Annotated in this window: 48 protein-coding genes and 2 riboswitches (2 of these 50 cut by a window edge); of the genes, 26 read left to right on the top strand and 22 right to left on the bottom strand. The window is 68.2% G+C overall.

Translation table 11 applies throughout. From position 1 onward, the window contains the following. The 5 genes in view from ACH413_RS14395 to ACH413_RS14375 are tightly spaced (at most 3 nt apart) and all read left to right on the top strand, a layout consistent with a single transcriptional unit that may run on beyond the window. Positions 1-1,196, top strand: the 3' portion of a protein-coding gene (locus ACH413_RS14395) for a sugar ABC transporter ATP-binding protein (protein ID WP_360048627.1). 280 nt of this gene lie to the left of the window's left edge; only the last 1,196 of its 1,476 coding nucleotides appear in the window; its start codon lies off the left edge, out of view; the stop codon is at positions 1,194-1,196. After that, a complete protein-coding gene (locus tag ACH413_RS14390) occupies positions 1,193-2,209 on the top strand; it encodes an ABC transporter permease (protein ID WP_360048625.1) in 1,017 nt (338 codons plus the stop codon). The genes ACH413_RS14395 and ACH413_RS14390 overlap by 4 nt, the downstream gene beginning before the upstream one ends. Before the next feature lie 3 nt (positions 2,210-2,212). Then, positions 2,213-2,524 (top strand): L-rhamnose mutarotase, encoded by a 312-nt coding sequence (locus ACH413_RS14385; protein ID WP_360048624.1) that lies wholly within the window; start codon positions 2,213-2,215, stop codon positions 2,522-2,524. After that, positions 2,521-3,477: an aldo/keto reductase gene (locus tag ACH413_RS14380; RefSeq protein ID WP_360048622.1), complete on the top strand. Its 957-nt coding sequence runs from the start codon at positions 2,521-2,523 to the stop codon at positions 3,475-3,477. The genes ACH413_RS14385 and ACH413_RS14380 overlap by 4 nt, the downstream gene beginning before the upstream one ends. Next, positions 3,474-4,304 (top strand): amidohydrolase family protein, encoded by an 831-nt coding sequence (locus ACH413_RS14375; RefSeq protein ID WP_360048621.1) that lies wholly within the window; start codon positions 3,474-3,476, stop codon positions 4,302-4,304. Before ACH413_RS14380 ends, ACH413_RS14375 begins: the two co-directional genes overlap by 4 nt. On the opposite strand, the gene dapA is transcribed toward ACH413_RS14375, so the two are convergent. Then, positions 4,301-5,158, bottom strand: a complete 858-nt coding sequence (dapA, locus tag ACH413_RS14370) for a 4-hydroxy-tetrahydrodipicolinate synthase (RefSeq protein WP_360048619.1) — start codon at positions 5,156-5,158, stop codon at positions 4,301-4,303. The genes ACH413_RS14375 and dapA overlap by 4 nt on opposite strands. Positions 5,159-5,253: 95 nt before the next feature. On the opposite strand from dapA, the gene ACH413_RS14365 reads away from it, so the two are divergent. Then, positions 5,254-6,108, top strand: coding sequence for a LysR substrate-binding domain-containing protein (locus ACH413_RS14365; protein ID WP_360048618.1), 855 nt, complete (start codon positions 5,254-5,256; stop codon positions 6,106-6,108). Here ACH413_RS14365 and ACH413_RS14360 read toward each other — a convergent pair. Then, positions 6,094-6,768, bottom strand: coding sequence for a FadR/GntR family transcriptional regulator (locus ACH413_RS14360; RefSeq protein WP_319975898.1), 675 nt, complete (start codon positions 6,766-6,768; stop codon positions 6,094-6,096). The genes ACH413_RS14365 and ACH413_RS14360 overlap by 15 nt on opposite strands. Before the next feature lie 189 nt (positions 6,769-6,957). On the opposite strand from ACH413_RS14360, the gene nagA reads away from it, so the two are divergent. Beyond that, positions 6,958-8,157, top strand: coding sequence for an N-acetylglucosamine-6-phosphate deacetylase (gene nagA / locus ACH413_RS14355; protein WP_360048616.1), 1,200 nt, complete (start codon positions 6,958-6,960; stop codon positions 8,155-8,157). A 54-nt stretch (positions 8,158-8,211) separates the two neighbouring features. Here the strand turns inward: nagA and ACH413_RS14350 are convergent, their stop codons facing one another. From ACH413_RS14350 to ACH413_RS14330, 5 genes are read right to left on the bottom strand one after another with little or no spacing between them, the layout of a single operon-like run. After that, positions 8,212-9,249, bottom strand: a complete 1,038-nt coding sequence (locus tag ACH413_RS14350; RefSeq protein ID WP_360048615.1) for an SIS domain-containing protein — start codon at positions 9,247-9,249, stop codon at positions 8,212-8,214. Next, on the bottom strand, positions 9,246-10,664 hold the full coding sequence (locus ACH413_RS14345; RefSeq protein ID WP_360048613.1) for a glycoside hydrolase family 3 N-terminal domain-containing protein: 1,419 nt from the start codon (positions 10,662-10,664) through the stop codon (positions 9,246-9,248). The genes ACH413_RS14350 and ACH413_RS14345 overlap by 4 nt, the downstream gene beginning before the upstream one ends. A gap of 3 nt (positions 10,665-10,667) precedes the next feature. After that, on the bottom strand, positions 10,668-11,486 hold the full coding sequence (locus tag ACH413_RS14340; RefSeq protein ID WP_360048611.1) for a carbohydrate ABC transporter permease: 819 nt from the start codon (positions 11,484-11,486) through the stop codon (positions 10,668-10,670). Beyond that, positions 11,486-12,484, bottom strand: a complete 999-nt coding sequence (locus ACH413_RS14335) for a sugar ABC transporter permease (RefSeq protein WP_360048609.1) — start codon at positions 12,482-12,484, stop codon at positions 11,486-11,488. Before ACH413_RS14335 ends, ACH413_RS14340 begins: the two co-directional genes overlap by 1 nt. Positions 12,485-12,494: 10 nt before the next feature. Next, on the bottom strand, positions 12,495-13,769 hold the full coding sequence (locus ACH413_RS14330) for an extracellular solute-binding protein (protein WP_360048607.1): 1,275 nt from the start codon (positions 13,767-13,769) through the stop codon (positions 12,495-12,497). 223 nt (positions 13,770-13,992) lie between these two features. Between ACH413_RS14330 and ACH413_RS14325 the strand changes: the two genes are divergently transcribed. Together ACH413_RS14325 and ACH413_RS14320 are read left to right on the top strand one after the other, a co-directional pair. Further along, a complete protein-coding gene (locus ACH413_RS14325) occupies positions 13,993-14,748 on the top strand; it encodes a GntR family transcriptional regulator (RefSeq protein WP_030480591.1) in 756 nt (251 codons plus the stop codon). Beyond that, positions 14,745-16,205, top strand: coding sequence for an MFS transporter (locus ACH413_RS14320; protein WP_360048606.1), 1,461 nt, complete (start codon positions 14,745-14,747; stop codon positions 16,203-16,205). The genes ACH413_RS14325 and ACH413_RS14320 overlap by 4 nt, the downstream gene beginning before the upstream one ends. Here ACH413_RS14320 and ACH413_RS14315 read toward each other — a convergent pair. Beyond that, on the bottom strand, positions 16,179-17,084 hold the full coding sequence (locus ACH413_RS14315; protein ID WP_360048604.1) for a threonine/serine dehydratase: 906 nt from the start codon (positions 17,082-17,084) through the stop codon (positions 16,179-16,181). The genes ACH413_RS14320 and ACH413_RS14315 overlap by 27 nt on opposite strands. Continuing rightward, positions 17,081-18,010 carry a threonine/serine dehydratase gene (locus ACH413_RS14310; RefSeq protein ID WP_360048603.1) on the bottom strand — a complete coding sequence of 310 codons (930 nt, stop codon included), beginning with the start codon at positions 18,008-18,010 and terminating at the stop codon, positions 17,081-17,083. Before ACH413_RS14310 ends, ACH413_RS14315 begins: the two co-directional genes overlap by 4 nt. 64 nt (positions 18,011-18,074) lie before the next feature. Here ACH413_RS14310 and ACH413_RS14305 point away from each other — a divergent pair, with 64 nt between their 5' ends. Together ACH413_RS14305 and ACH413_RS14300 are read left to right on the top strand one after the other, a co-directional pair. Then, positions 18,075-18,563 carry a hypothetical protein gene (locus ACH413_RS14305; RefSeq protein WP_360048602.1) on the top strand — a complete coding sequence of 163 codons (489 nt, stop codon included), beginning with the start codon at positions 18,075-18,077 and terminating at the stop codon, positions 18,561-18,563. Between the two features lie 693 nt (positions 18,564-19,256). Further along, positions 19,257-20,093, top strand: coding sequence for a S1 family peptidase (locus tag ACH413_RS14300; RefSeq protein ID WP_360048601.1), 837 nt, complete (start codon positions 19,257-19,259; stop codon positions 20,091-20,093). 52 nt (positions 20,094-20,145) lie between these two features. Here the strand turns inward: ACH413_RS14300 and ACH413_RS14295 are convergent, their stop codons facing one another. After that, the gene (locus ACH413_RS14295; RefSeq protein ID WP_360048599.1) at positions 20,146-21,045 is read right to left on the bottom strand and encodes an NADP-dependent oxidoreductase; all 900 of its coding nucleotides are present in this window, start codon (positions 21,043-21,045) and stop codon (positions 20,146-20,148) included. A gap of 49 nt (positions 21,046-21,094) precedes the next feature. Here ACH413_RS14295 and ACH413_RS14290 point away from each other — a divergent pair, with 49 nt between their 5' ends. Further along, positions 21,095-21,652, top strand: coding sequence for a helix-turn-helix domain-containing protein (locus ACH413_RS14290; RefSeq protein ID WP_360048597.1), 558 nt, complete (start codon positions 21,095-21,097; stop codon positions 21,650-21,652). Here the strand turns inward: ACH413_RS14290 and ACH413_RS14285 are convergent. After that, complete coding sequence (locus tag ACH413_RS14285) at positions 21,645-22,406, bottom strand: class III extradiol ring-cleavage dioxygenase (protein WP_360048595.1); 762 nt, start codon at positions 22,404-22,406, stop codon at positions 21,645-21,647. The genes ACH413_RS14290 and ACH413_RS14285 overlap by 8 nt on opposite strands. A 31-nt stretch (positions 22,407-22,437) precedes the next feature. Beyond that, positions 22,438-23,076 carry a thiamine phosphate synthase gene (gene thiE, locus ACH413_RS14280; protein WP_360048593.1) on the bottom strand — a complete coding sequence of 213 codons (639 nt, stop codon included), beginning with the start codon at positions 23,074-23,076 and terminating at the stop codon, positions 22,438-22,440. 26 nt (positions 23,077-23,102) lie between these two features. Further along, positions 23,103-23,214, top strand: a riboswitch (TPP riboswitch). Between thiE and ACH413_RS14275 the strand changes: the two genes are divergently transcribed. The 6 genes from ACH413_RS14275 (at position 23,209) to ACH413_RS14250 (ending at position 26,591) form a co-directional block, all read left to right on the top strand. After that, the gene (locus tag ACH413_RS14275; RefSeq protein WP_396424980.1) at positions 23,209-24,165 is read left to right on the top strand and encodes an FAD-dependent oxidoreductase; all 957 of its coding nucleotides are present in this window, start codon (positions 23,209-23,211) and stop codon (positions 24,163-24,165) included. (Overlaps the previous riboswitch by 6 nt.) Then, positions 24,162-24,362, top strand: a complete 201-nt coding sequence (thiS, locus tag ACH413_RS14270) for a sulfur carrier protein ThiS (RefSeq protein ID WP_030480600.1) — start codon at positions 24,162-24,164, stop codon at positions 24,360-24,362. The genes ACH413_RS14275 and thiS overlap by 4 nt, the downstream gene beginning before the upstream one ends. Before the next feature lies 1 nt (position 24,363). Then, on the top strand, positions 24,364-25,119 hold the full coding sequence (locus ACH413_RS14265) for a thiazole synthase (protein WP_360048591.1): 756 nt from the start codon (positions 24,364-24,366) through the stop codon (positions 25,117-25,119). Positions 25,120-25,196: 77 nt separating this feature from the next. Next, positions 25,197-25,640, top strand: coding sequence for a MarR family transcriptional regulator (locus tag ACH413_RS14260; protein WP_313887795.1), 444 nt, complete (start codon positions 25,197-25,199; stop codon positions 25,638-25,640). A gap of 6 nt (positions 25,641-25,646) precedes the next feature. After that, positions 25,647-26,198 (top strand): hypothetical protein, encoded by a 552-nt coding sequence (locus ACH413_RS14255; protein ID WP_360048590.1) that lies wholly within the window; start codon positions 25,647-25,649, stop codon positions 26,196-26,198. 3 nt (positions 26,199-26,201) lie between these two features. After that, positions 26,202-26,591 carry a VOC family protein gene (locus ACH413_RS14250; protein ID WP_360048588.1) on the top strand — a complete coding sequence of 130 codons (390 nt, stop codon included), beginning with the start codon at positions 26,202-26,204 and terminating at the stop codon, positions 26,589-26,591. Here the strand turns inward: ACH413_RS14250 and ACH413_RS14245 are convergent. The 4 genes from ACH413_RS14245 to ACH413_RS14230 all read right to left on the bottom strand — a co-directional run bounded on the left by ACH413_RS14245 (position 26,538) and on the right by ACH413_RS14230 (position 30,912). Then, entirely contained in the window at positions 26,538-26,978 is a 441-nt protein-coding gene (locus ACH413_RS14245) for an SRPBCC domain-containing protein (RefSeq protein WP_360048687.1), read from the bottom strand. The two genes, ACH413_RS14250 and ACH413_RS14245, sit on opposite strands and share 54 nt — an antisense overlap. A 40-nt stretch (positions 26,979-27,018) precedes the next feature. Continuing rightward, positions 27,019-27,834, bottom strand: a complete 816-nt coding sequence (gene thiD, locus ACH413_RS14240) for a bifunctional hydroxymethylpyrimidine kinase/phosphomethylpyrimidine kinase (RefSeq protein WP_360048586.1) — start codon at positions 27,832-27,834, stop codon at positions 27,019-27,021. After that, a complete protein-coding gene (gene thiC / locus ACH413_RS14235; protein WP_360048584.1) occupies positions 27,831-29,486 on the bottom strand; it encodes a phosphomethylpyrimidine synthase ThiC in 1,656 nt (551 codons plus the stop codon). The genes thiD and thiC overlap by 4 nt, the downstream gene beginning before the upstream one ends. Next, a riboswitch (TPP riboswitch) is annotated at positions 29,476-29,600 on the bottom strand. Its footprint overlaps the gene before it by 11 nt. A gap of 709 nt (positions 29,601-30,309) precedes the next feature. After that, entirely contained in the window at positions 30,310-30,912 is a 603-nt protein-coding gene (locus ACH413_RS14230) for a LysE family translocator (protein ID WP_360048582.1), read from the bottom strand. Between the two features lie 72 nt (positions 30,913-30,984). On the opposite strand from ACH413_RS14230, the gene ACH413_RS14225 reads away from it, so the two are divergent. After that, complete coding sequence (locus tag ACH413_RS14225) at positions 30,985-31,923, top strand: aldo/keto reductase (protein ID WP_360048580.1); 939 nt, start codon at positions 30,985-30,987, stop codon at positions 31,921-31,923. On the opposite strand, the gene ACH413_RS14220 is transcribed toward ACH413_RS14225, so the two are convergent. After that, a complete protein-coding gene (locus tag ACH413_RS14220; RefSeq protein WP_360048579.1) occupies positions 31,920-32,501 on the bottom strand; it encodes a peptide deformylase in 582 nt (193 codons plus the stop codon). The genes ACH413_RS14225 and ACH413_RS14220 overlap by 4 nt on opposite strands. A gap of 108 nt (positions 32,502-32,609) precedes the next feature. Here ACH413_RS14220 and ACH413_RS14215 point away from each other — a divergent pair, with 108 nt between their 5' ends. Next, entirely contained in the window at positions 32,610-32,888 is a 279-nt protein-coding gene (locus tag ACH413_RS14215; protein ID WP_089910320.1) for a DUF3263 domain-containing protein, read from the top strand. A 296-nt stretch (positions 32,889-33,184) separates the two neighbouring features. Beyond that, complete coding sequence (locus tag ACH413_RS14210; RefSeq protein ID WP_360048577.1) at positions 33,185-33,487, top strand: LytR C-terminal domain-containing protein; 303 nt, start codon at positions 33,185-33,187, stop codon at positions 33,485-33,487. Positions 33,488-33,922: 435 nt separating this feature from the next. Here ACH413_RS14210 and ACH413_RS14205 read toward each other — a convergent pair whose 3' ends face one another. Continuing rightward, entirely contained in the window at positions 33,923-36,076 is a 2,154-nt protein-coding gene (locus ACH413_RS14205; protein ID WP_360046452.1) for an AAA family ATPase, read from the bottom strand. A 295-nt stretch (positions 36,077-36,371) separates the two neighbouring features. Here ACH413_RS14205 and ACH413_RS14200 point away from each other — a divergent pair, with 295 nt between their 5' ends. The 5 genes from ACH413_RS14200 to ACH413_RS14180 are packed head-to-tail and all read left to right on the top strand — an operon-like array spanning position 36,372 to position 53,518. After that, positions 36,372-39,581 (top strand): LamG domain-containing protein, encoded by a 3,210-nt coding sequence (locus ACH413_RS14200; protein WP_360046454.1) that lies wholly within the window; start codon positions 36,372-36,374, stop codon positions 39,579-39,581. Positions 39,582-39,617: 36 nt separating this feature from the next. Further along, complete coding sequence (locus tag ACH413_RS14195; RefSeq protein ID WP_396424979.1) at positions 39,618-42,884, top strand: LamG-like jellyroll fold domain-containing protein; 3,267 nt, start codon at positions 39,618-39,620, stop codon at positions 42,882-42,884. A 44-nt stretch (positions 42,885-42,928) separates the two neighbouring features. Continuing rightward, positions 42,929-46,207 carry a LamG domain-containing protein gene (locus tag ACH413_RS14190; protein ID WP_360046458.1) on the top strand — a complete coding sequence of 1,093 codons (3,279 nt, stop codon included), beginning with the start codon at positions 42,929-42,931 and terminating at the stop codon, positions 46,205-46,207. 31 nt (positions 46,208-46,238) lie between these two features. Next, positions 46,239-52,952, top strand: a complete 6,714-nt coding sequence (locus ACH413_RS14185; protein WP_360046460.1) for an RHS repeat-associated core domain-containing protein — start codon at positions 46,239-46,241, stop codon at positions 52,950-52,952. Further along, complete coding sequence (locus tag ACH413_RS14180) at positions 52,946-53,518, top strand: hypothetical protein (protein ID WP_360046462.1); 573 nt, start codon at positions 52,946-52,948, stop codon at positions 53,516-53,518. The genes ACH413_RS14185 and ACH413_RS14180 overlap by 7 nt, the downstream gene beginning before the upstream one ends. A gap of 100 nt (positions 53,519-53,618) precedes the next feature. Here ACH413_RS14180 and pssA read toward each other — a convergent pair whose 3' ends face one another. The 4 genes from pssA to glp form a co-directional block, all read right to left on the bottom strand. Further along, positions 53,619-54,587 carry a CDP-diacylglycerol--serine O-phosphatidyltransferase gene (gene pssA / locus ACH413_RS14175; protein WP_360046464.1) on the bottom strand — a complete coding sequence of 323 codons (969 nt, stop codon included), beginning with the start codon at positions 54,585-54,587 and terminating at the stop codon, positions 53,619-53,621. Beyond that, positions 54,587-55,282 (bottom strand): phosphatidylserine decarboxylase, encoded by a 696-nt coding sequence (locus tag ACH413_RS14170; RefSeq protein ID WP_360046466.1) that lies wholly within the window; start codon positions 55,280-55,282, stop codon positions 54,587-54,589. Before ACH413_RS14170 ends, pssA begins: the two co-directional genes overlap by 1 nt. A gap of 203 nt (positions 55,283-55,485) precedes the next feature. Continuing rightward, entirely contained in the window at positions 55,486-56,910 is a 1,425-nt protein-coding gene (locus ACH413_RS14165) for a M48 family metalloprotease (RefSeq protein ID WP_360046468.1), read from the bottom strand. After that, positions 56,907-57,671, bottom strand: partial view of a gephyrin-like molybdotransferase Glp gene (gene glp / locus ACH413_RS14160; protein ID WP_360046470.1) — the 3' portion only. Its footprint extends 432 nt past the window's final position; the window shows 765 of its 1,197 coding nt (coding positions 433-1,197); its start codon lies off the right edge, out of view — the gene reads right to left on this strand; it ends in the stop codon at positions 56,907-56,909. Before glp ends, ACH413_RS14165 begins: the two co-directional genes overlap by 4 nt.

The following is a 57,671-nucleotide window of genomic DNA, read 5'->3' as shown; positions in this document are numbered from 1 at the left end:
AGCTGTCGGTCGCCGAGAACCTGTTCATCAACCGGCAGGACCTCGGCGGCGGGCTGATCAAGTGGAAGAAGCTGCGTGCCGAGGCTTCCGCGCTGCTGGAGACCTACGACGTCGCGGTGCACCCGGACGCGTTGGTCTCGACGCTGACCGTCGAACAGCGGCAACTCGTCGAGATCGCGCGGGCGCTGTCGATCGGCTCGCGGTTCGTGATCCTCGACGAACCGACCGCGCAGCTCGACGGCCCGGCGATCGAGCGGCTGTTCGACCGGATGAGGTCGTTGCAGGACAAGGGGGTGACGTTCCTGTTCATCTCCCACCACCTGCAGGAGGTCTACGAGGTCTGCCAGACGGTGACGGTCTACCGCGACGCGCGGCACATCGTCACCGCTGCGGTGGCCGAGATGTCGAAGCCCGACCTGATCGAGGCGATGACCGGTGAGGTCGGCGGGCTCAACGTCCCCAGCGGTGACGACCGGCCGTCGTCCGTCGAAGAGGTTCTGACGGTGTCCTCGCTGAGCGGGGACCACTTCTCGGACATCTCGCTGTCGGCCACCCGCGGCGAGGTCATCGGGCTCGCGGGCAGTGCGTCGTCGGGCAAGCACGAGTTCGCCGAAACGGTCTACGGGCTGCGCAAGCCGTCGTCCGGCTCGATCTCGGTGGACGGTGCCTCGGTGCGCGGCGGCGATGTTCCGGCTGCTTTGAAGGCTGGAATCGGCTGTGTGCCACGGGATCGGCACCACCAGGGGCTCGTGCTCGACCTGTCGATCGCGGAGAACGCGACGATGAGCACGGCGGGCGCGTTCGTGTGGCCGGCCGCTCAGCGTTCGGCGGGTTCGACCGCGATCGCCTCGTACGACGTCAAGGCCGCGGGCCCGGACCAGCCGGTCTCGGACCTGTCCGGCGGCAACCAGCAGAAGGTCGTGATGGCGCGTGCGCTGGCAGGCGACCCGTCCGTGCTGGTGCTGATCAACCCGACCGCGGGTGTCGACGTGAAGTCCAAGGAGTCGCTGCTCGGGGTCGTCGACGCGCAGGCGCGCCGGGGCAAGGCCGCGATCGTCGTCTCGGACGAGCTCGACGACCTGCGGGTCTGCGACCGTGTTCTGGTGCTGTTCCACGGCCAGGTCGTGCGGGAGTTCTCCCGCGGCTGGCGCGATCAGGAACTCATTGCGGCAATTGAAGGAATGAGCTCGGAATGACGAAGGCCATGACTCCGCCGGTGTCGGCGACAGCGCAGCCGGAGAAGCAGAGGTTCCGGCTGGCGCGGTACCAGGACCTCGCGCTGGTCCCGGTGATCATCATCCTGCTGATCATCGGGGCGATCCTCTCGCCGATCTTCCTGACGCCGAACAACCTGATCGCCGTGCTGACCCAGCAGAGCGAGCTGTCGTTGCTGGTGCTGGGCCAGGCGATGATCCTGATCGTCGGCAAGATGGACCTGTCGCTGGAGTCGACGGTCGGTCTCGCCCCCGCACTCGCGGTCGCGTTGATCATTCCCTCGTCCGCCGGTGGGCTGGACGTCGGTCTGGCCGCGTGGCTGGCGTTGCCGTTGTGCATCCTGATCGGCGTCGCGATCGGTGGCCTGAACGGGTTCCTGATCCTGAAGGTCGGGTTGTCCGGGTTCATGGTGACGCTGGGCATGCTGACGATGCTGCGCGGTCTGCAGCTCGCGATCACCGAGGGCAAGTCGCTGATCGACGTGCCGGAGTCGTTCCTGTACCTGGGTTCCACGACCTGGGTCGGGCTGCCGGCGGCGGTGTGGATCTGCATCGTCTGTTACGCGGCGGGCATCTTCGTGCTGAAGTACCTGCGCGCCGGGCGTTCGTTGTACGCGATCGGCGGCAACTCGGAGGCCGCCCGTGCGGCCGGCATCCGGGTCGACCGGGTGGTGTGGACCGTGCTGATCATCGGTTCGGTGCTGGCCGTGATCGCGGGCATCCTGATGACCGGACGGCTCGGGTCCGTCGCCGCGACGCAGGGCGAGGGCATGATCTTCCAGGTCTTCGCGGCGGCGGTGATCGGCGGGATCTCGCTGAACGGCGGCAAGGGCACGCTGTTCGGTGCGTTGTCCGGCGTGCTGATGCTGGGGCTCGTGGAGCAGATCCTGCGGTTGCAGGGCGTGTCCGGCTTCTACATCAAGGCCTCGTACGGTGCGGTGATCATCCTGGCGTTGATCGTGACGCGGTTCGCCACCGGCCAGAAGCAGGAGTGAGCGTTGGAGACCGTTGCGTTGCACACCCGGCTGCGCGAGGGGCGCGAGGCCGACTACGACCGCGTCCACGCGTCCATTCCCGTGGAACTGGATGGGGCGTTGCGCGAGGCCGGGGTGCATTCGTGGCGGATCTGGCGTTCTGGGCGCGAGCTGTTCCACCTCGTCGAGGTCGATGACTACCGTGCGATGAGGCTGTTTCTCGCTGAGCACCCCGCCAACGTTCCGTGGCAGGCTCAGATGGCCGAACTGCTGGAGGTCGAGGACGACTACTCCGGCGCCGAACCCGATGTGCGACTCGTGTGGGAGCTGCCGTGAAGGTTGCTGTTTCTCGTCTGGGCTTCGGCGGCGCGCCGATCGGCAACCTCTACCGGGAGATTCCGGACGAGGAGGCCCTGGGCGCGGTGGAGGCGGCCTGGCAGTCCGGTGTCCGGTACTTCGACACCGCGCCGCACTACGGGCTCGGGCTGTCGGAACGGCGGCTCGGCCTCGGGCTGGCCGGGCGGCCGCGCGACGAGTACGTGATCTCCACGAAGATCGGGCGGGTGCTGGAGCCGTTCGACGGTTCTGGGCTGGATGACGAGGGTTTCGCGGTGCCGCGGACGTTCCGGCGGATTCGGGACTACTCGGCCGACGGGGTGAAGCGGTCTCTGGAGTCCTCTTTGGAGCGTCTCGGGACCGACCGGGTGGAGATCGTCTACATCCACGATCCCGACGACTACTGGGACGTGGCTTTCGGCGAGGCCTATCCGGCGCTGGAAGAGCTGCGGTCGCAAGGGGTCGTGGGCGCCATCGGCGTCGGCATGAACCAGTGGGAGATGCCGGAGCGGTTCGTCCGCGAGACCGACATCGACGTGGTGATGCTGGCCGGGCGGTACTCGCTGCTGGAGCAGCCCGCGCTGCCGTCGTTCCTGCCCGCGTGCGTCGAGCGCGGTGTTTCGGTGGTGGCGTGCGGGGTGTTCAACTCCGGGCTGCTGTCGAAGCCCGTGGTGGCTGAGGACGCGAAGTACAACTACGAAGAGGCGCCTGCTGAGCTGGTTGCGCGGGCTCGGGCGATCGCTTCCGTCTGCGAGCGGCACGGGGTGACGTTGCCCGAGGTGGCGATCCAGTTCGCGCTCGGTCATCCCGCTGTGGTGTCGGTCGTGATCGGGTCTCGCAACGCCTCGCAGATGACCTCGAACGCGGCGTACTTCTCGGCTTCGATTCCCGCCGGGCTGTGGGAGGAGCTGAAGTCGTTGGGACTGCTGGGTGCGGAGGTTCCGACGCCGTGATCGTCGACGCTCACCACCACCTGTGGGATCTCTCGGTGCGGGACCAGGACTGGATCACCGATCCGCCGATGGGCGTGATCCGGCGGTCGTTCCTGGAGCCCGACTTCGTCGCCGCCGCACCGGACGTGTCGACGTCCGTGCTGGTGCAGACCGTGTGCGTGCCGGAGGAGACGCCGGAGTTCCTGGCCGTGGCGGCTTCTTCGGACATCGTCGGCGCGGTGGTGGGCTGGACCGATCTGACCTCTGCGGCCGTCGGTGACGCGCTGACCGAGTTGGTGGACGGGCCTGATGGCTCGTGGCTGCGCGGGATCCGGCACCAGGTGCAGGGCGAGCCGGACCCGGAGTGGTTGTGCCGCAAGGACGTGTGGCACGGGCTTGCGCAGGTGGGGGCGCACGAGCTGGTCTACGAACTGCTGACGTTGCCGCACCAGATGCCGGCCGCACGACGGACCGTGGCGGCGTTGCCGCAGGTCCGGTTCGTGGTGGACCACTGCTCGAAGCCCGCGATCGGCACGGATCCGGGGGAGTGGGCCGAGCTGGTGCGCTCCCTGGCGGCGCACGAGAACGTGACGTGCAAGCTGTCCGGCCTGGTCACCGAGGCCGACTGGAAGGCGTGGAGCGTCGCGGACCTGCGGCCGTACTTCGAGGTCGTGCTGGACGCGTTCGGGCCCGAGCGGCTGATGTTCGGCTCGGACTGGCCGGTGTGCCTGCTGGCGGCGACCTACGACGAGTGGCTGGACGCAGCTCGGGAGTTGACCGCTGAACTGTCGCCCGGCGAGCAGGCCTCGATCTTCGAGGGCACTGCTCGCCGGGTCTACGCCCTTTAGAAGAGGGCCTTCAGCTCGTTGATCAGCTTCGGCGTGGCCTCGGCGAGCGGTTCGCGGACCGGGCCTGCCGGGAGTCCGAGCAGGTTGAGCGCGGCCTTGACGGCGACGGCACCGGGCTCGCGGGTCATGATCGCGGTGATCACCGGCAGCAACGCCTGGTGGCGGCGCAGGGCTTCCTTGTTGTCGCCCTCGTCGTAGGCGTCGAGCATCGCCTTGATCTCGTTGCCGACGACGTGGCCGACGGTGCTGACCGTGCCGACGCCGCCGATCGAGTACAGCGGCAGGATCAGCTCGTCGTTGCCGGAGTAGAAGTCGAGGCCGGTCTCGGCGATCACGCGGGCCGTGGCGAGCAGGTCGACCTTGCAGTCCTTCACGCCGACGATCCGCGGGTGCTCGGAGAGCCGGAGCAGCGTCTCGGTCTCGATCGCGGTGCCGGTGCGGCCGGGGATGTCGTAGAGCAGCGCCGGGACGCCGGACGCGTCGGCGACCGCGCGGAAGTGGTTCTCGACGCCTTCCTGCGTGGGCTTGCTGTAGTACGGCGTCACGACCAGCAGGCCGTCCGCGCCGTTCTCCTCGGCACTGCGGGAGAGTTCGATGGTGTGGCGCGTGGAGTTGGTGCCGACGCCAGCGAGGATCTGCGTCCGGTCGCCGACGGCCTCCTTCACGGCCCTGATGATCTGCGCCTTCTCGGCGTCGGTGGTGGTGGGGGCCTCGCCGGTCGTGCCGTTGACGACCAGCCCGTCCGCCCCGCCCTTGTCGACGAGGTGCGCCGCCAGCTCCTGCGCACCCTTGAGGTCCAGGTCACCGTCGGGGGTGAACGGGGTGACCATCGCTACGAGCACTCGTCCGAACATGACTCCAGCGTGGCTCTAGTCTTCGCAAAGTTCCAGTTAGAAGTTCTGCTCGGAACGTTAAGCTGAGCTTTGTGTTGGATGTGCGAAGGCTCCGCTTGCTCCACGCTCTGTCGGTCCACGGCACGGTCACGGCCGCCGCGGAGGCCCTCCACGTGACCTCGCCCGCCGTGTCCCAGCAACTCGCCGCGCTGGAACGCGAGGCCGGCGTCGCGCTGGTCGAACGGGACGGGCGGCGGCTCGCGCTGACCCGCGCCGGGCACGTGCTGGCGGCCCACACCCAGCTCGTTCTGGATCAGCTCGCCGCTGCCGAGGCGGACTTGGCCTCGTTGCGCACGTCCGTGTCCGGGGTGGTGCGTGTCGGGGCGTTCGTGTCCGTCGCTGCCTTGCTGCCGCGCGTGATCCAGGTGCTGCGGTCGGCGCACGGGTCCGATGTGGAGCTTTTCGTGCACGAGATGGAACCGGAGGCGTCGCTGCCCGCGTTGCGGCGCGGAGACATCGACATCGCGGTGATCCACTCGTACAACATCATGCCGCGGTCCCTGCCCACGTCCACCGAGTCGCACGAGCTGTTCGTGGAGCCCGTGAACGTGGCGCTGCCGTTGAGCGATCCGTTGGTGCAGCAGGATTCCGTGGACCTCGCCGTGCTGGCCGACCGGCCGTGGATCATGCCGCGCACCGACGCGTCCTGTCACGAGCTGACGCAACGAGCCTGCGGTGCAGCCGGGTTCGTGCCGCGGGCGCAGGCCTACTGCGACGACTTCGGGGTGATGTGCGGGCTGGTCGAAGCCGGTCTGGGGGTGGCGCTGGTGCCGTCCGTGGCACGACGGCCCGGGGTGGCGTTGCGGCCGTTGAAGCAGGAGGTGTTCCGGACCGTGTCCGCCGTGGTGCGGAGCAGGGCCGATGGGCAGCCCGCGGTGCGTGCGGTGCTGGAGCAGCTACGCCAGGTCTGACAACCACTGCTCGACGCCGGCCACGTGCACCGTGGACCAGCTGCGTGCGAGTTCTGGCTGGTGAGCGGCCAGCGCGTCGACGATGGCGCGGTGTTCGGCGACCGTGCGGTCGACGGCGTTCGACTGGGTGATGCCGCGCCAGATGCGGACGCGGACCGTCGGGCCTGCCAGCGTGTCGAGCAGCTGGGCCAGGTAGGCGTTGCCGGAGCAGTGGGCGATGGCGCGGTGGAAGTCGAGGTCGTGCTCGACCAGTTCCTCCACGGACTTGGCGCCTTCGGCCGCGTCGCAGAGGGCGCGGAGCTTGACGACCTCGTCCGGGTCGATGCGCTGGGCGGCCATCGCGGCGGCCGCGGGCTCGAGAATGCGCCGAACCTGAAGAACTTCCAGGACCGAATCTTCGCCCCGGTGCAGATCGAGCACGAACGAGAGCGCGCCGAGCAGGTCGTCCGCGCGGAGTGAAGAGACGTACGTGCCGTCGCCCTGACGGACGTCCAACACCCGGACGAGTGACAGCGCCTTGACGGCCTCGCGCAGCGAGTTGCGCGACAGACCGAGACGTTCTGCCAGGTCAGCCTCACGCGGGAGCCGATCGCCGGGCTTCAGCTCGCCCGAAACGATCATCTCCTTGACGCGCAGGATCGCATCGTCAGTGACTGCCACGGCACCCTCAACTCGTCGTAGACCTCGGATGTCTGGGGACCAGTATGCGCCACAGATGGTCATCTTCGGCGCATCCCGGCATTTCCGGCGGTCATTAACCAGGTCTTATGTAAGATGGTTATCTCTTAACGACACGTGACGGGAACCCCTGTTGTCGCCATAATGGTCTGGACCATTCAAGGAGGGATCTTGGACGCCGTTGTCGCAGCACCGCGCGCATTGCTCGGTCGCACGATCGTCGGTCCTGCCTCGGTGCGGATCAGGGACGGCCGCATCGTCGAGGTGACCACCGGTGAAGCACCACCCGGCGCGGAGGTCCTGTCCGACGGCCTGCTGACACCGGGCCTGGTCGACGTGCAGGTGAACGGCGCCGTCGGCGTCGACTTCGCCGAGGTGGACGCCGCCGGAATGCGTTCCGTGGCCGAAGCTCTGCCGTCCACCGGTGTGACCCGGTTCTTGCCCACGTTGATCACCGCACCGGTCGACGTGGTCCTGAGGCAGGCTCGTGCCGTTCTGGCCGCTTCGGCGGCGTTGCCGGACGGGGTCGGGGCCAGGCCGCTCGGCGTGCACCTGGAAGGGCCGTTTCTGTCGCCGAAACGGGCCGGGGTGCACGACCCGTCGTTCATGGTCGAGCCTGGGCCCGCCCAGATCTCGGCGCTTCTGGACGACGAACTGATTCGCCGTGCGTTGCGCATGGTGACCATGGCGCCGGAACAGCCAGGAGGTCTCGAGGCCGTTCGCCGGCTCGCCGAGGCCGGGGTTCTGGTCGCGGTGGGCCATTCGGACGCCACCGGTGAGCAGACCAGGGCCGCCGCCGACGCGGGTGCCCGCATGGTGACGCACCTGTTCAACGCCCAGCGCCCGCTCGGACACCGCGAACCCGGTGTGCCCGGCGTGGCCCTGGTCGACGAACGCTTCACCCTCGGGCTCATCGCGGACCTCGCCCACGTGGGCCCGGACGTGTGCCGGCTCGTGTTCAACGCCGCCGGGGCACGAGTCGCGCTGGTCACGGACGCCGTCGCCGCCGCGGGGATGCCGCCCGGCCGCTACCACCTCGGTGGCGCGGACGTGCTGCTCACCGAGGACGGCGTGCCGCGTTCGCCGGAAGGCACGATCGCGGGTTCGGCGCTCACGCTGGACCGCGCCGTCCGCAACATCGTCTCCGTGGGAGTGCCGGTCGCCGACGCTCTCGCCTCGGCGACGATCGTGCCGGCCGAGGTGATCGGCGAGTCCGGTCTCGGCCGTCTCGCACCGGGTGCCGTCGCGGACCTGGTGTGGTGGGACGACAACCTCCGGCCGAAGAAGGTCTGGGTCGACGGGCGGGTCGTGTTCGACGCCGCTGTGCCCGTCGCTCCCGTCGTCGCCGGGTACGCCACCGCAGGGCAGTAACACCAACGAAAAGGGCCCCCGCTCACCGTGAGCGGGGGCCCTTTTCGTTGGTGCCTAACGGGTGCGCGTGACCTTGTTCAGGCCGCGCGGGCTGTCCGGGTCGCCGCCGCGGGCGAGCGCGAGGCCGTAGGCCAGCCGCTGCACGGGCAGGATCTCCAGTACCGGAGCCACTTCCTCCGGCGTCTCCGGGATGGAGATGGACAGGGTCGCCCCCACCTTCTCCGAGGCGGAACCGACGGCCACGACGTCCGCGCCGCGCTGGTGCACCACGTCGAGGGCGTCGCGCAGCGAGTCGCCGCCCTTGCCCAGCGAGGTGATGGCCAGGACCGCGGTCTCGCCGTCGACGGCCGCGACCGGGCCGTGCAGGAGGTCGGCGCCGCTGTAGGCGCGAGCCGCCAGGTACGACGTCTCCGCCAGCTTCAGCGAGGCCTCCAGCGCCGTCGCGTAGGAGTAGCCGCGGCCGGTGGTGAGGACTCGTTCCACGAACCGGTAGCGGCGGACCGCCTCGTCGACGGTCGGGGCCGACTGGTCCAGCGTCACCTGCGCCAGTTCACCGAGGTTGGCCGCGGCCTCGCCGTTGCCGCCCCGGATGGCGTCGATCAGCAGGTACAGCGCGAGCAGCGTGGCCGAGTAGGTCTTCGTGGCCGCCACCGCGTGCTCCACGCCCGCCGAGACGTCCACCGAGAGCTCGGCGGCCGCGTTCAGGGGCGAGGAGGCGGTGTTCGTCACGGCCACGGTCAGGGCGCCGCGCCTGCGGTAGGAGGCGGTGACCTCCAGCAGGTCGGGGGAGCCGCCGGACTGGGAGACCGTGATCAGCAGGACGTCGCGGAGGTCCGGCTCGGCGCCGTACAGCGTCGTGGTCGACGCCGAGACCAGGCCCGCGGGGAGCTGGAGCAGGATCTCGGTCAGGTACTTCGCGTAGATCGCCGCGTGGTCGCTGGAACCGCGGGCCGCGAAGAGCACGAAGCGCGGTGCGCGTTCGCGGATCACGGCCGCCACCTCGGCGAACGTCGACCGGGCTGCGTGGAGGGACGAGAAGATCGACGGTTGCTCGGCGATCTCCGCTGCCATGTGCTGGCCTGGCGTGGTCATGTCGTGCCTTTCAGGATCAGCTCGGCCGCGGCTCGGAGGCTCACCCGAGAACCGCCGTGGGTGTCGATGCGGGCGACGCTGCCCAGGTCTGGACCAGGCACACCGGTTTCCACGTGCACCACGTCCTTGCCCAGATTAGTTAAGTTTGTTACCAGTTGTCGAGCGCCGGTGTGCCGGTGGGCATCTCGCGTCACGACCACAATCGTGCGGTCACCTGCGGTTTTCGCAACTTCGTCCGCCGAGATGTCGCGCGCGGCGATCACTTCGGCGTCCGGCAGCACCTCGCGCAGGTAGGGACCGAGGCCCCACGGCACGTCGCCGACCGCGATCGACGAGTCCACGACCAGGTCCACGACGACCGGGTTCGCACCGACCTCGACCCGGCCGCGCACCTCGACGGCGCGCCGGGCGGCGAGGAGACCGATCTCGGCGTCGTGGGCGTCGATGGTCGACGGGGGCTGACCCAGTGCCAGCGACCGGGCCGCGGCCTGGGCGAGGCGGTCCTCCGCCAGTTCGCCGTTCTTGACCGCCGCGACGATCGACTCGATCAGCCACTGGAGGTCGTCGTCGTCCAGGGCCATGCCGCCCAGGCACAACGAGTCCACGCCCGCGGCCAGAGCACGGACGGCGCCCACGGCGAGGTCGCCGCCGACCGCCTTCATGTCCAGGCCGTCGGTGATCACCGCGCCGGTGAACCCGAGTTCGGTGCGCAGCAGGTCGATGGCGTGCTTGTTCAGCGTCACCGGCGCCGGACCCCACTCGGGGATCACCAGGTGGCCGGTCATGATCGAGCGGACGCCCGCGCGCACGGCCGCCTGGAACGGCACGAGTTCGACGGCCCGCAGCTGTTCCTCGGTGCGGGGGAGCACCGGGAGCTGCTCGTGAGAGTCCTCAGTGGACGCTCCGTGGCCGGGGAAGTGCTTGGCACAGGCGGCAACGCCCACGGCCTGCAGTCCCTCGACCCACGCGGCGACGTGCCGCGCGGCGAGCACCGGGTCCGAGCCGAACGCGCGGACGCCGATGATCGGGTCGTCCAGCGTCAGCACCAGGTCCGCGGACGGCGCGAGGTTCAGCGAGATCCCGCACTTCGCCAGCCGCGAACCGATGGACGCGGCCACCGAACGCGTGAGGTCGACGTCGTCCGCCGCACCCAGCGCGTGGTTGCCCGGCACCTCGGAGCCGCGACCCGCGTCGAGACGCGTGACGTCGCCGCCCTCCTCGTCGATGCCGATCACCACGTCCGGGCGCACCGCACGCAGTTCGCCGCAGAGCGCGGTCACCTGGGCGTCGTCGACGACGTTGCGCCCGAAGAGCACAACGCCGCCGAGGCCGTCAGCGACCCGCCGCAGCAACCAGTCGGGGGCGGTCGTTCCGTGAAAACCGGGAAGCAGAACGGCAGCGGCCAACTGATCCACGCGTCATCCCTTCACTGCACCGGCGGTGACGCCGGCGACCATCTTGCGTTGCACGATCAGGAAGAACACCAGCGCGGGCACGGTGAACAGGACGGACGCGGCCATCGCGCCACCCCAGTCGGTGCCGAACGCGGTCTGGAAACCGGACAGCCACACCGGCAGCGTCTCGCTGTCCTGGCTGCGGATCAGCACCTTGGCGAACAGGAACTCGTTCCACGCGGTGATGAACGCGAACACCGACGTCGCGACGAGACCCGGTCCCAGCAAAGGCAGAGTCACCTTCTGGAACGCGCCCCAACGACCGCAGCCGTCGACCATCGCGGCCTCTTCGAGCTCCGCGGGGATGCCGTTGACGAACCCGCGCAACGTCCACGCGCAGAACGGCAGCGTCACCGCGAAGTACACGAGGACCAGCGACGAGAGGTGCTCGTAGAGCCCGAGGTCCCGCATCATCAGGAACATCGGGATCAGCAACGCCTCGAACGGCGCCATCTGCGCGACCAGCATCAGCAGCACGAAGCTCTTGCGGCCGCGGAACGCGAAGCGCGACATGGCGACCGCGGCGGTGATGCCGATGACGATCGCGGCGACGACCGCCGTCAGCGTCACCAGGAGGCTGTTGCCGAGCGAGGAAAGGAAACCCGGCTTGGTCCACGCCGTGACGAAGTTGGAGAACGTCACCGAGAACGGGACCAGGTCGTAGTCCGACGTGATCGTCGTGCCCTTCGGCTTCATCGCCGACGTGACCATCCAGTACGTCGGGAAGATGAAGAACAACGCGAGCACGAGACCCGTGACGTTCGCCGCAGACTTCTTGAGCATCAGATCTTGCCCTCCTCGGTCTGCAGCAGCTTGCGCAGGTACTGGAACGTGATCAGGCCGAGGATGACCATCATCAGCACGGAGATCGCGGCCGCGACGCCGAAGTGGCTCTTCGCGATGCCCTCCAGGTACTGCAACACCGGCAGCGTCGTGCTCTCACCGCTGGGACCGCCCTCGCGGAACACCCAGATCTGGGCGAAGACCTTGAAGTCCCACAACGTCGACAGGAACGTCACCATCATCAGCAGCGACCGGATCTCCGGCCACGTCACCGCGCGGAACGTCTGCCAGCCCGTGGCGCCGTCGATGCCCGCCGCCTCGTAGAGGTCACGAGGAATGCCGACGAGCCCTGCGTAGAGCGAGAAGGCGAGGAAGGGGATCGCCTGCCAGATGATCAGCAGGCCGACGACGGACAGCGTCGACGTTCCTGAGGAGAACCAGGAGTAGCCGGCGAACGAGTCGAAACCCAGCTGCACCAGCGTTTTGTTCAAAATGCCGTAGTTCTGGTCGAACATCCACTGGTAGACCGTGGTGGACGCCAGGATCGGCATGGCCCAGGCGCAGAGCATCGCGATCTGCAGGGCGATCCGCACCCACGGCGTCAGCACGCGCATCAGCAGCGCGATCCCGAGGCCCATGCCCACCGAGGCGCCGACGACGGCGACGGTGAACACGACGGTCCGCAGCGAGACGGTCCAGAACCGTTCGTCCTGGAGGACCGTCACGTAGTTGTCGATGCCCGTCCACACGATCTCACCGCGGACCAGCTCGCCGAGGTTCAGCTGGCGGAAGCTCGTCACGAAGACGGAGACGACCGGCCAGCCGATCAGCCAGAGGATCGCGATGAGAGCGGGAGCGAGCAGCAGGTAGGGCAGCGCCCGGTCGAAGGCACTGCCCCGGCGGCGGCGCTTGTGCGCCCCACCCGTCGCGGCAGGCGGCAGCGCCGGAGGGATGTCCCCTGCCGGCGCTGCCGTTTCGGTCGTTTTGACGGCCGTCATCTCAGCTTGGCTAGGCCATGGCCTTGGTGATGGCGTCGCTCGCGTCCTTCGTTGCCTGGTCCAGCGACTTGGCACCGGTGAGGTACGCGGTCAGCGCGTCCTTCAGCGGGTTCTGGCCCGCCTCGACGGCCGCCCACTTCGGCGTCACCGGGGTGACCTTGCCGTTGGGGGACGAGTCCGCCATGGCCTTGCCGATCGCGTTGCTGGCGAGCTTCGAGGTGTCCTTCGAGGTACCGGGGACAGCGCCGCCCGCGGCGAGCTGGTCCTGGTAGTTCTTGGAGGACAGCAGCGACAGGTACTTCTTCGCGGCCGCGGCGTTCTTGCTGGACGCCGGGATCGCGAGGTTCGAGCCGCCGAGGAACACCGGGGCAGCCGCACCGGCCTTCTTGGACGGGATCGGGAACGCCGAGGTCTTGTCCGCCAGGTCCGGCTTCGCCTTCACGGCGCCGCCGAGCTCCCACGGGAGGCCGACCATCATGCCCACGTTGCCCGTGCCGAAGACCTCCATCTGCTGGGGCTTCGCCTCGTCGATGTCAGCCGGGACCTTCTTGGTGGCCGACGCGTCGTAGAGGGCCTTGTAGGCCTCGAAGCCCGCCTTCGCCTGCGGCGTGTCGAGGGTGCCCGTCCACTTGCCGTTGTCGAGCTTGGCGATGTCGCCGCCCTCGTCCCAGATCAGCGACAGGAGGAAGTACCAGGACTGACCGGGCAGGTACAGCGCCTGGAAGTCCGGGTTGGACGCGTTCGCGGCCTTGAGCTTGTTGATCGCGTCGATCCACTCGGCACGCGACGTCGGCGGCTTCGCCACGCCGGCGGCCTGCAGCAGGTCGGTGCGGTAGATCACGGTGCGGTTCGCGGCGTAGAACGGAACGCCGTACTGCTTGCCGTTGAGCGTCAGGGAGTCCTTCAGACCGCCCAGCCACTCGCCACCGTTGAACTGACCGGCGTCCGCCGTCACGTCGGCCAGCGTGCCCTGGTCGGCGAAGCTCGCCGTCTGGGTGTTGCCGAGCTCGATGACGTCCGGCGGGGTGCTGCTGGCCAGCGCCGTGGTCAGCTTCTCCTGGATGCCGGTCCACTTCTGGACCTCGTACTTGACCTTGATCCCGTTCGCCTGCTCGAACTCCTTGTTCAAGGCGTCGGTCAGGGTCGTCGGCGCGGAGCCGTCCATGAGCCACACGGTGATCTCTTTGGTCTCCGTGGTGCTACCGCTGTTCGTGCTCGTGCCACAGCCTGACACGGCCACTGCCAGTGCGGCGGCACCGACAGCGAGTCCTCTCCAGCCCTTCACAGTTCGCGCCCTTTCACCAAGCCCGGCACTCGGCCGGAACGTCCAAGTGGTGTAGACCAATGCGGAACAGCGTGTGCTGCGTCACCGCGTCTGTCAAGCGCGTTGCCAAGACGTTGCGAAGTCATCGGACGAATTTCGGGGCGGATGTCGGGGGTTCGGACGCACGAATCGACACGGACAAGGCATCCTTGTGATGCTTGACATGGAGTGCGAGGAGGAGGCCATGCTGGAGACGACGCCTGCATCAGGCGTGGACGCCAGGACGCGGGCGCAACGCGAACCCAAGTACTGGGGTCTCAAGCGGCACCTGCTCGACCTGTTGAGGGCGTTGCCGCCCGGTTCGCCGATCCCCACGGAACGGTCGCTGGCCGCGGAGTTCGACGTTTCCAGGACGACCGTTCGCCAGGCTCTTGCCGAGCTGACGGTGGAAGGACGCCTGCTCCGTGTGCAGGGCAAGGGCACCTTTGCGGCGGAACCCAAAGTCGCCCAGAGGTTGCAGCTGTCTTCGTACACAGAGGACATGCGGGCCCAGGGCCGCGTGCCGTCGTCGAAGCTGATCGAGGCTTCGGAGATGCCGGCAGAGGCGGAGCTCGCCCGGTATCTGGGCGTGCGTCCGGGAGCGAAGGTCCTGCGTCTGCACCGCCTGCGGCTCGCCGACAACGAGCCGATGGCGATCGAGACGACGCACCTCGCGCTGGGCCGCTTCCGCGGGCTGCGCCGGTACCTGGCGCCGGGAGCGTCGCTGTACCAGGTGCTGTCCGAGCGGTTCGGTGTCGAGATGGGACACGCGGAGGAGACGATCGAGACCGCGCTCGCCTCGCCCGAAGAGGCAGAGCTGCTCGGCGCCGACATCGGCCTGCCGATGCTGCTGCTGTCACGGCACTCGTTCGACACCGAGGGCAATCCGATCGAGTGGGTCCGATCGGTCTACCGCGGTGACCGCTACAAGTTCGTCGCCACGCTGAACAGGCCGTCTTGATCGCCTGGGGCACGCCACGAGCCCGCTGGGTGTTGACGACGACGATCCTCGGCTCGGGCATGGCCATGCTCGACGGGACGATCGTCAACGTGGCGTTGCCCCGGATCGGGGCGGAGTTCAGCGCGTCGGTCACCGACCTGCAGTGGATCCTGAACGGGTACCTGCTCGCGCTGGCCTCGCTGATCCTGATCGCCGGGTCCCTCGGCGACAGGTTCGGACGGCGCCGGGTCTACGTGATCGGCGTGATCTGGTTCGGCGTGGCGTCGCTGCTGTGCGGTGCCGCGTGGAGCGTTCCGGTGCTGGTCGCGGCACGGGTGCTGCAGGGCGTGGGCGCGGCGTTGCTGACGCCGGGTGCGCTGGCGATCCTGCAGTCGTCGTTCAACCGGGAGGACCGCTCCCGCGCGATCGGCGCCTGGTCAGGGCTGTCCGGTGTGGCGACCGCCGTCGGGCCGCTCGTCGGCGGACTGCTGGTCCAGGCCTGGTCGTGGCGGCTCGCGTTCCTGGTGAACCTGCCGGTGGCCGCGCTCTGCGTGTTCCTCGCGCTGCGGTTCGTGCCGGAGTCGCGCGACGAGTCGGCCGGGCACCCGAACTACCTGTCCGCGCTGGTCGGCGCGGTCGGGCTGGCATTGCTGACGGGCGGGCTCGTCGAGCAGTCGTACGTGCTGGCGGCCGCCGGGCTGGCCGCGATGATCGCGTTCGGGCTCGTCCAGAAGCGGTCCGCGGACCCGTTGGTGCCGCCGGAGCTGTTCCGCGACCGGACGTTCCTGGTCTCGAACGTCGTGACGTTCCTGGTCTACGCGGCGCTCGGCGGCGTGATGGTGCTGCTCGTGCTGCAACTGCAGATCTCGCTCGGATATTCGCCGACTGCGTCCGGACTGGCCAGCGTGCCGCTCACGATCATCATGCTGCTGGCGTCCTCGACGTCGGGGAAGCTCGCCCAGCGCTACGGCCCGCGCGTGCAGTTGATCGCCGGCCCGATCCTGGTCGGCCTCGGCATGTTGCTGCTGCGCAACGCCGTTCCCGGCGCCTCGTACCTCACCGGAGTGCTGCCTGGTGTGGTGCTGTTCGGCGTCGGCCTGGCGACCGTGGTCGCCCCGGTGACGGCGACCGTGCTGGCCTCGGCGCCCGATCACCACGCGGGTGTCGCGTCCGGCGTGAACAACGCCGTGGCCCGCACCGGCAGCCTGCTCGCGATGGCCGTGCTGCCCGCCGCGGTCGGTCTGATGGGCGAGGACTACACGAACCCCGTGGTCATGACCTCCGGGTTCCAGATGGCGTTGGTGCTGTGCGCGGGCGCGGCGATCATCGGCGGTCTGCTGGCGATCGGCGTGGACAACCGGGTGCTGGACGCTGCTCCTGAGCAGCACGAAGCCCCGCATCCCGGCGAGTGCCTGCACTGCGGCGTGGAGGGCCCGCCGACGCACATCCGGTCAGGTGGCGAGAAGGCGCACCAGTAGCGCGGGGTCGACGTTGCCGCCGGACACGATGGCGACGCCACCCCCGAGCTTGGCCTGGGCCGCCACCGCGACGGCACCGCTCGGCTCCGCGATCAGTCGCGCCCGGCGGGCCAGGTCGGTCACCGCTGTCAGGATCTCGTCCTCCGACACCGTGATCACGTCGTCCACGTACTTGCTGATGTGGGCCCAGGTGAGTTCCGAGGGCTCGTCCCTCAACGCGTCAGCGGCCGTCTGAGCCCGTTTCAGCGGGTCCCAGCGCACCAGTTCGCCCGTTTTGAGCGATTCCGCGATGTCGGCGGCCAGTTCGGGTTCCGCGCCGATCACCCGGACGTCCGGGCGCAGCGACTTGATCGCCGTCGCGACGCCGGAGATCAGCCCGCCGCCGGACATGGGCACCACGACGGCCTCGACGCCCGGCAGGTCGTCCAGGATCTCCAGGCCGATCGTGCCCTGACCGGCGATCACGTCGGGGTGGTCGAACGGCGGGATCAGCGCCGCGCCGCGTTCGGCGACCAGGGCCTCCGCGCGCTCGACGCGTTCGGTGATGCCGACGATGAAGACCTCGGCCCCCAACGCCTTCGTGGCCTCGATCTTCACCGCCGGGGTGTTGTCCGGCATCACGATCGCCGCCGGGACGCCGTGCAGCCGGGCCGCGAACGCCACGGCCTGCGCGTGGTTGCCGCTGGAGTACGCCACCACGCCGTTGGCGCGGTTCTCCAGGCGTGCCAACGCGTTCAGCGCGCCGCGGAGTTTGAACGCGCCGATCGGCTGCAGGTTCTCCGGCTTGATCCATCCAGGACCGAACGGCAACAACGGCGTGCGCACCACGTGCGGGGCGATCACCGCCGCCGCCGAACGGATTTCTGGGAGCGCGATCATCCGAGGATCGACGCGAGCAGGGTGGGCTCGATGTTGCCGCCGGAGACGATCGCGACGGCCGGACCGGCGGGCAGATCGCGGTTCAGGTACGCGGCGACGGCCACGGCACCGCTCGTCTCGGACACGACCCGCGTGCGACGGGCGATCTGCTTCACCGCGTCCCGGATCTCGTCCTCGGAGACCGTCACGACGTCGTCGACGTACTCGCGGATGTGCGCCCACGTCAGTTCGGAGGCCTCGGCGCGCAGACCGTCCGCGACGGTGCGGGCGCGGTCGTGCGCGTCCCAGCGGACCAGCTCGCCGGCGGCGAACGACGCGGCGGTGTCGCCGGCCAGTTCGGGCTCGACACCGATGACGCGGACGTTGGGGCGCAACGACTTCACCGCCGCCGCGACGCCGGAGATCAGTCCGCCGCCGCTCACCGGAACCAGGACCGTCGCCACGTCGGGAAGATCGGCGCAGATCTCCAGGCCGATCGTGCCCTGGCCGGCGATCACGTCGGGGTGGTCGAACGGCGGGATCAGCGTCGCCTTCCGCTCCTCCACGAGCTCGTAGGCGCGCGACTCGCGTTCGGTGATGCCGACGACGAACACCTCCGCGCCGTGCGCGAGCGTCGCGTCGATCTTGATCTGCGGGGTGTTGTTCGGCACGACGATCGCGGCCGGCATGCCCAGGATCTTGGCGGCGTAGGCGACCGCCTGCGCGTGGTTACCGCTCGAGTACGCCACGACACCGCGCGCCCGGTCCTCGGAAGGTATGCGGGACAACGCGTTCACCGCGCCGCGTTGCTTGAAGGCACCGATCGGCTGCAGCGACTCGGGCTTGATCCACAGGCCGGAGTCGAAGGGCAGCAACGGGGTGTGGACGACATGCGGGGCGATCGCGGCGGCGGCCGCGTGGACGTCTTCGAGAGTCACCAGGCGCATGACGTCGATGATGCACGTCACCGGGGCACAACCGGTGAACTGTGCCCAACGTCCTACGTGTGTCATGTCTGAGAAGGAGAAGATCACCCCCGTCAAGCTCATCGCGAGTGTGCTCGCCGCCGCCACAGCGGCCGTGCTGAGCCTTCGCCTCAACCTCGTCGGCACCATCGTCGGTGCGATTCTGGCGAGCCTCGTCACCACTCTGGGCGCTGTGTTCTACCAGCGGTCGATGGAACGCGAGAAGCGCTGGCAGGTGATCGCGGTCGGCGGCCTGCTGGTTTTCGCTGTGACCGTGCTCACCGCGACGAGCGTCCAGTTGGTCACCGGCAAGCCGGTCACCGCCGATCCGGGCAAACCGTCCACAAGCACCCACACCGAGACCCACACCGAGACGACGAAGACCGAAACGATCACCGTGACGCCGCCTCCGAGCACGTCCGGTCAGTCGTCGTCCGAGAGCACCACGACCACCGCGCCGACGACGACGTCGACAGATTCCCGACAGCCGACCGACAGCTCGACGCCTCCGTCGACCACCGACCCCATTCGGTGATCACGTCACTACTTTGAGCGACAGTTAACTGTCAAAGGCTACGCGCCGCAGTTGATCTGTCGTGAGCTGTGACACACTTCGTTCACGTTCGGGGCAGGGCGTCATAGCCAAGAGGCCCGCAACTTCACTCGAACGGGCGAAGGAATTCGGTCCGAAAGAGACCGGGAGGAGGCGCAATGAGGCTCGTGGCACGTCCGCTTGAGCCCGGCGCCTTCGGTGGAGGACTTGGCGCCTGCACCGGGTTTGAGAGGCAAGTTGGGATGGGAGGGGTGGGGCGACCCCTGCCGCCGCCCCACCACCCGTCCCCCTAGAGCCCCCGAGAGAGGTCCCTGCAACCGATCTCTCGGGTTCCCCTGCACCCGAAAGTGAGGGAGACGTCTGATGAACCGCACGAGTGCGGCCCGTGTAACCGGTGCCGTTGTTCTCGCCACCGGAGTCGTGACTGCTCTCAGCGTACCGGCGTTTGGCGCCCCTGCCGCACCGGTCGCCCCAACCGGTTCCGATACGGAGAGCTACTCGGCAGAGTTGCTCCAAGCGGTCCAGCGTGATTTGGGCCTGAACGCTGACCAGGCCCGCGTCCGATTGGCCTCTGACCAGAGGTCGAGCGAAATCGCGGAGCAGTCGAAGTCGTCTCTGGGCGACGCGTTCGGCGGAGCCTGGATCGACCAGGCGAGCGGCAGACTGACGGTCGGGGTGACCAAGTCGGGACTCTCCGTGACCGGCGCGGACACCCAGGTCGTCAAGAACTCGCTCGCCCAGCTCAACGGGACCAAGTCGGTTCTCGACCTCATGAGCGCCCCCGCGGCGATCACGAGCTGGCGGGTCGACGAGAAGTCGAACACCGTCGTCGTCGAGGTCAACAAGAACGTGCGCGACGCGGCCGCGGACAAGTGGATCGCGACCGCGAAGTCCGTCAGCGGTGCGGTTCAGGTCGCCGAGGTGACCGAGAGCCCGACCCCGCTGTACGACCTGCGCGGTGGTGAGGCCATCTACATGGGCGGCGGCCGCTGCTCACTCGGCTTCTCCGTGACCGGTGGCTACGTCACCGCCGGCCACTGCGGCACCACGGGCACTGCCGTGTCCGGCTCCAACCGCGTCGCACAGGGCACGTTCGCAGGCTCGGTGTTCCCCGGCAACGACTACGCCTGGGTGCGCACCAACGCGAACTGGACCCCGCGTCCGTGGGTGAACCGCAGCGGCTCCAACGTCGTCGTGAAGGGTTCCACGCAGGCGGCTGTCGGCTCGCAGATCTGCCGTTCCGGTTCCACGACCGGATGGCGCTGCGGCACCGTGCAGGCGTTCAACCAGACCGTGAACTACCCGCAGGGCCAGGTCCGGGGTCTCACCCGCACCAACGCCTGTGCCGAGGGTGGCGACTCGGGTGGTTCGTGGGTGGCGGGTTCCGGCTTCGGTCAGGCCCAGGGCGTGACCTCCGGTGGTTCGGGCAACTGCTCGTCCGGTGGAACCACGTACTTCCAGCCGGTGAACCCGATCCTGTCGCGCTACGGCCTGACCCTCACTCGGGGCTAGGCAACAGCTGAAAGGCGCCGTGGCACCCAGGTGTCACGGCGCTTTCGCGTTCTCAGACGAGCACGATCTTGCCGTGGGCGTGCCCGGTCTCGCTCAGCCTGTGCGCGTCGGCTGCGCGGTCCAGCGGGAAGACCTCGGCGATCGGAACGGTGAACGCGCCCTGCTCGGCGAGTTCCGCCGCGACGGCGAGACCGTGCAGCGCCTGGGGATCGGCACCGGGGCCGCCCGCTGTGTGCGTCAGCCGGATCCCGTGGTTGCCGGACAGGTCGGCGATCGTCACCACGCGATCCGGTGAGCCCGCGATCGAGATGAGGTCGGGCACCGTGCCCGCGCAGTGCAGGACGGCGTCGACCGCGCCCGCCCGGTCCGCCAGGCCTTCGCCGTAGACGACCGGCGTCGCGCCCAGCGAGGCGACGAAGTCCTGCGTCTGCGGCCCCGCGGTGCCGATGACCTTCACGCCCCGCGCGACCGCCAGCTGGATCGCCACCGTGCCGACGCCGCCCGCCGCGCCCGCGATCAGCAACGTCGTGCCGTCGCGCACCCCGAGCAGGTCCAGCGCCCTGGTGGCGGTCTCCACGTTGGCCGCCGCGCCGCCCGCCTGCTCCCAGCTCAGGGCCGCCGGCTTCGGTGCCCACGCGGCCAGCACCGCGAACTCGGCGTTGGCTCCGCCGAGCAGGGCCAGGTCGACCACGCCGAACACCTCGTCGCCCAGGTTCACGCCGGTCACCCCCTCGCCGACCTCGTCGACGACACCGGCCGCGTCCACGCCGGGCACGTGCGGCAACGGCAACCGCTCGCCGAACATCCCGGAGCGCAGGTAGGTGTCCCCGGGAGTGACTCCGGAGGCGCGCACGGCGATGCGGACCTGACCGGGACCCGCGTGCGGTTCGGCGACCTCGGCCACGTGCAGGAGGTCGGCGGGTCCGTACTGGGTGAACTGAAGTGCTCGCATGCCGGCGAAATTAGTGGAACAGGGCGTCCACTTAGCCGAAACTGAGACGGTGACGGTGGAACTGACTCAGAACCTGCGGGCGGACGCCCAGGACAACCGCGACCGGATCCTGGTCGTGGCGCGGGAGGCCTTCGCCTCGGAGGGCCTGGACGTGCCGATGCGCGAGATCGCCCGCCGGGCCGGGGTCGGTCCGGCGACCCTCTACCGCCGCTTCCCCACCAAGGAGGCGCTCCTGGTGGAGGCGTTCTCGGAGCGGCTGGCGGCCTGCACGGCCGCGGTCGACGAGGGCCTCGCGAACCAGGATCCCTGGCAGGGGTTCTGCCGGACCATCGAGCAGGTGTGCCTGCTGCACGTGCTCGACCGCGGATTTTCGGCGGCGTTCACGAGCGCCTACCCCAGGGCGATCGACTTCGCCTCGGTGCGCGAGACGTCGTTCCGCTCGCTCGCCGAACTCATCAGGCGGGCGAAGGCGACCGGGCGGCTGCGCGCCGACTTCTCGGTCGACGACGTGGTGCTGCTCCTGATGGCGAGCGGGGGCGTCCGCTCGGGGACGCCCGCGATCGCGCGGCGGCTGGCCACGCTGTTCCTCGAAGGGGCCGCTAGCTGAACTGCACGGACCGCTTCGACAGTCCGTACCAGAAGCCGTCGACGCTGGTGCGGGCCTTCTCGTCGCTCGCGGCGCCGAGCGCCACGAAGAGCGGTGCGAAGTGCTCAGTCCTCGGATGTGCGATCCCCGCCGCCGGCGCCTTCTGCTGGAAGTCGAGCAACGCGTCGACGTCGCCGTTCGCGAGCTGCTGGTGCGCCCAGTCGTCGAACTCCTTCGACCACGACGGCGGCTCGTAGTCCGGTCCGGCGGGGAAGTTCACGCAGCTCAGGTTGTGGGTCATGAACCCGCTGCCGACGATCAGGACGTTCTTGTCCCGCAGTGGCGCCAGCTTTTGGCCGATCTCGTGCAGCTCACGCGGGTCGAGCGTGGGCATCGACATCTGCAGCACCGGCACGTCGGCGTCCGGGAACATCTCCTTGAGCGGCACGTAGGCGCCGTGGTCGAGCCCGCGCGTCTCGTCCTGCTCGACGTGGCCGCCGAGGAGCTTGCGGACGTCGGCGGCGAGCTCCGGTGCGCCCGGCGCCTCGTACTTGACGTCGTAGTACCGCTGCGGGAAGCCCCAGAAGTCGTAGACCAGGGGCACGGTCGTGGTCGCGCCGATGGTCGTCGGCGCCTCCTCCCAGTGCGCGGAGACCATGAGCACGGCCTCCGGGCGCGGGAGGGTGGCGGACCAGTCCTTGAGCTCTCTGGTCCACGTCTCGTCGTCAGCCAGCGGGGGAGCCCCGTGGCTCAGGTACAGCACAGGTGCGCTCACGTCATCGAGAGTACGCCTGTTTGTTCAAATTTCAACTACTAAGTTCAGTTTTGAACGACTCGGCGGCCTTGCGGGGGTCTTCGGCGTCGGTGATGGCCCGGACGACGACCACTCGGGTGGCTCCCGCTTGGAGCACCTCGTGGAGGTTGGTGAGGTCGATGCCGCCGATGGCGAACCACGCGCGTTCGGACTTCGTGGCGCGGACCAGGTCGAGGCCCGGAGCCGGACGGCCCGGTTTGGTCGGCGTCGGCCAGCAGGGGCCGGTGCAGAAGTAGTCCACGCCGGGTTCCGTCGTCGCTGCGGTCATCTGGCCGACGTCGTGGGTGGAGCGGCCGATCACCACCTCGTCGCCGATGATCCGGCGGGCGAGCGGGACGGGCAGGTCGTCCTGGCCGAGGTGCAGGACATCTGCTCGTACGGCGTGGGCGATGTCCGCGCGGTCGTTCACGGCGAGGAGCCTGCCGTGGCGTTCGGTGGCCTCGGCGAGGATCTCGATCGCCTCGATCTCCTGCTTCGCCTCCAGTGACTTGTCCCGCAACTGGATGATGTCGACGCCGCCCGCGAGTGCCGCGTCCGCGAACTCGGCCAGATCAGGCCGGTTCGGCGTGCAGAGGTAGAGCGTCGCGTCGGCGAGTCGTTGCCTGATCAGGTTTCCGTCGAGTCCTGGCACGTACGCACGTTAACCGTTATGTTGAAGTCGGTCCGCACGGGAGCCTGGAGAACACCGGGCTGAGAGGGAGCGTGGTTCGCTCCGACCGTCGAACCTGATCCGGGTCATGCCGGCGCAGGGAGCGTGAATGCCTTGAGCAGTGTGGAAGTGGCCGTCCGAGGGGGCGGCGTCATCGGGCTGTCCGTGGCTCTCGCCGCGGCACGGGCCGGGTTCTCGGTCTCCGTGTTCGACGACGGGTCGCCGCATGCGGGTTCGCGGGTGGCGGGCGGGATGCTGGCGCCGTTGACGGAGGCCTGGCCGGGCGAGGAAGCCGTGGTGGCGCAGGGTGTTGAGGCCCTCGCGCTGTGGCCGTCGTTCGCTGCGTCCTTGGGTGTCGAGTTGTTCACCGCGGGGACTTTGGCGGTCGGTACGCAACCCGGTGACCTCGCTGATCTCCGGCACGCGGGGGAGTTGCTGACGTCGCGGGAGATCCGTGCTCTGGAACCTTCTCTCGGCCCGGCGGTGCGCGGTGGCGTGTACGCGTCCGGCGATCTCGCCGTCGACAACCGCGTGCTGCTTTCCGCACTGTGGAAGGCTTGTCTGGACGCCGGAGTCGTGTCCTCAGTGGAGGGACGGGTCACGGTGATCGCCGCCGGGGCGTGGAGCGGTGCACTGCATCCCGCGTTGAAGGACGTGATCCGGCCGGTCAAGGGCGAGATTTTGAGACTTGCCCATCGGCCCGGCGCGTTGCCGCCGCCTCGCCACACGATCCGCGCGCTGGTGTCCGGTCGTCCGGTGTACCTGGTGCCGCGCGACGACGGTCTGGTCGTCGGCGCGACCCAGTACGAGGCGGGCTTCGACACCGACGTGACCGTCGCGGGCGTGCGGGACCTGTTGCGGGACGCGGAAACCGTGCTACCGGGCATCGCCGAGTACGCGCTGACCGAGGCTGCCGTCGGGTTCCGCGCGGGCAGCCCCGACAACGTCCCGATCGTCCGCTGGCTGGAGCCGGGCGTGATCGCGGCGACCGGCCACCACCGCAACGGCCTGCTGCTGGCCCCGCACACCGCTCAGGTCGTCGTCGACCTGCTCCAGGGAGGAAGTTCGTGAAGGCACAGGTGAACGGGACCTCCCGCGACTTGGCCGAGGGCACGTCGGTGGCCGCGGTCGTGACGCTGGTGGGCGCACCCGAGAAGGGCGTGGCCGTGGCGCTCGACGGCGCCGTGGTGCCGAGGGCGTTGTGGGACAGGACGATCGTGCCGGACGGCGGCGTGGTCGAGGTGCTGACCGCGGTCCAGGGAGGCTGACGTGGACGATCCGCTGATCATCGCGGGCCGGGAGTTCCGGTCCAGGCTCATCACCGGCACCGGCGGTGCCGCGAACCTCTCGGTGCTGGAACGGGCGCTGGTCGCGTCCGGTACCGAGCTGACCACCGTGGCGATGCGCCGCGTCGACGCCGCGGGCCAGACCGGCGTGCTGGAGTTGTTGCGGCGCCTGGGGATCGAGGTCCTGCCGAACACCGCGGGCTGCCGCACGTCCGCCGAGGCCGTGCTGACCGCGCAGCTGGCACGCGAGGCGCTGGAGACGAACTGGGTCAAGCTGGAGGTCGTCCACGACGAGGAGACCCTGCTGCCGGACCCGGTCGAGCTGCTCGACGCGGCCGAACGGCTGGTGAACGACGGCTTCGTGGTCCTGCCGTACACCAACGACGACCCGGTGCTCGCCCTGAAGCTCCAGGACATCGGCTGCGCGACGGTCATGCCGTTGGGCTCTCCCATCGGTACGGGTCTCGGCATCCGCAACCCGCACAACATCGAGATGATCACTTCCAGGGCATCTGTTCCAGTAGTGCTCGACGCGGGCATCGGCACCGCGTCCGACGCGGCCCTCGCGATGGAACTCGGCTGCTCAGCGGTGCTTCTGGCGACCGCTGTCACACGCGCGCAGGACCCGGAACGGATGGGCGCCGCCATGCGTTGTGCGGTCGAGGGCGGACGGCTGGCACGCCTGGCCGGACGAATTCCACAACGCTTTTGGGCCCAAGCGTCTTCGCCGGGACTCTGAGGTCGCTACCGTGGGTGCACACGTGTTGGGGGATGATTGAGAACTACCTGAAATCCCGCCGAGGAGGACGACAAGCCGTGACGGCCCCCATTGACGCCGAGGTCGAGGACGCGACCGCGCGCCTGTACCTGGCGATCGGCCGGCTGGCCCGGTTGCTGCGACGCACCGGTTCCCCCGGACTCGGCCCCGGCGCGGTCTCCGCGCTCGCCACCCTCGCCCGCTGCGGCCCCATGCGCCTCGGTGACCTGGCGAACAAGGAGGGCGTGGCACCCCCGACGCTGTCCCGCATCGTCGCCGCGCTGGTGGAAGCCGGTTACGTGAAGCGCGAACCCGACCCGCAGGACGGCCGCGCCTGGCTCGCCACCCCCACGCCCGAGGGCGAGACGATGGTGTCCGGCGTGCGGTCCGCGCGGGTGCGTGAACTGCAGCGGCGGATCGAGCAGCTCACGCCGGAGCACGTCTCGGCTCTGGTGCACGCCCTGGACGCGTTGGAGACACTCGTCGGCGAAGAGTCCAAGTAGCTCCTCATGCCCGAGTACGACGAGGTACTTGCCCGGCTTCGTCACCTCGGGGCGGGGAAGCGCGAGTCCATGCGGATCATGACGGAAGCGACGGGCCTGGAATTCGGCGAGGTCCAGCGGCTCGTGCACGAGAGCCCGGTGTGGAGCGACCGCAAAGCGGGTGACGAAGCGGCCCAGGACTGGTTCTTCCGCAGCATGTTCGTCATCGCCGTGCTGGGAGAGGCCGAAGTCACCGCGCCCGCCGAGGACGTGGCCGAGTGCGACGAGCGCCGGCGGCGCGCCGAGATCGGGTTGAGAGACCTGGCGTCCGGCCTGCCCGCCGTTGCGCTGCACCGCTTCCACGAGCTCGTGACCGAAGGTCTGCTCGGCAAGGCGTTCGCCGAACTGGTGGCGGTCGTGCGGGAGCAGGGCGCGGAGTGCTGGGCCGAGCTGGCCGCGGTCGCCGACACGCTGCTCCTCACCGATGACGGGGAGCCTGCCGGTGAGAGCGAAGGCCGCGAGGACTGGGTGTTCGCGGCCTTCGAGGTTCACCGGCGCGCACGTGCACGTGAGGAGTAGCGCATGAAGTCCCGGACCGCCGGCATGTGGTGGGGCACGTCGATCGAGGCGCCCGACCCCGGTGCGCTGGCGAGGTTCTACGCGGAACTCCTCGGCTGGCACATCGGCCACGAGGAGCCGGGCACCGCGATCGTCGCAGCCTCTCCGAACGGACCGTTCTTCGTCTTCCAGCAGGCGGACGGCTATCGGGCGCCGGTCTGGCCGCCGGTCGACGGCCGGCAGCGCCCGATGATGCACTTCGACTTCCAGGTCGGTGACCTGGAGTCGGCCGTCGCCGAGGCGGTGGCGCTGGGTGCGACCGTGGCGGACGTCCAGCCGCGGCCGAACGTCCGGGTGCTGCTAGACCCCGCCGGGCACCCCTTCTGCCTGTGCCTGGACGAAGAGTCCTCGTAGCGCCTGGTTGAAGGCGTCGAACTCCGCGACCAGCACCTCGCGGGTCTGCGCCAGCACGCCTTCGGCCATCGTGCCGGTGAAGGTCTCCACGTTCACCAGCCGCGTGCCGTCCGCCGTCTCGCTGAGCTCCCAGCGGTGGCGCCCGAAGAACGTCTCCGGGTCGCCGCCCTGGGAGGCCAGCACGTACGGCTCCAGCGAGGTGATCTCGCCGTCGAAGTCGCGTTCGAACGGCGTGCCCTTGGCCGCCTTCACCTTCGTCCGCACGCCGTCCACCCGCGTGTACTCCATGACGGGGTTCCAGCGGGCGTAGCCGCCGAAGTCCACCAGCACGCGCCACACGTCGTCGATCGGCGCGGGGACGACCAGTTCTGTCCTGACCTCGTTCATCTGCACGGTTGTCAAGCATGGTGGGACGGTCCAGCGATTTTCAGCCCGGCAACCGCCACAGCGGCGACACCGGACCGACGCCGCCACCCAGCGGGTAGGCCGCGGCCACCGACTTCACGATGAACTCCTTGCCGAACCGCACGGCCTCCGGCACCGAGGCACCCTTCGACAGCGCCGAGCTGATCGACGACGCCAGAGTGTCGCCGCTGCCGTGCGTGTGCTCGGTGTCGTAGCGAGGCCCAGGCAGTTCGATGAACTCACGTCCGTCGTAGAGCAGGTCGAGGCACTCCGGGTCGTCCCACATGTGGCCGCCCTTCACGAGCACCCACTCCGGCCCCAAGGCGTGCAACGCCTCCGCCGCCACGCGCTGGTCCGCGCGGTCCTTCACCGCGATGCCGGTGATCAGCCGCACCTCGTCCAGGTTCGGCGTCGCCAGCGTCGCGCGCGGGAACAGCAGGCCGCGCAACGCGTCCAGGGCGTTGTCGGCCAGCAGCTGGTCGCCGTGCATGGACGCCGAGACCGGGTCGACGACGAACGGGGTCCTGCCCCTGCCGATGCCGACGCGGTCGAGGGCCGGGGTGATGGCCTCGATGATCCGCGCCGACGCGAGCATGCCGGTCTTCGCGGCCTGCACGCCGATGTCCTCGGCCACCGAGATGATCTGCGCCGCGACGACGTCCGCCGGGATCTCCGAGACTCCCGTGACGCCCAGGGAGTTCTGGACCGTCACGGCCGTCAGTGCGACGCAGCCGTGCACTCCGCACGCGAAGAGCGTGCGGAGGTCGGCCTGGATACCCGCACCACCGCCGGAATCGCTTCCGGCGATGGTGAGGACCCTGGGTGGTGTCGAGGTCACGAAGTCTCCACGACCGGGAGGTAGACCTTGTTGCCCGTGTCGGCGAACTCGCCGGACTTCTCCGCCATGCCCGCCTCGATCGCCTCCACTGTGGACAGTCCGCGTTCCTCGGCGTAGCGCCGCACGTCCTGCGTGATCTTCATGGAGCAGAACTTCGGCCCGCACATCGAGCAGAAGTGCGCCGTCTTCGCCGGTTCCGCGGGGAGCGTCTCGTCGTGGAACGAGCGCGCGGTGTCCGGGTCGAGCGACAGGTTGAACTGGTCCTCCCAGCGGAACTCGAAGCGCGCCTTGGACAGCGCGTCGTCCCAGTCCTGGACGCCGGGGTGGCCCTTGGCGAGGTCCGCGCTGTGCGCCGCGATCTTGTAGGTGATCACGCCGGTCTTCACGTCGTCGCGGTTCGGCAGGCCGAGGTGCTCCTTCGGCGTGACGTAGCAGAGCATCGCGGTGCCCAGCCAGCCGATCTGCGCCGCGCCGATCGCCGACGTGATGTGGTCGTACGCCGGCGCGATGTCGGTGGCCAGCGGCCCGAGGGTGTAGAACGGCGCCTCGCCGCACCACTCCTCTTCGAGCCGGACGTTCTCGGCGATCTTGTGCATCGGCACGTGGCCGGGGCCCTCGATCATGACCTGGACGTCCTTCGCCCGTGCGATGTGCGTGAGCTCGCCCAGCGTCCTGAGCTCGGCGAACTGCGCCTCGTCGTTGGCGTCCGCGATGGAACCCGGCCGCAGCCCGTCACCCAGCGAGAACGTGATGTCGTAGGTGCGCAGGATGTCGCAGAGCTCCTCGAAGTGCGTGTAGAGGAAGCTCTCCTTGTGGTGCGCGAGGCACCACCCGGCCATGATCGCCCCGCCGCGCGAGACGATGCCCGTGACGCGCTTGGCCGTCAGCGGCACGTACCGCAGCAGCACGCCCGCGTGCACGGTCATGTAGTCGACGCCCTGCTCGGCCTGCTCGATCACGGTGTCGCGGTAGACCTCCCACGACAGCGCGGCCGGATCGCCGTTGACCTTCTCCAGCGCCTGGTAGATCGGCACGGTGCCGATCGGCACGGGCGAGTTGCGCAGGATCCACTCGCGCGTCTCGTGGATCCGCTTGCCGGTGGACAGGTCCATGATCGTGTCGGCACCCCAGCGGGACGCCCACACCATCTTGTCGACCTCGTCCTCGATCGACGACGACACCGCGGAGTTGCCGATGTTGGCGTTGATCTTGACGAGGAACTTCTTGCCGATGATCATCGGCTCGGCCTCGGGGTGCTTGCGGTTCAACGGAATCACCGCACGCCCGATGGCCACCTCCTCGCGCACGAACTCCGCGTCGAGGTTCTCGCGCACCGCGATGTAGCGCATCTCCGGGGTGATGATCCCGGCCTTCGCGTACGCGAGCTGGCTGACAGCTCCGTTGATCGGTTCCCGTGCGGCGATCCACCCCGACCTCAGGTCGGGGAGTCCACTGTGGACGTCGATGGTCGCGTTGTCGTCGGTATACGGACCGGAAGTGTCGTAAAGATCGACATGTTCGCCGTTGGTCAGCTCGACCCTGCGGTAGGGCACCCGGATGTCAGAGGAGACTTCCCGATACACCTTGCGCGAGCCCGAGATCGGGCCGGTGGTCACACTGGGCTTGACCGAACGGTCGTCAAGTGCCGTCACGACATTCCTCCCTACGCCGGCATTACCCGGTCAGGTTCAGGCGGTCGGTGACACCGGCACTACGGCCAGTCACCCTCTCAGCCCGCTCAGGCGCGAGCTCCCGCGTTGTGTTGAGTTGTCGAGAACCGACCATAGTCAGCGCGCGCCGTAGCTGCCAAGGGCGTCGTTTGCCCCTAATCTCTTCCCCGTGGCTGATCACCAGCCGTTCCCGCCCGGCGCGCGACGCGGCCAGCGTCCCGCCGTGGTCTCGGCATGCCCTTCCTGCGGAGAACTCGCAGGTCGCGGCTACCCCGACTGCGGCTTCTGCGCGGAACTGCTCGACCAGTTCTGGCTCGCGGACTGGGAGGCGCTGCGCACGTCGTCCCAGCTGGCGGACCGGGAACTGGCCGAACTGGTGACCTCCGCGGACGTCGGCCAGTACCCGTGGACGTGCGTGGACTGGGCGATGACATTGCTGGCGTGCTCCCGCTGCGGTGCCGAACTGGGCACCGGACCGGTCGAGTGCGTGCGGTGCGCGGTGACCGAAGAGCGCCGGTGGAGCTGGGACCACTCGGCCCATCCGTACACGATGAGCGCGAACGAGCACCTGCTCCGGGTCGCCCGCGCGGCCCTGCGCGCACCTCACCGGCGCCGTCCGGCCGTCGTGCAGGCCTGGCAGCTGGTGCTGCCGTTCCTGATCGCCGGTGAGGTGATCGAGTTCGGCCGTCTGGACCGGATCCGCGCGCACGTGCTGGCCGGCGGCTACGCGTCGATGGCCGCCTGCCACACCTTCGCCGAGCTGGCCGGGCTGCCCGAGCTGTTCTGGCGCCGGGGCAGCCCGATCTCAACGCGGGTCGAGTACCAGCCGGACTCCGAGCGCCAGCAGCACGCCGCCCGACAGCTTCTCGAGCGCGGGACGGACGCGCGGCCGGCTCAGCCAGCCGCGGATCGTGTGCAGGATCGACACGATGATCAGGTACCAGACGGTGTCGATCAGGACCCACCCGATGGCGAGGAAGAGCAGAACCCCCTTGCCGGCCTCCCCGGCAGGCACGAACTGCGGTAGGAACGAGATCGCGAACACGCCGAGCTTCGGGTTGGCCAGGTTCACGACCAGGCCGCTGCGGAACGCGTGGCTGGCCGGCGGGGGTTCGGCGTTGGGCAGGCTCTTGCTGATCAGGGCCTTGATGCCGAGATAGATCAGGAAGACCGCACCGGCGATTCGCAGCGCGTGATAGGCGATCTCGGACGCCGTGAGCAGGACCGACAGGCCCAGTGCGGCTGCGATCGCCCAGCACGCCACGCCGACCTCCATGCCGAACACCGTCGCCAGCGCGGCTTTTCGCCCGTGCACCGACTGTCGCAGGACCATGGCCGTGCCAGGTCCGGGCGACAGGGCGATGAGGAACGAGGCCGCGACGAAGGCGACGATGTTTTCGATCGGCATGCCATTGATGGTCGCTGGTCGTCGCAACTTGTTTCTTGACCTGGAGCGCGCTCCAGGATGTTCGGTGGAGCCATGACCTTGGAACTGGGGAAGTTGGGTTTCGGCACGTGGGCCATGGGCGGACCGTTCTCGGGCCCGGACGGATCGCCGGTCGGCTGGGGACCGGCTGACGACGGCGAGTCGGTCAAGGCGCTGCGGCGGGCGGTGGAGCTGGGCGTGACGCTGTTCGACACCGCGGACGTCTACGGCTGCGGGCACGCGGAGACCGTGGTGGGGCAAGCGCTTGCGGACGTGCGTGACCAGGTGCTGATCGCCACGAAGTGGGGCTGCGGGTTCGACGCCGCGTCTCGCCGGATGACCGGCGACGAGGGATCGGTCGAGTACCTGCGCCGCGCCGTCGAGGGGTCGTTGCGGCGGCTGGGCACCGATCGGATCGACCTGTATCAGCTGCACGTCGGCGACCTCGGGCTCGACGAGGCCGCGTTGCTGCGGGACGAGTGCGAGGCGCTGGTCGCCGCGGGCAAGATCCGGTCCTACGGGTGGAGCACGGACGACGTCGAGCGGGCGCGGTTCTTCTGCGAGGGGGAGCACGGGATCGCCGCCCAGGCCGACGTCAACCTGCTGTTCGACAACCCCGGGATGTACGCGGGCGACTTCGCGGTCCTGTGCCGGCGCCCGCTCGCGATGGGACTGCTGGCGCGGGAGACGTTCGGTTCGCTGCCTGCGGACGACGTGCGCGTCACGAACCCGTCCTGGCTGCGGTTCTTCGTCGACGGGCGGCCGTCACCGGCGTACTTCGAGGCCCGTGAGGCTGTTCGGGACGTGCTGACGTCCGGCGGCCGGACCCTGGTGCAGGGGGCGCTGGCCTGGTTCTGGGCGCGTTCTCCCCGCCTGACCCCGATCCCGGGGATCCGGACGGTGGCTCAGGCCGAGGAGAACGCTCGTGCGCTGGAGTTCGGTGCGCTGACGACTGAGGAGCTGGCCCAGGTGGAGTCGGTGCTCCGGCCCTAGTCCTCGTCGTCCTCGTCGAAGTTCGCCGGGTCGTTCGGGTCCCAGGAGAGACCCGGCTGGTTCCACTCGTTGTCGCGCAGCATCCGCTTGGCCTCCTTCTTGTACCGGCCGATGAGGCGGTCGGTGTAGAGGTAGCCGTTGAGGTGGTCGGTCTCGTGCTGCAGACAGCGCGCGAAGAAGCCGGTGCCCTCGACCTCGAACGGCTCCCCGTCGAGGCCCTGGCCGGTCACCTTCGCCCATTGGGCGCGTCCGGTCGGGTACGCCTCGCCGGGGACGCTGAGGCAGCCCTCGAAGTCGTCGTCCGGATCCGGCATGGTCTCCGGGATCTCGGAGGTCTCCAGAGTGGGGTTCACGACCACGCCGCGGTGCTGCACACCCTCGTCATCCGGGCAGTCGTAGACGAATACCCGCAGGTCGACGCCGATCTGGTTGGCCGCGAGCCCGACACCACGAGCAGCTGCCATCGTCTCGAACATGTCGTCGACGAGGGTCTTCAGCTCGGTGTCGAACTCGGTGACCTCGCGCGTCGGGTTGTGGAGCACGGGGTCGCCTGCGATGCAGATGCGATGGACGGCCATGGCTGAACTTTAAGCCGTCCAAAACTGTCGGTGTCGCGCGGTAGGTTGGAACGATCACGTGATTGAATTGCCCGCACCTGAGATGGTGTGGCGACCGTGGGGAGCCAGATGGATCACGCCGAGACGCTCACCTCCGCTGACGGGCTGACCAGCCGCGAACGCACGATGCTCGCGTTCGAGCGTCAGTGGTGGAAGTACTCGGGATCCAAGGAACAGGCCATCAGGGAACTGTTCGACATGTCAGCTACCCGCTACTACCAGTTGCTCAACGCGCTCGTTGAATCCGAAGCCGCACTGGCTGCCGATCCGATGCTGGTCAAGCGGTTGCGCGGCGTGCGGACAGGCCGCCAAAGGGTTCGCGCACGCGCCAGGAGCACCGAGGACTGATGACCTCCCCCGAGTCCGCAAGCCCGTCCCGTCCGGCCAAGGCAGCCGGCTTCGCCCTGCTCGGTGTCGCCGCCGTCGCGTTGGTGATCGGCGTTGTCAGCTTGTTCAGCGGTGGGGGGTCCGAGACACCTCCCGTTGCCGAGGGGTCGTCCACGGCTCCGCCCGCATCCGCCAGTTCTGAGCCTCCGGCCTCTGCTCCGGCCTCGACTTCGTCGCCGGCTGCGACTACCTCCGCGCCTCCGGCTTCTACGCCTGTTACCTCTGTTGTGCCGCCTCCGCCGGTCACCCAGCCTGGAGTGGCCAAGGTGCCGGTTCGGGTTTACAACAACTCGACCATCACCGGGCTTGCTTCCAAGGCCTCCGATGAGGTTCGGGGTAATGGGTGGACTGTTGCCGAGACTGGGAACTACTCGTCCGGGACTATTCCCACCACTACCGTTTATTTTCGGCCTGGGACTGATGAAGAGGCCTCGGCCAAGGAACTGGCTGCGGTTTTGAGGGCTCGGGTTGAGCCTCGGTTTGATGGGATTCAGTCTGCTGCGGCCGGGATCATTTTGATTGTTACGAATGATTTTCAGGGGCCTGCTAAGAACAAGTAGACGCGTTGGTCGCCTTGCGGGCGTTGCCTCGCGTTGATTCCTGGGGCTCCGCCCCAGACCCCGCCAATCTGATCAAAAGCCGGGGTCTACGCCATGCGCGGGTTGATGGCACGCCTGTTGCGTTGGGCGGAGTGGCGTTGCTTAGTTTGGTGGCGTCGGTGGGGTGGCTTCGTCACGAGTCGAGCCAAGAGCGGGCCACACATGAGTAGGGGTGTCAACTCGACGAAAAGCGTGTCGAGTTGACACCCCTACTCATGTGCAGCAAGAGCTATGGCACGACTCGTGACGAAGCCACCCCACCCTTCCCGCACGGTAAAGACGGCTCGCCTTCGGCATCGCTGCGAATTGGCTCTGCCGGTCTTTTGCTTTCGATCTTGTCGGTGCTGCCTTGTACGTTGGGTCGCGGGGGGTCCTGAAACCAAGGGGACCCCTGCGTCAGCGTGCTGCCGCGTAGGCCGCCAGCTGTGCCAGTTGTGCCGGGTCCAGGGACGGGCGCACTACCTTCCTCGCCTTGGCCAGGTGGGTTTGTGTCACCTCGGCCGCGTCCAGGGACTCCCGCATTGCTGTCAGAGCCGCTTCGCGGATCAGGGCCGCGCAGTCTGCCGCCGAGTACATGTCCAGCTCTTCGGCCAGTTCGGCCAGGTTCACGTCGGTGGACAGCGGCGTGTTTCGCGACGAGGCCTTGAGGATTTCCGTGCGGGCCTCGGCGTCTGGTGGTGGCACGTAGATGATTCGTTCCAGCCTGCCTGGGCGGAGGAGGGCCGGGTCGATCAGCTCTGGGCGGTTGGTCGCGGCGATCACCACCACGTCGCGCAGGGGTTCTACGCCGTCCAGTTCGGTCAGGAGGGCGGCCACCACCCGGTCGGCCACGCCTGAGTCCGAGGACTGGCCTCGGCGTGGGGCCAGGGCGTCCACCTCGTCCAGGAAGATCAGGGCCGGGGCCGCGTCCGCTGCTCTGCGGAAGAGTTCGCGGACCGCTCGTTCTGACTCTCCTACGAACTTGTCCATCAGTTCGGCGCCCTTGACGGTCAGGACGTTCAGCTGGCCCGTGCCTGCCAGTGCTCGGACCAGGAACGTCTTGCCGCATCCCGGCGGGCCGTAGAGGAGGAGGCCTCGTGGCGGGTCCACGCCCAGGCGGGCGAACGAGTCGGGGTAGCGGAGTGGCCAGAGGGCCGCTTCTGTGAGGGCCTGCTTGACCTCCTTCATGTCGCCCACGTCTTCCAGCGTCAGGCCGCCGGTCTGCACGGTGTCGGAGGCGGACATGGAGATCGGGCGGACCGTGTTCAAGGCGCCCAGCAGATCTTCTTGTCCCACACGGGGTTCTGCCACCTCGCGTTGGCGCAGGGCTGCTCGGACCGCTGCTTCGCGGCGCAGGGCGCAGAGGTCCGCCGCCACGAAACCTGGTGTGCGGGCGGCCACCTCGCCGAAGTCCACATCGGACTGCACCGGGACGTCGCGCAGCAGTACCCGCAGGAGTTCCGTCCTGCCCGCTGTGTCGGGGAGGGGGAGTGCGAGTTCGCGGTCCACGAGATCCGGGGCGCGCAGGCGGGCGTCCACTGACTCCGCGCGGGCCGAGGTGACCACCAGCGCGAGGTTCGGGCGGGAGATGGCCGTGCGCAGGATGTCCAGGACGACGGTCGCCACCGGTGGGGGCGCGGTGGGCAGCAGTGCGTCGATGTCGGTGAGGAGCAGGACCGTGGGCTGCTCGGGGACGCCCGAGATCGCGTCACCCAGTTGTTTGGCCATCGCGCCCGGCTCCAGGACGGCGATGCTGGGCGCGGCCAGTTCCACCACCGTCGCCTCGATCGAACGGGCCACGGCGCGGACCAGCGTCGCCTTGCCCACGCCTTCCGGGCCGCTGATCATGGCGGCCAGGCGTGCGGAGGCGCCCAGCTTCGTGAGCAGTTCGGGCTGGCGGAACATCAGCTCCAGCCACTCGGTCAGGCGGCGCGCCTGTTCGCGCTGGCCCACCAGGTCCGCGAGGGGCAGCGCCTCGTGCTTCTCCTGCACCACCACCGGCGTCACCTCGGCGGCGGGAGCAGAGGCCGAACGCCAGCCGACGACGCTCGACGGCTGCACGGCCACCGGGCCCGCAGGGTCGGTCGAGGTGATGGTGATCAGTTCGTTGGTCCACGTCATGCCGATGGCGTTGGACAGCTTGCGGCGCGTCTCGGAGACGTTGGCGCCGGGCGGCGGCGCGAGGTCCTGGGGCAGCAGCGACACGTTGTCGCCCACGGTCAGGACCTTGCCCGTCAACGCCATGCGCACGTGCTCCGGCGTCAGCGCCGTGGTGGCCAGGCGGGAACCCGCGACGGTGATCGAACGCGCGGCGGTCACCTCGACCGGAGCCACGACGATCTCGGAGCCCTCGACCACGCCGAGGTTCGTCAGCGTCACGTCGTCGACCAGGACCACGCCCGGCGGCTGCTCGCCGGCGGCGGCCAGCGCGGCGCTCACGCGGGCGCCGGTCAGCTTCACGGCGTCCCAGGCGCGCAGGCCCAGAGCGTCGAGCACCTCGGGGTGAAGGCGGACCACCCCGCGCCGGGTGTCCAGAGCGGACGGGGACAGGCGAGCCGTCAGCGTGATCACGACCACGACTCTAGTTCCTCGCCGTGAACCTGCCGGGCGGCTGAGGAACAGCGCGCGTAGCGCGATCTTGAACCGCACCGATCACACATCGGTCACACACACCCGGATGAGACGCGATTAGTCCGAATGGAGTCTTCCGGGTAAGGCGGATGTAAAGGCACGGTGGTGTTCGTCCGGGCCTGGGGGCCCGGTCGTCGTGCGGCGGCACGACACAAACGGCCTGGGGGGCTACATCTCGATGCGCCATAGACAGGCGCGCCATTTTGGCGTGCGCGCGTTCACTCTCGTACTGGCTGTGTCAGCCGGTCTCATCACTCCCGACGCGCTCGCGGCACCCGCTCCGGCCGAGTTGCCGGACGAGGTGGCGGCGTTGGCGGCGGCGCGGAAGTTCGACAAGCCGGTGAAGGTGTCGGGTCTCACGACCGAGGCGTCGGAGACGGTGGCGAGGCCGGACGGTCGGATGGAGCTCGTCCAGTCCCTGAAGCCGGAGCGGACGAAGCGCGGGAACAAGTGGGTTCCCGTGAACACGAAGCTGAGCAAGGACGCGGACGGGGTGATCCGTCCGGAGGCGGCGACCGTGGACCTCCAGTTCTCGGGCAAGGGCAAGGGCAAGCCGCTCGCGTCCGTGGCCAAGGACGGTGTCGAGGTCGGTCTGACCTGGCCGGAGTCGTTGCCGGAACCGACGGTGGACGGCGCCAGGACGACGTACTCCGAGGTGTGGCCGGGTGTCGACCTGACGGTCGAGGCGACGGCGACCGGCTTCAGCCAGTTGCTGGTGGTGAAGAACGCGGACGCGGCGAAGTCGGACAAGCTGCGCAAGATCACTTACGGCTCGCACGTCAAGGGCGGCGAACTGAGCGAGCGAGACGGCTTGCTGGAGGTCAAGGACAGCAAGGGAACCGTGCGGTTCTCCGGTGACGCGTCGCAGATGTGGGACGCGACCGGCCGTCCGGCGCGGATGGGTGTCGAGCTCACCGGCAACACCCTGTCCGTGGTACCTGACCAGGCGTTCCTAGCCTCGCCGGACACGAAGTTCCCGGTGTCGATCGACCCGAGCTACAACTGGGCCGGGTTCAAGAACCACCACGCGGTGCTCCAGCAGAACTTCCCGGACGCCCGCAACTACGACCGCACCGACGGCGAGTTGGGTGATCTGAAGGCCGGTTGGCACAGCAGCACCGGGTTCTCCCACAGCTTCGTCGAGATGAACACCGGGCCGATGGTGGGCAAGAAGATCCACTCGGCGAAGCTCGCGGTCAAGGTGATCCACTCCTCGAACTGCGCGGCGGCGGAGCCGACCGGCCTGTGGCACACCGGGGCGATCAACCGCGACACCCACTGGTGGACCGAGCCTGCGTGGTTCGGGAAGCAGTCGTCGACCAACAAGACGAACAACGGCAGCTTCTGCCCCTCCGACGGGCAGACCGAGTTCGACGTCTTCGGAGCCATGAAGTTCACGGCCGAGAACGGCTACCACAACCTGACCTTCGTGCTCGCGAACGACAACGGGGCCAACGCGAACGACAAGGCGTGGCGCCGCTTCGACCTCAACCCGGTGCTGAGGGTCACCTACAACTCCTACCCGAACCGGGCACGCGACCTGAGCATGGAGCGCGGCCTGTACGGGTGTGGGAACGGCGACAAGAAGTCGTACGTGCCCACGAGGACGCCGCGCATGCGTGGTCAGCTGTCCGATCCGGACGGCGGCGTGCTGTGGTCGCGCTTCGCCTTGTACAAGGGACCGCTCGACAACGGTCAACTCCTCGCGACCTACAGCTTCTCGGACACGCCTTCGGGTTCCTACGTCGAGGCGCAGGTAGCGCCGAATGTGATCACGGAGGACGGCCTCTACAACTGGTCGCTGCAGACGAGTGACAGCGAGCTGGAGTCGGGCTGGGAAGGCAACTGCGAGTTCGTCGTCGACACGGTGAAGCCCGTTGTGCCGCAGGTGAAGTCCGTCGAGTACCCGGAGGCCGCGCCCGGCGGTGGTGTCGGTGTGACCGGCACGTTCGAGCTGGACTCGGTGAAGTCGTCGAGCGGTGACGTGGCGAAGTTCGTCTACTCGTTCACCTCGGACGGCGGCGAATCCCTCAACAAGGAGATGACGGCCGGTCCGGATGGCAAGGCCACGATTCGGTGGACGCCAGGCACCGCTGCCACCGAGACGCTGTTCGTGAAGACGGTGGACCGGGCCGGGAACCTGTCCGACCTCAAGCGGTACCAGTTCATCGTGCTGGCCGGCGGGCCTCCGGTCGCGCGCTGGACGTTGGACGGCGTGCTGACCGACACCAACGGCGGTAACGCGCTGACTCCTGGCGGCACCCCGAACCTCGCCGCGGCGGGCTACTCGGCCAAGGCCGTCGGACTGACCAGCACGCAGGACCACCTCAGCGGTGGCGCGGTGGTCGACACGTCGAAGAACTTCACGCTGTCGGCTTGGGCGAAGATGGACAACGGTGCCGCCAGCCGCGCAGTGCTGTCCACTGTGGATGGTTCGACGCTCAGTTCCAGCCTCTACTACGACCAGGCCGTGAAGCGCTGGGCGTTCGGCATGACGTCGGCTGGCAACAAGGCCGATCTCAAGGTCGTGCAGGCGCGGGACGAGGCGTTGGCCGGTGTCTGGACGCATCTGGCAGGCACCTATGACGCCACGAACAAGACGCTCGCGTTGCACGTCGACGGCAAGAAGCAGGGTGAAGTAGTCGGCCTGGAGGGTTGGCAGGCTTCGCAGATGCTGGTGGGCCGGCAGCGCTGGAACGGCCAGGACAGCAGTGGCTTCGTCGGCTCGATCGACGAACTCAACGTCTACAGCCGCAAGCTGGACGCCCCCGAGGTCAAGGTGTTGGCGACGCACGCCGCGATCCGCGCTCACTACAAGATCGGCGAGGGCACGGGCACGTCCACCAAGGACGAGGTCACCGGCCGGAACGCCACCGTCAGCGGCAAGGTCGGCTGGGAGAAGAACAGCAGGTACACGTCACTGCTGCTCAACGGTCCTGACGATGAGGGATTGCCGCAGGACGTCGAGGCGTACGCGTCGGCTCCGGCGCCGGGCATCCGCACCGACCGTTCCTTCACCATCTCCACGTGGGCGCGGTTGGATCTGGACTCGCCTGAGGACAAGACGCGGACGATCTTGAGCCTGGTGCACGACGGCGTCTCGCAGCTCGATCTTCGCTACGGCGGCGCGTCGAAGAAGTGGGAGTTCGTGATGGGCGGCACCAGCGTGCCGACCGCTTTCGAGGCCGAGGTGCAGGAGTGGGTGTACCTGACGGCAGTCCATGACACGACCGCTTCCCAGATGCGTTTGTACCTCAACGGCGTCTACATCACCCAAGCTCCGTTCACGGGCGGTTCGGCCGGCACGGAGTCCACTGTGGAGTTCGGGAGGCTCACGCCCGCGACGGCTGCGGGCGCTTTCTGGAAGGGCGGTATCGACGACACCCGCGTGTACGTAGGCGCGCTGTCGGACGAAGTGATTCTGGCGCAGGCCGTTCGCGGTTGATCCGCGGCGCTGCGCAACAAGACCTGGGGGCAAGACTTGAAGCGTCACAAACAGACGCGCATGTTCGGTGTGCGCGCGTTCGGTCTCGTGCTGGCTGTGTCAGCCGGCTTCATCACACCTGTCGCACAAGCGGCGCCTGCTCCGGCTGAGTTGCCGGACGAGGTGTCCGCTCTGGCGGCGGCGCGGAAGTTCGACAAGCCGGTCAAGGTGTCCGCGCTCACGACCGAGGCGACGGAGACCTTGGCGAATCCGGACGGCCGCATGGAGCTGGTCCAGTCGCTGAAGCCGGAGCGGGTGAAGCGCGGGAACAAGTGGGTTCCCGTCAACACGAAGCTGAGCAAGCACGCGGACGGGTCGATCCGTCCGGAGGCGGCGACCGTGGACCTCCAGTTCTCGGGCAAGGGCAAGGGCAAGCCGCTCGCCTCGGCCTCGAAGGACGGGGTCGAGGTCGGCTTGACCTGGTTGGAGTCGCTGCCGGAGCCGAAGGTGGAGGGTTCCAAGACGACCTACCAGGAAGTGTGGCCGGGTGTCGACCTGACGGTCGAGGCGACGGCGAGCGGCTTCAGCCAGTTGCTGGTGGTGAAGAACGCGGACGCGGCGAAGTCGGACAAGCTGCGCAAGATCACTTACGGCTCGCACGTCAAGGGCGGCGAGCTGAGCGAGCGCGACGGCCTGCTGGAGGTCGAGGACCCCAAGGGCGTTGTCCAGTTCCGGGGTGACGCGTCGCAGATGTGGGATGCGACGGGCCGTCCCGCGAAGATGGGTGTCGAGCTCACCGACACGACCCTCTCGGTGGTGCCCGACCAGGCGTTCCTGGCGTCGCCGGAGACGAAGTTCCCGGTGTCGATCGACCCGAGCTACAACTGGGCCGGGTCCAAGAACCACCACGCCGTCATCCAGGAGAACTTCCCGAACGCCCGCAACTACGACCGCACCGATGGTGAGCTGGGCGACCTCAAGGCGGGCTGGCACAGCAGCACGGGCTTCTCGATCTCCTACATCGAGATGAACACCGCGCCCATGGCGGGCAAGAGGATTCACTCCGCGAAGTTCGCGGCGAAGGTGATCCACTCCGCCAACTGCGCCGCGGCCGAACCGACGGGCCTGTGGCACATGGGCGGGATCGGCCCCAACACCTCGTGGTCCAACGCGCCCGGGTGGCTCGGCAAGTGGGGGACGACCAACAAGACGAACAACGGCAGCTTCTGCCCGTCCGACGGGCAGGTCGAGTTCGACGTCACCGGCCTGATCCAGAACCACGCCGACAACGCGCACCCGCAGGTGACCCTCGGACTCTTCACCAACAACGACGCCAGGAACGACAAGGCGTGGCGCCGGTTCGACCTCAACCCGGTGCTGCGGGTCATCTACAACTCGGTCCCGAACCGGGCACGCGACCTGAGCATGGAGCGCGGTCTTCTCCCGTGCGGGATCGGGGCGAAAAAGCAGTACGTGCCGACCAGGACGCCTCGCGTGCGTGGTCAATTTTCGGACCCGGACGGTGGCGTGCTCAACTCGATCTTCCGTTTGCACAACGGGCGGCGGGGCGACAGCGTTCCCATCGCGGACTATCACGTCGCGGACACGCCGTCGGGTTCGTACACCGAGGCACAGGTTGCGCCCGGTGTGATCACAGAAGACGGTGTCTACCACTGGTTGGTGAACACGAATGACGGTGAGCTGGAGTCCGGCTGGGAGGACAACTGCGAGTTCGTCGTCGACACGGTGAAACCCGTTGTGCCGCTGGCGACTTCGGTCGAGTATCCGGCGTCGGTGCCTGGTGGCGGTGTGGGTGTGACCGGCACGTTCGAGCTGGACTCGGTGAAGTCGCAGAGCGGTGACGTGGCGAAGTTCATCTACTCCTTCACCTCGGACGGTGGCGATTCGCTCAACAAGGAGATGGTTGTCGGATCGGATGGCAAGGCGACGATCCGGTGGACGCCGAACACCGCGGGCACGCAGACGTTGTTCGTGAAGACGGTGGACCGGGCCGGCAACCTGTCCGACCTGAAGCGGTACGAGTTCCTCGTGCTCGCCGGTGGGAACCCTGCCGCGCACTGGGCGTTGGACGGCACGTTGACCGACGTGAACGGCGCCAACGCGTTGACGCCGAACGGCAATCCGAATCTCACCGGGGCGGGCTACTCGGGCAAGGGCGCCCGGCTGAACGTGGCGCAGGACTTCCTCAGCGGTGGCGCGGTGGTCGACACGTCGAAGAACTTCACGCTGTCGGCGTGGGCGAAGCTCGACGGCACCGGCACCAGCCATGCGGTTCTTTCCACGGCGGACGCCTCCACGCTCAGTTCCACCCTCTACTACGACCAGACCGTCAAACGCTGGACGTTCGGCATGACTGGGAAGGACAACAAGGGCGACCTCCGGGTCGTGCGGGCCGGGGCCGAGGCGGTGGCCGGTGTCTGGACCCATCTGACCGGCACTTACGAGGCCACGACGAAGACGTTCTCCTTGCACGTCGACGGCATCAAGCAGGGCGAGGTCACCGGGCTGGAGAGCTGGCAGGCGTCGCAGTTGCTGGTGGGGCGCCATCGCTGGAACGGCCAGGACATCGACGCCTTGGTCGGTTCGATCGACGAGCTGAAGGTGTACAACCGCACGCTGAACGACTCCGAGATCAAGGTGCTCGCGAAGCAGTCCGGGATCCGTGCCCACTACAAGATCGGTGAGGGCACGGGTACCTCGACGAAGGACGAGGTCACCGGCCGGAACGCCACCGTCGGCGGCAAGGTCGGCTGGGAGAAGAACAGCAGGTACACGTCGCTGCTGCTCAACGGACCTGACGAGGCTGGCAACCCGCAGGACCTGGAGGCGTACGCCTCGGCACCGGCGCCGGGTGTCCGCACGGACCGTTCCTACACGGTCTCGGCGTGGGCCAGGCTCGACCTGGACTCGCCCGAGGACAAGGCACGGACGGTCGTGAGTCTGGTGCACAACGGCGTCTCGCAACTCGATCTCCGTTATGGCGGCGCTTCGAACAAGTGGGAGTTCGTGATGGGCGGCACCACTGTGGCGACCGCCTATGAGACGGTGCTGGGGGAGTGGGTGTACCTGACAGCGGTCCACGACACGACGACCTCCGAGATGCGGTTGTACCTCAACGGTGTCTACATCACCAGGGTTCCGTTCACCGGCGGATCGGCTCAGACCGAGTCCACTTTGGAGCTGGGCAGGCTCACGCCCACGACGGCCGCGGGTGCGTTCTGGAAGGGCGGCATCGACGACGTGCGCGTCTACGTCGGTGTGCTGTCGGACGAAACGATTCTGGCGCAGGCAGTTCGCAGCTGATCCGCGGACGGATTTTTCACCACACGATCTGGGGGCAAGACTTGATGCGCCGTAGACAGGCGCGCACGTTCGGCGTGCGCGCGTTCACACTCGTGCTGGCTGTGTCAGCCGGTCTCATCACACCCGACGCGCTCGCGGCGCCTGCTCCGGCCGAGTTGCCGGACCAGGCCTCCGCTCTGGCGGCGGCACGGAAGTTCGACAAGCCGGTGAAGGTGTCCGCGCTCACGACCGAAGCGTCGGAGACCGTGGCGAACCCCAACGGCAAGATGACCTTCATCCAGTCGCTCAAGCCGGAGCGGGCGAAGCGCGGGAACAAGTGGGTTCCCGTGGACACGAAGCTGCGCAAGCACTCGGACGGTCTCCTCCGTCCGGAGGCTGCCTCGGTGGATCTCCAGTTCGCCACCGCGGGCAAGGACAAGCCGCTCGCGCTGGTGGCCAAGGACGGCGTCGAGGTGGGCCTCTCGTGGCCGGAGGCGTTGCCGGAGCCGAAGGTCGAGGGCCCGAAGACGACGTACCCCGACGTGTGGCCGGGCATCGATCTGACGGTCGAGGCGACCGCGAGCGGGTTCAGCCAGCTGCTGGTGGTGAAGACCGCCGAGGCGGCGAAGTCGGAGAAACTGCGCAAGGTCACGTACGGCTCGCACGTCAAGGGCGGCAAGCTGAGCCAGCGCGACGGTCTGCTGGAAGTCAAGGACGACAAGGGAACCGTGCGGTTCACCGGTGACGCCTCACAGATGTGGGACGCGACCGGTCGTCCGGCCAAGATGGGCGTCGAGCTCACCGCCGACACCATCTCCGTCGTCCCCGACCAGGCGTTCCTGGCGTCGGCGGAGACGAAGTTCCCGGTGTCGATCGACCCTCGGTACAACTGGGCCGGGAACAAGAACCACCACGCGGTGGCGCAGGAGCGTTTCCCGGAAGCCCGCAACTACGACCGCACCGACGGTGAGCTGGGTGACCTCAAGGCCGGCTGGCACAGCAGCACGGGCTACTCGCTGTCCTATCTCGAGATGGACTTCGCGCCGATGGTCGGCAAGAAGATCCACTCGGCGAAGCTCGCGATGAAGGTCATCCACTCCTCGCAGTGCGACCTGATCGAACCGACCGGCGTGTGGCACACCGGCCCGATCGGTCCCGACACCAGGTACAACGCCGGACCCCAGTGGTACGGGAAGCAGTCGTCGAGCAACAAGAAGAACAACCCGAGCTTCTGCCCGTCCGACGGGCTGACCGAGTTCGACGTGCTCGGGCAGGCGCAGTACCAGGCTGACAACGGGTACACGACCCTGACCGTCGGCCTCGCGACCGACAACGGGGCCACCAACGACCGGGCGTGGCGCCGGTTCGACCTGAACCCGGTGCTGCGCATCGAGTACAACTCGTACCCGCTCCCGGCATCGGACCGCAGCCTGGAACGCGGCCAGTACCCGTGCGGTGCCGGTGGCGCGGGCCCCACGACCTACGTGCCGACCAGAACGCCCCGCATCCGTGCCAAGCTCCAGGACCCGGATGGTGGCGTGCTGTGGTCGTACTTCCGCCTCACCAAGAGCGTGAACCGGGTTCCTGTGGAGATCGCCGGCTACCAGAACCAGGACACGCCGTCAGGGTCGTACTCGGAGATCCAGGTGCAGCCGGGGACGATCACCGAGGACGGTCCTTACCAGTGGTCTGTGGTCACCGGTGACGGTGAGCTGGAGACCGCCGACGCCAGGTTCGGTTTCGGGTGTTCGTTCGTCGTCGACACGGTGAAGCCCGTTGTGCCGCTGGCGACTTCGGTCGAGTATCCGGCGTCGGTGCCTGGTGGCGGTGTGGGTGTGACCGGCACGTTCGAGCTGGACTCGGTGAAGTCGCAGAGCGGTGACGTGGCGAAGTTCATCTACTCCTTCACCTCGGACGGCGGCGAATCTCTCAACAAGGAGATGGCGGTCGGAGCGGACGGCAAGGCGACGATCCGGTGGACGCCGAACACCGCGGGCACGCAGACGTTGTTCGTGAAGACGGTGGACCGGGCCGGGAACCTGTCCGACCTCAAGCGGTACGAGTTCCTCGTGCTCGCAGGTGGGCAGCCCGTCGCGCATTGGGCGTTGGACGGGGCCCTGACCGACGCCAACGGTGGCAACGCCCTGACGTCGAACGGCGCCCCGAACCTCGCGGCGGTGGGCTACTCGGGCAAGGCCGCCGGGTTGAACGGCACGCAGGACTTCCTCAGCGGTGGGGCAGTGGTCGACACGTCGAAGAACTTCACGCTGTCGGCCTGGGCGAAGGTGAGCAACGGCGACTTCGGCCGCGCCGTTCTATCCACTGTGGACGCTTCGACGCTCAGTTCGAGCCTGTACTACGACCAGGGCAACAGGCGCTGGGCCTTCGGCATGACGGCGTCGGGCAACAAGGCCGATCTCAAGGTCGCCTATTCGCAACTTGAGGCACAGATCGGTGTCTGGACGCACCTGACCGGCACCTACGAGGCCACGATCAAGAAGCTCGTTCTTCACGTCGACGGCAAGAAGCAGGGCGAGGTCGCGGGGCTGGAGGGCTGGCAGGCGTCGCAGATGCTGGTGGGCCGCCATCGCTGGAACGGCCAGGACGCCAGCGGTTTCGTCGGTTCGATCGACGAGCTCAGGGTGTACAACCGCACGCTGAACGACTCCGAGATCAAGGTGCTGGCGACGCAGGCCGGTGTCCGTGCGCACTACAAGATCGGCGAGGGCACGGGCACGTCCACGAAGGACGAGGTCAGTGGGCTCAACGCCACCGTCGCCGGCAAGGCGGGCTGGGAGAAGAACAGCAGGTACACGTCGTTGCTGCTCAACGGACCTGACGAAGCGGGACAGGCCCAGGACGCCGAGGCCTACGTCTCGGCTCCGGCACCAGGCATCCGCACCGACCGCTCCTACACGGTCTCGGCGTGGGCGCGGCTGGATCTGGACTCGCCAGAGGACAAGGCGCGGACCGTCGTGAGTCTGGTGCACAACGGCGTCTCGCAGCTCGACCTTCGTTATGGCGGCGCTTCGAAGAAGTGGGAGTTCGTGATGGGCGGCACCACCGTGGCGACCGCCTACGAAGCGGCGTTGCAGGAGTGGGTCTACCTGACCGCTGTGCACGACACGACCGCCTCCGAGATGCGGTTGTACCTCAACGGTGTCTACATCACCAGGGTTCCGTTCACGGGTGGCTCGGCTCAGACCGAGTCCACTTTGGAGCTGGGCAGGCTCACGCCCGCCACGGCCACCGGCGCTTTCTGGAAGGGCGGCATCGACGACGTACGCGTCTACGTCGGCGCGCTTTCGGACGAAGCGATTCTGGCGCACGCAGTTCGCAGCTGATCGAGCACCTCACCCCTAACAGAGGAAGTTCATGCGCAACCACACCAGGTGGTCGCGCGCTCTAGCCCTGTCGCTGGGCTGGGTCATGATCGCCGGCGTCGTCTCCCCGACGCCGGCGCTCGCCCAGCCCACGGGCAGAGACGTGCGCAAACCCGACACCCAAACCGAGAAGAACGTTCCCGGCGAGCTCGCGAAGCTGCGGCCCGTCACGCCGATCGTGGCGAGCAACCAGCCGGCGCCGAAGGTCGCCTGGCCCGAGGCGGGCAAGGCAGACGTCGCCGCGGCCGGCGACCTCCGGCAGGCCGGCACGTCCCCGGTCAAGATCAGCAAGGCGGACGCGGCCCCGGTGCGGGTCGAGACGTTCGGCCAGGACACGTCCGCGAAGATCGGCGTGGCCGGTGTCGTGCTCAAGGTGTCCGACAACGCGGGCAAGTCTCCGGGCAAGGCGTCGGTCGAGCTCGACTACAAGGGCTTCGAGCACGCTTACGGCGGCGACTACGGCTCGCGCCTGAGGCTGGTGCGGCTGCCGGAGTGTGCACTGTCCACTCCGGACAAGGCGGAGTGCAAGACGCGTACTCCGGTGCAGTCGCGCAACGACGTGAAGACGAAGAAGCTGACGGCCACCGACCTCGCGCCGTCCTCCGGCGCGATGGTGCTCGCGGCCGAGCCTGCCGCGGGTGGTGCGGGCGGTTCGTTCCAGGCGACCTCGTTGTCTCCTGCGGGAAGCTGGTCCGCGGGCGGTTCGAGTGGTGACTTCACCTTCAACTACCCGATCAAGCTGCCGGGTTCGGTCGGAGGAAGTGCGCCCCAGGTGGCGCTGGGCTACTCGTCCAGCGGTGTCGACGGGCGCACCAGCGCGACGAACAACCAGGCGTCGTCGGCCGGTGACGGCTGGGACCTCAGCGCGGGCGGGTTCATCGAGCGCCGCTACAAGGGTTGCGGTGAGGACCTCAACGCCGCGATCGGTCAGAAGAAGACGGCCGACCAGTGCTGGGTGACCGACAACGCCACCATCCAGCTCGCCGGCATCTCGTCGGAGCTCGTCCGGATCGGCAACACGGAGACGTGGCGCGCCAAGAACGACGACGGCTCGAAGATCGAGCGTCTGTACCGCACGCCGGTCGCGGGTGGTGACAACAACGGCGAGTACTGGAAGGTGACGACCCCGAACGGCACCCAGTACTTCCTGGGTTCGCGCGAGGCGGAGTCGACGTGGACGGTGCCGGTGTTCGGCAACCACCCCGGTGACCAGTGCTGGGCGGAGGGCAAGCAGTTCAAGGACCTGTCGTGCCGCCAGGCGTGGCGCTGGAACGTCGACTACGTGGTCGACCCGAAGGGCAACGTCACCCGGTTCTACTACAAGACCGAGAAGAACCGGTACGGCCGCAACCTCGACGCCGGCGACGGTGTGGAGTACGAGCGCGCCGGTCGGCTGGACCGGATCGACTACGGCCTGCACAACTCGGACGAGAACGCGCCGGCTCCGGGACGGGTGCAGTTCCACTACTCGGAGCGGTGCATTCCGTCGGGCGGCTTCGACTGCGCTCCTGGCAAGTTGACCAAGGAGAACGCGAAGCAGTGGCCGGACGTGCCGTTCGACCAGATCTGCGCGCCCGGTGCGCGCTGTGAGAACCAGTACTCGCCGACGTTCTTCAGCCAGCTGCGGTTGACGAAGGTCAGCACCCAGGTGCGCAAGGAGAACGTCGCCGCCGAGTGGCGTGACGTCGACCAGTGGGAGCTCGGCCAGTCGTTCCCGCCGTCCAACGACGGGCTCGACCCGGCGCTGTGGCTCGACAGCATCAAGCACACCGGTCTGGTCGGCGACGCGAAGTCGTTGCCCGCCACGAAGTTCGAACGCATCACGCTGGCGAACCGGGTGGACGGCGACAGCGACGTGTACCCGCCGCTGCTGCGCGGCCGCGTCAAGCGCGTCCAGCACGAGGCCGGTGGCATCACCGAGGTCGAGTACACCGACAAGGACTGCGTGCCGGGCACGCGGATGCCCGTTCTCGCCAACGCGCACCTCAACACGATGCGGTGCTTCCCGTCGTACTGGACGCCGGAAGGCGCCCTGGAACCGCAGCTGCACTGGTTCCACAAGTACGTCGTGCGCGCGGTCATCGCGGACGACCGGGTTCGCGAGCTGAGCGAGCAGACCAAGGTCTACTACGAGTACGAGAGCATCGCCGGCGCTCCGCTGTGGCACTACGACGAGAACGACTTCGGTGACCCGAAGTACCGGACGTGGTCGCAGTGGCGTGGCTACAACAAGGTCCGCACGATCTCCGGTGACACCAACGAGCCGGACCGGCCGGTCACCGAGAAGATCTACCTGCGCGGCATGGACGGCGACACCGTGCCGGGCGGCAAGCGCGACGCCTGGGTCGAGTACGACGGCGACCGGATCGAGGACCACGAGCGGCTCAAGGGCGTCGAGTGGAAGACGTTCTCGCTCAACGGCGGCGCGGTCCACACGAAGACCACGAGTGAACCGTGGATGTCTCCTGCCACCGCGGAGAACGGCGACGACAAGGCGTTGCTGCTCAACACGAAGACGGTGACCACGAAGACCTCGCTGGGCAGCGACCGGTGGCGGACCAAGCGGGCGAGCACGACGTTCGACGACGCTTACGGCCGTGCCCTCACCGTCCAGGACGAGGGCGACATCGACGTCACCGGTGACGAACGGTGCACGACCACGACCTACGCGCCCAACGAGGCCGCGTGGATGTTGAACTACGCCAGCCGGATCCTCACCTACGCCGCGAAGTGCGATGTCGCGGCAACGGACGACAACACCGTCAGCGACACCATCTCCGCATACGACGGCAAGGCGGCCGGAGAGGCCCCGACCAAGGGCCTCGTCACCACCGCGTCGCGGTGGAACGGTCAACGCACGAACCCGCGCGGGTACCAGGCGATCACGACCACCGAGTACGACGTCTACGGCAGGGTCAAGAAGACGACCGACCCCGCGCTCGGCGACACGACCATCGTGAACGAGCCGACGTTCGGCTTCCCGGTGCGCAAGGTGACCACCACCAACGCCAAGGGACACAACTCGATCGTCGAGTACGACCCGGCGCTCGGCCTGCCGGTCGCGCAGGTCGGTCCGAACGGCGAGCGGGTCGACGCGAAGTACGACGCGCTGGGCCGGCTGACCCACACCTGGCTCCCGCACAGGGCGCGGCACCTGAGCGCCAGCGCTCAGTACGAGTACGTCTACGACGAGGCGACCGCGACCGTCATCGAGGTCTCGAAGTCGTTGCGCGAGCGGGACCAGCAGTACAACGTCTCGTACAAGATCTTCGACGGCCTGCTGCGTGCCCGGCAGACCCAGGTGCCCGACGGCGAGCAGAAGGCAGGGGATCTCGGGCGGATCATCACGGACACGTTCTTCGACTCGCGTGGCCTGGTGACCAAGACGAGCAACGCCTACTTCAACCGGCAGGCGCCGGACGGCAAGTTGTTCGTGGTGGCGGATGTCCAGGTGCCCAACCAGGAGTTCACCAAGTACGACAAGCTGGCCCGTCCGGTCAGCGTCGCCTTCCACAAGTTCGGCACGCCCCAGTGGAACACCACCACGGTCTACGCGGGCGACCGCGTGCACGTGACGCCACCCGCGGGGCAGATCCCGACGACCGTCGTCAGCGACGCGCACGGCCGTGAGGTCGAACGCATCCAGCACAACGGTCCCGGCGCCGACGTGACGAAGTCGAAGTTCAACTTCAAGGGACAGCTGGAACAGGTCACCGACCCCGCGGGCAACAAGTGGTCGTACGAGTACGACCTGTTGGGCCGCAAGTGGAAGGAGACCGACCCGGACCGCGGCACGACCACCGTCGAGTACAACAACCTCGACCAGGTCGTGAAGACGACCGACAGCGAGAACCGGTCGGTGTCGATCAAGTACGACCAGCTGGGCCGCAAGACCCAGATGCTCTCCGGCGAGACCAAGCTCGCCGAATGGGTGTACGACACCAAGAAGAAGGGCCTGCTCACCTCGGCCACCCGGTTCTCCGGCGGTCAGGCGTACGTCCAGCGGGTCACCAGCTACGACGCCTTCAGCCGCATCCGCGAGTCCGAGGTCGAGATCCCGGCCGCGGAAGGGGCGCTGGGCCAGACCTACCTGTTCGAGCGCGACTACACGCCGGTCACCGGTGCGCTCCTCTCCACGGTGTCCCCCGACGCCGGTGGCCTGCCGCTGGAGAGGGTGTCCACCGCCTACAACGACCAGGGCGCGCCGATCAGGACCAGCGGCCTGAGCCCGTACGTCAGCGAGCACATCTACTCGAAGTTCGGCGAGACGCTGCGCCTGACGATCGGCCCCGACCCGAACCCCAACGAGGGTGGCAACCAGCTGTGGCTGACGAACTACTTCGAGGAGGGCAACCGTCGTCTCGAACAGTCCATCGTGGACCGTTCACGTGACACCGACTGGCGGATCTCCAACCAGAAGTACTCGTACGACACCGGTGGCAACATCACGCGGATCGCGGACGAGCCGACCGACAAGTCGGCGTGGGACACCCAGTGCTTCCAGTACGACAAGCTGCGCAGGCTGACCAAGGCGTTCACGCCTCTGTCAGGCGACTGCGCGACCACCGTGGTCGGCGGCGCGGCCCCGTACCAGCACGAGTACCAGTACGACTCGATCGGCAACCGCACGCAGGAGCGCACGACCTCGGGTTCCAACGTGGTCAACCGCAAGTACAACTACGACACGGCGAACCAGCCGCACGTCGTCCGCTCGATCGACGAGACCGGCCCGTCCGGCACCGCCCGTGACGAGTTCGGTTACGACAAGACCGGCAACACCAGCACCCGCAAGATCGCGGGCAACACCCAGACGATCTCCTACGACGTCGAGGGCCGCACGTCCAAGGTCGTGGAGGCCTCGGGCAAGGAGTCGTCGTACCTGTACGGCGCCGACGGCGGCCGCCTGATCAAGCGCGAACCCGGCCGCACCACGCTCTACCTGCCCGAGGGCATGGAGCTGGTGAAGGACGACGCGACCAACACGGTGTCTGGCAAGCGCTACTACGCGCACGGCGGCAACGTGGTCGCACTGCGGACCTCCGCAGGCCGGCTGTCGTACGAGGTGGGCAACCACCAGGGCACGCCGACCACGTCGGTCAAGGCCGGAGACCTGACGTACCAGCGTCAGTACCTCGACCCGTTCGGCAAGGCCCGCGGCCCGAACGGCGGTTCCTGGCCTGACGACAAGGGATTCGTCGGCGGCACCCGAGACACGTCCGGTCTGACGCACCTCGGTGCTCGTGAGTACGACCCGGCGACCGGCCGGTTCCTGGCCGACGACCCGATCATGAACACCGCGAACCCGCAGCAGGTCAACGGGTACTCGTACAGCAACAACAACCCCGTCACGTTCTCCGACCCGTCAGGCATGTACCTGGAGGGCGGCACTCACCCGGAAACCGGCAACCCGTACGGCATCGACAAAGAACGCGACATCCTGATCGGCGACTGGCCGGGCGGCGAAGCCGAGTCAGCGCTGGCGTACCCGAACGCGACGAAGAAGCAGAACAAGGGGCGTGCTTCCACTCGGGCGGCGGAGCAGGCTCGTTGGGACGCTGCCGGCGGCAAGGACAAGTACGAGGAGTACCTGCGCGAGGCCAACAACTCGCAGTCCTGGTGGAGCATCATCGTCGCGGAGCTTCCTGACCTGTTGATGGACCTCACGGGCATCAACGACGTCAAGGACTGCTTCACGAACTTCGACCTTCTCGCTTGCGTGAGCCTGGTGCCCGCGGCTAAGGCGTTCAAGTTGTTGCAGGCCGGTGAGCGGATCGTCAGAGCGATCGTCAAGGCCAACAAGATCATCGACAAGATCGCGGAGGCCGCCAAGAAGCTGCGCCGGATCGAGGAGAAGGTCGAAGAAGCCGTCCAAGAGGCGATCGACTGTCAGGGCAACAGTTTCGCGCCGGGCACACGTGTGTTGATGGCCGACGGCTCGTCGAAACCGATTGAGGAAATACGGCTCGGAGATGAAGTCCTGGCCACGGATCCTGAGACCGGCGAGAGCCGGGGACAGGACGTGGTGCGGACCATCGTCGGTGACGGATACAAGAACCTCGTAGAGCTGACTGTCCAAGGTCAGTCCGAGAAAATTGTTGCCACCGACGGGCACAGGTTCTGGTTGCCAGAGCTCAAGGAATGGGTGCGAGCAGACAAGCTCGTTGCTGGAGTCTGGCTGCAGACCTCCGCTGGTACCTGGGTGCAGGTTGTCCAGGTCCGACAGTGGACCGCGGCCCAGCGGGTCCACAATCTGACCGTAAGTGGTGAGCACACCTACTACGTCCAAGCGGGTAGCTCGGCAGTTCTGTCTCACAACTGCAGCCCGCTGGCTCGGCGCGCATCTGAGATTCATGCCGAGGCAGGCAGCCCGAGGGAGATGCGGCACACGACGGTCGCAGTGATCCGCGCCGAGACTCCCCTTGGATTTGTTGATGTCGTGGCAGGTAGTGGTCGTGGACTGAACAAGACTCAGCAGGCGATGCTGCGGCTGGGAGAAATCGCTGCCGACAACATCCCGGGAGCGCATGCAGAGCAAAATGCGCTGTTGTTCATCAATAAAATGGGATGGAGTCCGGTTGCCGGTGCCGCGTCGCGTAGTGTATGCACTGAGATCTGTGCGCCTTTGATCAGGGCAACCGGAGGGCGCATCACCGGTCAGGTCTATCAGCGAGAAAGTGGAACGATGATCAGGACATTCGAGTGGTAGCTGTCGACGACGCTCTCTCCCGCTTCCTCGGGGAAGCGGGAGAGGGGGCTTTGACTCTGTTCGCCGCTAGTTGTGTCGAGCGTGGCTCCGGAGTGTTCTTCCTGGCTCTGGCATACGATGAGTCCCGCGGTGGCGACGTGGAGGAGTACGCGCGTTTCCTCGACGATCTGTGGAGTGGAACAAGTCTGTCGCTGCGGGATCGTGAATCGCATCAAGGGAGAATTGATTCTTTTCCTGAGATGCAGGGAGAAGAGGAGCCGCCGGGAATCATGGCGTTTGCGTATGACGCCGTGGCTGCGATGTACTACTCGTACGCCTACCTGGTTTCTGGTGATTCGATCAACGTCAAGTACTGCTCGAATCACATGCTCAATTCTGCGGGCTACATCGATGACGCTGTCCCCGGCTCGTCGAATCGGTACGAAGATGAGATAGCTGAGCAGCTAGGTGCTGTCGAAGCTCTCTCGTCGGACTTGTCAAAAGTTGAGGCGGCAGTTCTCAGGGAACGGGCAAGGGCAATGGGAAGAGACCGTGTCGATGCGCTCAGAATTGCTTTTTCTGAATGATCTAGCTTGGCTGCGCAGCCGTTCCTGAGGAAAAGTTTGGCAACAGGCTGAGGGCCGGACACGATGAACGTGTCCGGCCCTCAGCCTATCCAGGGAATGATCAGCGCTTCGGCTGTCGCCGAAGCCCCAGCTGGCGCCAAGAACGGCGGCGCCCATTAGCAGAAGGCACGGGGCCGTCTGCCCTGGTGGGTGCCTCACCCTCGCGTCGAGGCCGACGCACGGCCCGCATGGCCGCGCCGGCGACGCGACTCTGCAACGGCTGACGCAGACCGAGCCGACGAGCCGCAACTCCGTGCGCCCGCTTTATGGCGCGACGATCGGCGCCGGTGACGGTCCAGGCCTCCGGGTGCTTGGAAAGCCACATGTACCGCCGCACCGAGTAAGGCAGGTGCCCGAGATACACGACCATCGCGACGATCAAAGCCACCAACGGGTAAGTGATGACAGCGGCCGCCAGAAGACCCACGGCCACCAGCAAAGGCGCGACCGCGCGTGGCGGCACCTTAACCGTCTTCACCGACAGCGTTGGGATCCGCGACACCAGCAGCATCGCGACCAGCACGGTCCACGCGGCAACGACGTAGGAGTTGTTCCACCAGCCGTCAGACCGGACCTGCTCCTCGATGATCAGAGGCAACAGCAACAACAACCCACCGGCCGGCGCCGGGACGCCCACGAAGAACTCCTTCGCGAACGGCGGCTGTTCCTTCTCCAGCAACGTGTTGAAGCGGGCCAGGCGGACCACCATGCAGACCGCGAAGATCAGCGCGATGACCCAGCCCGCGCGGTTGCCCTCGAACTTCCACAGGTAGATCGCGAGGGCCGGCGCGACGCCGAACGAGATGGCGTCGGCCAGGGAGTCGAGCTCCGCGCCCATCTTCGACGTCGCGTCCAGCAGGCGGGCGATGCGGCCGTCGAGGCCGTCGAACACGGCTGCTGCCGCGATCGCGGTGATGGCCGCGCCCCACATGCCGACGTTCGCGAAGTGCACCGCGGACAGGCCCGAGCACATGGCCAGGACCGTGATCGCGTTCGGCAGCAGGCGGACGCCGGGCCCGCTGGGCGCCATCAGGCTTCCGGGAGCTCGGCGAGGACGGTCTCGCCGCCGATGGTGCGCTGGCCGGCTTCGACCAGGACGCGGCTGCCGCGCGGGACGTAGAGGTCCACTCGCGAGCCGAAGCGGATCAGGCCGTAGGTCTGGCCGGCGGCGACCTTCTCGCCCTCGGCGACCTCGCACACGATGCGGCGGGCGACGAGGCCGGCGATCTGGACGACCACCAGGTCCACGCCCGACGTGGTGCGCAGCCACACGGTGTTGCGCTCGTTCTCCTCGGAGGCCTTGTCGAGGTCGGCCGAGAGGAACTTGCCGGGGTGGTACGAGACCTGGACGATCTCGCCGTCCGCGGGCACGCGCTGCACGTGCACGTCGAACACCGAGAGGAACACGCTCACGCGCGTCATCGGCTGGGTGCCGAGGCCGAGTTCGGCGGGCGGGACGGCGTCGACCACGTGCGAGACGGTGCCGTCGGCCGGGGCCACGGCGAGGTTCGGACGGGTCGGCGTCACGCGCTTCGGCTCGCGGAAGAACCACGCCACCCACGCCGTGACCAGGGCGAGGACTACGCCCAGGCGCTTGAAGCGCAGCCGGACGAGGAGGGTCGCGATCGCCGCGGCGGCGACGAACGGGCGTCCCGCCGGGTGCATCGGCGGCACCATGCCGCGCGCGAGTTCGAGGAAGTGGGAGACGGGCTTCTCGCTGCTCATCGTGTCTGGGGGTCCGTAGCTTCCGTGAGTTGTCGGGCGCCAACACGCTACGGCAACACGCCAAACCGCCCATCGGGACTGCCGGAAAGACAAGTGGCCGGTCCGCCCGTGCATCCCCCGACGAATGCACGGGCCGACCGGCACCTGCGGGCAGTGTAATCCCCGTCACATGGGGTGAACAACGTCGCTGGGTGAGCGTTCCGTCACAGTCCGTCGACGCCGAGGTTCTGCAGCCTGAACCGCACGTCAGCCACCTGGTTAGCGTCACGGACGGCGGGTGCGACCAGGTCTTCCGGATAGACCGCAGCTCCGTCGCGCGTGCGCAGGACGAACAGCCCGCCCCAGTTGAGTTCCAGCGTCGCGCGGTTAGTCCTCACAAGCAGGTCAGACACCATGCATCCCAGTAGTTCCGTCACGGCCTCGACGGCGGCGTCGTGCACCTGCTCCGGGGTCAGCGACGCGTCCACCGGCGCCCCCGTCAGCTTGTGCAGCTCGGCGCGCGACAACGCCGCCAGCACGTCCGCCAGCGTCTCGCCGACCTTGCTCACCCGTCCCGCGTGCCGCAGCGCGTCGGCGTAGCGGCGCACGAGCACCGGCCCGGCCAGCGTCGCGAGCTCCTGCCACGTGATCGGCGGCCCCTGCACCCCGACCAGCGCCGCGACGGCCTCGGGCGGCGTGCCGTCGAGCAACGACCACGCGCGCCGTTCGTCCACCGCCTCCGCCACCCCGCCGGAGAACGGGGAGAGCTGCCTGATCGTCGCCACCCGCTCGCGGATCGGCGGATGGCTGTCGAACACCGACGACGGTTCCTGCGCGGCCATCAACGGCTCGATCTCGCGGAGCTGGTGCACGCGCCGCGGGTGGTCCAGGTAGGCGCGGAAGCCCTCCAGCAACGGCGGCGTGCGCCCGGCCAGCACGGCCAGCGAGACGTACCAGCGCAGGTAGTCGTTCCAGCCCTCGCCGAGCGGACCGCCGCGCAGCAACGACCGCGCCGTCGCCTCCGCCCCGGCCGCCGCCACGGACACCTCGTCGGCGAACCGCTCGTGCTTGCGGCTCTCCGAGGCGGCGACCAGCGCGTACAGCCTCGCCCACGCGTAGAGGACGGCGGACAGGTAGCTGCCCTGCCCGATCACCATCCCCAGGGCGAGCTTCGCGCGGAACGTCACCGCCGACACCTGCGTGTGGCCGCCGCCGTAGTGGCCGAGCTCGTGCGCGACCACCGACCGCAGCTCGCCGATCGTCATGCCGGCCACGAACGGCAGGCCCAGCTCCAGGTAGCGCGTGCCGTGGCGCTCCCACACACCCGCGTTCGCCTCGTTGACGAGCCGGATGTCGTCAGGGCTGCGGGTGCCCGCCAGCGCCGCCAGCTCGTCGACGTGCCGCCAGAGCTCCGGGTGCGTCGCGCGGGTCAGCGGCACGCCGGTCGGCCGCGGCCGCGCCCAGAACGCCCTGACCATCGCGTACAGCGACGGCCCGCCCACGATGAGCGTCAGCGCGGTGAGGAACGCCCCGCCCTCGACGTCGCCCCGGTCGAACAGGACGTACGCGAGGACGCCCAGCAACACGGTGAGGCCCAGCGCGAGCACGAAGAACCCGGCGAGCATCACCAGGGCCAGCGCCGCCCTCACTGGAGATGTCTGACGGTGACCTCGGCTCCCGCCGCCAGCTCCGTGACGTCCTCTGGCACCTCGATCAGGCAGTTCGACAGCGCGAGCGCCGACAGCAGGTGCGACCCCGGCCCGCCGACGGGCGTCACGACCTCGCCGGACGACGGGTCGTGCAGGCCGCGCCGGAACTGCGTCTTCCCCGCCGGAGACGTCAGCGGAGCCGTGATGGTCGCCCGCGCCGTGCGGCGTTCCGGCTGCGTGTAACCCATGGACGCGAGCAGCGCCGGCCGCACGAACACCTCGAACGACACCTGCGCGCTCACCGGGTTGCCCGGCAGCGACAGCACCGGCACGCCCTCGTACCGGCCGGAACCCTGCGGCCCGCCCGGCTGCATCGCGACCTTGGTGAACTGCACGTCGTGGCTCGCGAAAGCGTCCTTGACCACCTCGTACGCGCCCGCGCTGACCCCGCCGGACGTCACGATGACGTCCACCGAACCGAGGTACGGCGCCAACGCGCGATGGAACTCCTCGACGTCGTCCGGCACGAACCGCAGCTGCACGGCGACGCAGCCCGCGTCCCGCACGGACGAGGCGAGCATCATGCCGTTCGACTCGTAGATCTGACCCGGCTGCAGCGGCTTGCCCGGTTCGACCAGCTCGGAACCCGTCGACAGGACCAGCACGCGCGGACGGCGGCGCACCGGCAGCTCGGGGAATCCGAGGGCGGAGGCGAGACCGAGCGTCGACGGGCGCAGCACCGTGCCCGCGGCCAGCACCGC

This window comes from Lentzea sp. NPDC020367, from assembly GCF_044387305.1.
In the GTDB taxonomy this organism is placed as follows: domain Bacteria; phylum Actinomycetota; class Actinomycetes; order Mycobacteriales; family Pseudonocardiaceae; genus Lentzea.
Note: the sequence above shows the minus strand (reverse complement) of the source record. Positions and strands in the feature narration are given on the sequence as shown.

What these genes read in the sequence shown, in the direction of transcription:
- ACH413_RS14350 (WP_360048615.1), bottom strand. Translation starts at nt 9,249, where the DNA reads ATGACCACGCCAGGCCAGCACATGGCAGCGGAGATCGCCGAGCAACCG.
- ACH413_RS14185 (WP_360046460.1), top strand. Translation starts at nt 46,239, where the DNA reads ATGCGCAACCACACCAGGTGGTCGCGCGCTCTAGCCCTGTCGCTGGGC.
- ACH413_RS14255 (WP_360048590.1), top strand. Translation starts at nt 25,647, where the DNA reads ATGCCCGAGTACGACGAGGTACTTGCCCGGCTTCGTCACCTCGGGGCG.
- ACH413_RS14315 (WP_360048604.1), bottom strand. Translation starts at nt 17,084, where the DNA reads ATGATCGCGCTCCCAGAAATCCGTTCGGCGGCGGCGGTGATCGCCCCG.
- ACH413_RS14310 (WP_360048603.1), bottom strand. Translation starts at nt 18,010, where the DNA reads ATGCGCCTGGTGACTCTCGAAGACGTCCACGCGGCCGCCGCCGCGATC.
- ACH413_RS14215 (WP_089910320.1), top strand. Translation starts at nt 32,610, where the DNA reads ATGGATCACGCCGAGACGCTCACCTCCGCTGACGGGCTGACCAGCCGC.
- ACH413_RS14390 (WP_360048625.1), top strand. Translation starts at nt 1,193, where the DNA reads ATGACGAAGGCCATGACTCCGCCGGTGTCGGCGACAGCGCAGCCGGAG.
- ACH413_RS14220 (WP_360048579.1), bottom strand. Translation starts at nt 32,501, where the DNA reads ATGGCCGTCCATCGCATCTGCATCGCAGGCGACCCCGTGCTCCACAAC.
- ACH413_RS14340 (WP_360048611.1), bottom strand. Translation starts at nt 11,486, where the DNA reads ATGCTCAAGAAGTCTGCGGCGAACGTCACGGGTCTCGTGCTCGCGTTG.
- ACH413_RS14170 (WP_360046466.1), bottom strand. Translation starts at nt 55,282, where the DNA reads ATGAGCAGCGAGAAGCCCGTCTCCCACTTCCTCGAACTCGCGCGCGGC.
- ACH413_RS14245 (WP_360048687.1), bottom strand. Translation starts at nt 26,978, where the DNA reads ATGAACGAGGTCAGGACAGAACTGGTCGTCCCCGCGCCGATCGACGAC.
- ACH413_RS14295 (WP_360048599.1), bottom strand. Translation starts at nt 21,045, where the DNA reads ATGCGAGCACTTCAGTTCACCCAGTACGGACCCGCCGACCTCCTGCAC.
- ACH413_RS14250 (WP_360048588.1), top strand. Translation starts at nt 26,202, where the DNA reads ATGAAGTCCCGGACCGCCGGCATGTGGTGGGGCACGTCGATCGAGGCG.
- ACH413_RS14305 (WP_360048602.1), top strand. Translation starts at nt 18,075, where the DNA reads ATGTCTGAGAAGGAGAAGATCACCCCCGTCAAGCTCATCGCGAGTGTG.
- ACH413_RS14225 (WP_360048580.1), top strand. Translation starts at nt 30,985, where the DNA reads ATGACCTTGGAACTGGGGAAGTTGGGTTTCGGCACGTGGGCCATGGGC.
- dapA (WP_360048619.1), bottom strand. Translation starts at nt 5,158, where the DNA reads ATGTTCGGACGAGTGCTCGTAGCGATGGTCACCCCGTTCACCCCCGAC.
- ACH413_RS14230 (WP_360048582.1), bottom strand. Translation starts at nt 30,912, where the DNA reads ATGCCGATCGAAAACATCGTCGCCTTCGTCGCGGCCTCGTTCCTCATC.
- ACH413_RS14335 (WP_360048609.1), bottom strand. Translation starts at nt 12,484, where the DNA reads ATGACGGCCGTCAAAACGACCGAAACGGCAGCGCCGGCAGGGGACATC.
- pssA (WP_360046464.1), bottom strand. Translation starts at nt 54,587, where the DNA reads ATGGCGCCCAGCGGGCCCGGCGTCCGCCTGCTGCCGAACGCGATCACG.
- ACH413_RS14325 (WP_030480591.1), top strand. Translation starts at nt 13,993, where the DNA reads ATGCTGGAGACGACGCCTGCATCAGGCGTGGACGCCAGGACGCGGGCG.
- ACH413_RS14190 (WP_360046458.1), top strand. Translation starts at nt 42,929, where the DNA reads ATGCGCCGTAGACAGGCGCGCACGTTCGGCGTGCGCGCGTTCACACTC.